The organism is Streptomyces sp. NPDC002640 (genome assembly GCF_053592575.1).
Genome location: NZ_JBSFVZ010000024.1, coordinates 91838 through 134636 on the forward strand (window position 1 = coordinate 91838; position 42799 = coordinate 134636).

Genomic DNA, 42799 nt, shown 5'->3' on the forward strand with positions numbered 1-42799 from the left:
CCGGCCTTGCTCTCGGCTGCGTGCCCAGCATTGTTTTCGGCTCCGTGCCGGGCGCTGACCCCGAGGCTGTCCCCGGCCCCGGCCCCGTCCTCGGCCCCGCCTCCGGCGCTGACCCCGGCGCTCACCTCGGCCCCGTCCCCGGCCCCGGCGCTGACCCCGGCGCTGACCCCGGCGCCGTTCCCGGCGCTTCCGCCCGCCGCGGTCCCGTCCCGGGACGGGGGCCCACCCGGTGGCGGGGCGGGCGGGGCCGGGTCGTCCGAGGTGACGACGGGGTTCCAGCCGTGCCGGTCGAGCGCGCGCGTGAGGGCGGTGACCATGCGCGGGTCGAACTGGGTGCCGGCGCAGCGGGCGAGTTCCTGGAGCGCGGCCGTGACGGGCCGGGCCCGGCGGTAGGAACGGGTGGAGGTCATCGCGTCGAAGGCATCGGCGACGGCGACCACGCGCGCGCACTCGGGGATCTGGCACCCCGACAGCCCGTACGGGTAGCCGCTGCCGTCGAGGCGTTCGTGGTGGTGGAGGATGGCCGCCCTCGCCTCCTCCAGGAAGCCGATGCCGCGGGTCATCTCGTGCCCGTACTCCGGGTGCAGCTCGATCGCCCGGCGTTCGGCCGGGGTGAGCGGCCCGTCCTTGCGGAGCAGCCGGGTGGGGACGCCGATCTTGCCGACGTCGTGGAGGATGCCGGCGAAGCGGATGACCTCGACCCGCTCGTCGTCCATGCCGAGTTCCCGGGCGATCATCACGGAGGCCTGGCCGACCCGTTCGCTGTGGCCGCGGGTGTAGCCGTCCTTGAGGTCGACGGCCCGCACCAGGGCCCGCACCGTGGACCGGTGGGCGGCGCGTTCCCGGTCGGAGTGGGCGAACACCCACCAGGTGACGTACATCGGCAGGAGGACGAGGAGCGCGGCGGCCGGTCCGTGCGGGGAGCGCCACAGGAGGGCCATCATCACGCCGGCGAGGCCGTGCACCGCCATCGGCGGGAGGGAGCGGACCAAGGGGGGCCACCAGGCGGCGCGTACCGGGGCGCGGTCGGCGAGGATCCTCATCCCGCCGTCCAGCAGGACCGCGGTGGCGCAGAACACCGGCACGGCGAGGGCGGCGGCGAGCAGCGCCCCCGGCAGGTCGGAGGCGACCACGGCGTCCCGGCCGCCGAGCACCCAGTACGTCCACGCGGCGGCGTGGACCGACAGGCACAGGCTGGCGGCCCGCCAGGCGCGGCGCAGGAGCCGCGGCGGGTCGGTGACCGGCGCGAGGAGGGTGCCCGGCACGGCCACCAGGGCGGCGGCGGGCGGGGGGAGCAGGAAGGCGGCGGCGAGCAGGACCGGGTAGAAGGCGTCCAGCCCGGTCCGGCGTCCCGCCTGTCCGCAGGCGGCGTAGACGGCCGCCAGCAGGAGGACGGCCCACCACGGTGCGTGCAACTGCGGGAGGGGCGACAGGCAGAGGCCGGCGGCGAGGACGGCGGCGACCGCGTAGACACGCGCGCCGACCGGCACCGATGCCGCCGGAACCGACCCCATGGCGCCCCCTCCCCCGGCCCGGACCGGCGCGGTCCGGTTCGTGCCCGTTCTGCCTCGGAGCGTAGAACGGCCGAATGGGGTACAGGGAGCCTGATAGGTGAATCCGCGGGCCTATGACCCGCGGATTAGCACGTAAGGGTGAAAGCTCAGGCGTCGCCGGATGACGCGGGCGTCACCGACGCGCCCTGGGTCTTGACGTCCGGCCCGGCGGGGCCGTGGCCCGTCTCGCCCGAGCGGATCAGCTCGATGCGGCCCATCACCTTGGCGCGCAGGTCGGCCGGCACGTCGTCATGGCCGCAGCAGCGCTTGACCAGCTTCTTCACGGCCTGCTCCAGGCCGTACTTCTCCAGGCAGGGCGAGCACTCCTCGAAGTGCTCCTCGAACTTCGCGCAGGCCGAGTCCGGCATCTCACGGTCGAGGAACTCGTAGAGGTGGTCGAGGATCTCCGTGCAGTCCGTCTCGTGCGGCTCTCCACAGCTCATGAGCCCGAGCCTTTCGCTTCGTTCGACTTGCCGGCGCCGGCGGGGACGAGTCCGCGGTCGCGGGCGTAGTCCTCCAGCATGCCGCGCAGCTGACGGCGGCCCCGGTGCAGCCGGGACATCACCGTGCCGATGGGTGTCCCCATGATGTCCGCGATCTCCTTGTAGGCAAACCCCTCGACATCCGCCAGGTAGACGGCGATGCGGAACTCCTCGGGGATCGCCTGCAGCGCCGACTTCACGTCGGAGTCCGGCAGGTGGTCCAGCGCCTGCGACTCGGCGGACCGCAGGCCCGTCGACATGTGCGACTCGGCGCGCGCCAGCTGCCAGTCCTCGATGTCCTCGGCGGCGCTGCGCTGGGGCTCCCGCTGCTTCTTGCGGTAGGAGTTGATGAACGTGTTGGTGAGGATGCGGTACAGCCAGGCCTTGAGGTTGGTGCCCTCACGGAACTGGTGGAAGGACGCGTACGCCTTGGCGTAGGTCTCCTGCACCAGGTCCTCGGCGTCGGCCGGGTTGCGCGTCATGCGCAGCGCGGCCGAGTACATCTGGTCGAGGAACTCCAGCGCGTCCCGCTCGAAGCGGGCGCTGCGCTCCTCGTCCGTCTCGGTCGTCCGCCTGCCCTCGGCGCCCTCGGCGCTCGCGGGCTGTTCCGCGTCGGTCCCGGCGACCGGACCCACCTCCTCCAGTGACGTGCCACTCGAATCGGAGGATAGACGAAGATCCCCTCCGGCCGCCCGCCGGGCGGCGCCCGTGCGCGACGAGGGGAGCACCGACCACTCGAGTTCGGTGGCGCGGCGGCTGGGGCACGCAACGGATCCCATGCGGCGGATTCCTCCCGGGGCGACTGGTCAGGACGTGTCGTTCTCCCCCTTCAACCTCACGCCCCACCGACGCATTCCCGTGCCACCGGGAGACCCGCGGCACGGCGGCCCGGCGCACGGAGACGGCTCAGTGCACGGACCCGGTGAGCTGGAGCCCGATCACGCCGCAGATGACCAGGCCGATCGAGACGATCTTCAGCACGGAGACCGTGTCCCCCAGGAAGACCATGCCGTAGATCGCCGTGCCCGCGGCCCCGATACCGGTCCACACCGCGTAGGCGGGCCCCACGTCCAGCCGCTTGAGCGCCAGGGTGAGCAGGCCGAAGCTGCCCAGCGCGAAGACGCAGAAGGCGAGGGTGGGATAGAGCCGGGTGAGGCCGTGGGAGAGCTTGAGGCAGACCGCGAATCCCGTCTCGAGCAGCCCGGCGACCACGACCAGCAGCCACGCCATGGGGTGTCCTCCGCATCCGTCAGGCTCCGCGGCCGCACGATCCGGACCGGTTGACGCGATTATGCCTGGATTGCCCCGCTCAGTCCCCTTCTCGCGCCTCCCGCGTCGAGAGCAGCCGCCTGAGGGAGTACAGCCGCGCCGGGTCGGCGTGGCCGTCGGCGACCCACTGGTCGAGGGCGCAGTCGGGCTCGTCGTGGCTGCAGGCACGGGGGCAGTCCGCGGTCCCCTCGTCGAGGTCGGGGAAGGCGTGGATGACCCGGGAGGGGTCGATGTGGGCGAGACCGAACGACCGCACGCCGGGCGTGTCGACGACCCAGCCCTCGGCGCCCTCCAGCGGCAGCGCCAGGGCGGAGGTGGTGGTGTGCCGGCCGCGGCCGGTCACCGCGTTCACATGGCCGGTGATCCGCCGGCGTTCGGGCGGCACCAGCGCGTTGACCAGGGTGGTCTTGCCGACGCCGGAGTGGCCCACGAAGGCGGTGACCTTGCCGGCCAGGTGCTCGCGCACCCGGTCGGCGGCGCCGCCGTCCTCGAGTTCCTCGCGGCTGGTGACGACGTAGGGGATGTCGAGGGCGCCGTAGAGCTCCAGCAGCTTGTCCGGCGAGGCCAGGTCCGACTTGGTGAGCACCAGCAGCGGGGTCAGACCGCCGTCGAAGGCGGCCACCAGGCAGCGGTCGATCAGCCGGGGCCGGGGCTCGGGGTCGGCGAGGGCGGTGACGATGGCGAGCTGGTCGGCGTTGGCGACCACCACCCGCTCGTACGGGTCGTCGTCGTCGGCCGTGCGGCGCAGCACGGAGGTGCGGTCCTCGATGCGGACGATCCGCGCCAGGGTGTCCTTGGCGCCGGAGAGGTCGCCGACCAGGGCCACCCGGTCACCGACCACGGCGGCCTTGCGGCCCAGTTCGCGCGCCTTCATGGCGGTCACCGTGCGGCCGTCGACCAGGCAGGTCAGCCGCCCGCGGTCCACGGTGAGGACCAGTCCCCCGGCCGCGTCCTCGTGCTTGGGCCGGATGTGGGTCCGCGGCCGGTTGCCCTTGCGGTTGGGGCGGCTGCGAATGTCGTCCTCGTCGGTGTGCTTGCCGTAGCGACGCATGGTTCCGCCCTACCGCCGGTCCTCGAGCATGCCCGTCCACAGCTCTGTGAAGTCGGGCAGGGTCTTGGCGGTGGTGGCCACGTTCTCGATCTCCACCCCCTCGACGGCGAGGCCGATGACGGCGCCGGCGGTGGCCATCCGGTGGTCGTCGTAGGTGTGGAAGACGCCGCCGCCCAGGGGGCGCGGCCGGATGTGCAGGCCGTCGGCGGTCTCGGTGACGTCGCCGCCGAGTCCGTTGATCTCCTTGGTGAGCGCGGCCAGCCGGTCGGTCTCGTGCAGCCGCAGGTGGGCCACGCCGCGCAGGGTGGACGGCGAGTCGGCGAGGGCGGCGACCGCGGCGATGCCGGGGGTGAGCTCGCCGACCTCGGAGAGGTCCACGTCGATGCCGTGGATCCGGCCGGTGCCGGTGAACACCAGGCCGTACTCCTTGAGCTCGCAGGCCCCGCCCATCCGGGTGAAGATCTCCCGCAGCCGGTCGCCGGGCTGGGTGGTGCGCTCCGGCCAGTCCGGGACGATCACGCGTCCGCCCGTCACCAGGGCGGCGGCGAGGAACGGCTGCGCGTTGGACAGGTCGGGCTCGACGGTCAGGTCGCGGCCCAGCAGGGCGCCGGGCGTCACGCGCCAGACGTTCGCCTCGCCGCCGGACCCGGGGGCGTCCACCTGGGCACCGGCCGCGCGCAGCATGTCCACCGTCATCTGGATGTGCGGCAGCGAGGGCAGGGTGGCGCCGGTGTGCCGGACCTCGACGCCCTGGTTGAAGCGGGCTCCGGAGAGCAGCAGCGCGGAGACGAACTGGGAGGAGGACGAGGCGTCGACCTCGACCGGCCCGCCGTCCAGGGCGCCGCCGCCGTGCACGGTCAGCGGGAGGGTGCCGCGCTCCTCGTCGTCGATCCGGGCGCCGAGGGCGCGCAGGGCGTCGATCACGCCGTGCAGCGGACGCTCGTGGGAGCGGGGGTCGCCGTCGAAGTGGACGGGACCGTCGGCGAGGGCCGCCACGGGGGGCAGGAAGCGCATGACGGTGCCGGCGTTGCCGACGTCGACGGTGGCCGGGCCGGCCAGCGGCGCGGGGATGACGCGCCACGCCTCGCCGGCCTTCTCGCCGCCGGGGGTGACCGTGGAGTTGGAGGAGATGGTCTCCTCGATGCCGACGCCCAGCGCGCGCAGCGCCTCCGCCATCAGCAGCGTGTCGCGCGAGCGCAGCGGGCGGCGGATCCAGCCCGGCTCGGAGGCCAGGGCGGCCAGCACCAGCGCGCGGTTGGTGACCGATTTCGATCCCGGCACGTGGACCGTCGCGTCGACGGGCCCGCTCGCGGTGGGGGCGGGCCAGAGGTCGGTCTGCTGCGGGGAGTGAACGGTCATAGGGCCCACTCTAGTGGCTGACCGCGGGGGAGATTCTTGATCAAAATCGGGGAAATACCGCCGAAACAGGTCTGTGGTAGCGGCATTTCCACGCCTCGGACGCCCACACTGCAAGACGCCCACACTGCAAGACGCCCACGGCGCGAGGTGCCCCGGCGCGAGGGCCCCCGGCGCCAGGTGCCCGCGGTCAGAGGTCGAGCAGCCACCGCGCGCCGCCCATCAGCGAGCACAGCGACACCACGTGGAAGAGGAAGAGCCAGAGCGCGGGCGGCGTACCGGTGAGCGAGGAGAGCTGGTCGGCGTCGGACGCGCCGGTGGGGTTGCGCCGCCGCTCCCGCTGGAGCTCGAAACCCGGACGGACGCCGCCCAGCAGGAGGAACCACACCACGGCGTAGGCGAACGCCGCCTGCACCTGCGGGCCGGTCCGCCAGGACACCAGGAGGAACAGCGCGCCGGTGAGCAGCACGGTGATCACCCCGTAGACGTTGCGGATCATCACCAGCATGGCCAGCAGCAGCGCCGTGGCCAGCCACAGGAGCAGGGTGATCCGGCCCTCGGAGAGCAGCGCCGCGCCGCCGAGGCCGAGCAGCGGGGGCGCGGTGTAGCCGGCCAGGGCGGTCAGCACCATGCCGACGCCCCGGGGCTTGCCCCTGCTGACGGTGAGACCGCTGGTGTCGGAGTGCAGCCTTATCCCGGTGAGGGTGCGGCCGGTCAGCAGCGCCACCAGGGCGTGGCCTCCCTCGTGCGCGATGGTCACGGCGTTGCGGGCCAGGCGCCAGACCGCGGACGGCACCACCACGGCCAGCGCGGCCACGGCGGTGGCGACCACCACCCACAGGTCTGGGTCGGGCTGGCGGCCGAGGACCTGGTCCATCGCGCGGTCTCCTTCGCGGTGTGCGGCGGCGTCCTGAGGGGGACGCCGATGTCCCGGGCTCGTGTCCGGGCTCGTGTTCCGGGCTCGTGGTCCGGGGCGTGCGGGATGCCGGGGCCGGTGGTCCGGCGAGGGCCCGGCCTGGCAGTGTGGCACGTATGTGCGGACGGTATGCATCCACGCGGGCTCCGGAGGACCTCGCGGACATCTTCGGCGTCGAGGCCGGTCTCCTTCCCCCGCCGCCCGGTTCCGGAACCTCCGGCGGCGTGCCGGAGGAGTCCTTCGCACCGGACTACAACATCGCCCCGACCAAGGAGGTGTTCGTCGTCCTGGACCGCCCGCTGAAGGGCTCCGGCGACCCTCGGCCGGTGCGGCAGCTGCGGCGCCTGAAGTGGGGGCTGGTGCCGGCCTGGGCGAAGTCCCCCGAGGGCGCGGCCCGCATGATCAACGCCCGCGCCGAGACGGTGCACGAGAAGCCCAGCTACCGCCGGGCGTTCGCCTCACGCCGCTGCCTGCTGCCCGCCGACGGCTACTACGAGTGGGTCACCGGCAAGGAGGAGCGGGACCTGGAGGTCGAGGGGCGGCGCAAGCGGGCGCGCAAGCAGCCGTACTTCGTCACACCGGTCGACGGCTCGGTCTTCGCGATGGCCGGGCTGTACGAGTTCTGGCGCGACCGCACGCTGCCGGACGACCATCCGCGGGCATGGTGGGCCACCTGCTCGGTGATCACCACCGAGGCGGAGACCTCGCCGCTCGGCGTCGCCCCCGCCGAGGGGCCGCGGGCGCTGGCCGACATCCATCCGCGGATGCCGCTGATGCTCACCCCCGACCGCTGGGACGCCTGGCTCGACCCGCGCCGTGAGGACCCGGAGGAGCTGCGGGCGCTCCTCGCCCCGCCGCCGGGCGGGCTGATGCGTGCCTACCCGGTCTCCACCGCGGTCAGCAACGTCCGCAACAACGGGCCGGAGCTGCTGAAGGAGCTGGCGGGACCGGAGGAGGGCACACTCTTCTGACGTGACGCATTCCGAGAGTTCAGCGAGTTCAGCGCGTTCGGCGAGTTCGGCGAGTTCGGCGAGTTCGGCGAGTTCGGCGAGTTCGGCGAGTTCGGCGAGTTCCGCGGCGTCCGGTGCCGCGGGTCCCGAGGCCGTGACCGAGCTGGTCGCCACCGAGGCCGGGGAGGCCCGGATCACCTGGCGGCGGGCGCGTGACGCCCGGCTGGTGCTGGCGGTGAGCCACGGCGCCGGGGGCGGTGTGGAGGCGGGCGACCTCCAGGCGCTGGCGTCGGTGCTGCCGCGGCACGGCGTGACCGTCGCGCTGGTGGAGCAGCCGTGGCGGGTCGCGGGCAAGAAGGTGGCTCCGGCGCCGAAGACGCTGGACGTGGGGTGGCGGGGCATCTGGCCGGCGGTGTCCCGGCAGGGCCTGCCGGTGATCTCCGGGGGCCGGAGCGCGGGGGCCCGGGTGGCGTGCCGCACGGCGGGGGAGCTCGGCGCCGCCGCCGTGCTGGCGCTCAGCTTCCCGCTGCACCCGCCGGGGCGGCCGGAACGGTCCCGGGTGGATGAGCTCGCGTCGGTCACCGTTCCGCTCCTGGTCGTCCAGGGCGCGAACGACCCGTTCGGCCGGCCCGAGGAGTTCCCCGCCGGGCTGCGTCCCGCCGCGGTCGTGCCGCACGCCGACCACGGCCTCGCCGTCCCCAAGCGCGCCCCCCTCACCCGGTCCGACGCCCTCGACCTGGTGACCACCGCGGTCACCGCCTGGACCGCCACCCTCCCGTGACGGCCGAGCGGGGGTCTCAGGCGCGGCGGGGCAGGGCGGTGCGGAGGAGGTCGGTGGGGGTGGTGCCCGGGGGTGGGGGCGCGAGGACGCAGGAGAGGCCCACGCGGACGGCGAGCTCGCAGGCCCGCGCGGCGCCCGGCGCCGCCCCCAGTGCCGCCACGGCCCGGTCCCGCGCGAGGGCGACCAGCTCCGACGGCGACGGCAGCGCTCCGTCCGCCCGCCGCTGCGCCGGCACCGCCGACGACGACGGCACCGCCGTGAGCACCGGCGCCGGCAGCCCCTCGCCCCAGCACCCGGTGAGCAGTGCCCGGGCGATCACGCTCCCCCGGCCGGCCCGCACCGTCCACTCGGCCACCGCGGCGAGCCGTTCCCGCGGATCGGTGTGCGAGGCCAGCGCGCGGTCCAGCCCGGCCAGGTAGGCGTCGGCCGCCCGCCGCACCAGCGCGCGGGCGAGGCCCTCCTTGCTGCCGAACTCGTTGTAGAGGGTCTGCCGGGAGACCCCGGCCGCGGCGGCCACGTCGACCATCCTCACCACCGCCCAGGGCTGCCCGTCCAGCGCCCTCTCGGCGGCCTCCAGCAGCGTGTCGCGTGCCGTGCGCATCGTCGCCTCCCCCCGGACCGCTCCGCGGTCCGCCCCGCTCCCGGGGTCTGCGCCCAGACTTGACGTGACCCAGGTCACTGTCAAGGCCCCCGGCGCCCTCGGGGACAGGGCCTCACGGCCCTGGCGTCAACCCCTCTCCGCCCCGTGTAGCCCCGCCGCGCGCCCGGCCGATACGGTTTCCGCCATGGCCGACTACCTGGATGACCTGCGTTTCGCCCACGTCCTGGCGGACACCGCCGACGCCGCGACGACGGCCCGCTTCAAGGCGCTCGACCTGAAGGTCGAGACCAAGCCGGACATGACGCCGGTGAGCGAGGCCGACAAGGCGGCCGAGGAACTGATCCGCGGCCAGCTCCAGCGCGCACGGCCACGGGACGCGATCCTCGGCGAGGAGTACGGCGTGGAGGGCACCGGCCCCCGCCGCTGGGTGATCGACCCGATCGACGGCACGAAGAACTACGTGCGCGGCGTGCCGGTCTGGGCCACGCTGATCGCGCTGATGGAGGCCGGCGAGGGCGGCTACCAGCCCGTCGTCGGCGTGGTCTCCGCGCCCGCGCTGGGCCGCCGCTGGTGGGCGGCGAAGGGCCACGGCGCGTACACCGGCCGCAGCCTGTCCTCGGCCTCGCGGCTGCGGGTGTCCAAGGTGTCGCGGATGGAGGACGCCTCGTTCGCCTACTCCTCGCTGACCGGCTGGGAGGAGCAGGGGCGCCTCGACGGTTTCCTGGACCTGACCCGCGAGGTGTGGCGGACCCGCGCCTACGGCGACTTCTGGCCGTACATGATGGTGGCCGAGGGGTCCGTGGACATCTGTGCGGAGCCGGAGCTCTCGCTGTGGGACATGGCGGCCACCGCCGTGATCGTCACCGAGGCGGGCGGCGTCTTCACCGGCCTCGACGGCCGCCCCGGCCCCCACAGCGGCAACGCGGCCGCCTCCAACGGCCTGCTCCACGACGAGCTGCTCGGCCACCTCAACCAGCGCTACTGACCAACCAGCGCTACCGAGCCGGCGCGGCGCCCCCGCGACGCCTCCGCACGCCCCCGACGCCCCGGGACGCCCCGCGCGCCCCGGGGTGACGTCTTGTCGACCGCCCGCCCGGCTGCGACGCTGACGACGTCCCCGGTTCCGCGCGACGGCGAAGCCCTGGTGCGCGGGCGCGCCGCGCCGCCGCTCCGGCGCTTCCCGGTGCCTCGGTGCTGCGGCGCTGCGGCGCTGCGGCGCTGCGGCGCTGCGGCGCTGCGGCGCTGCGGTGCTCCAGCACTGCTGTGCTGCTGTGCTGCGGCACTGCGACGTCGGCACTTCCGGCGCTGCGGCGCCTCACAGGAGGAGGTGACTCCGGCCGATGTTCGTCCGCGACGCGATGACCAAGGCGCTGCTCACCGTGGGCCCCGCCCACACCCTGCGCCAGGCCGCCGTCCTGATGTCGTCCCGCCGCGTCGGTGCGGCGCTCGTGCTCGACCCGGAGGCGGCCCATCCGGGCATCCTCACCGAACGGGACATACTCAACTCCCTCGGCCTGGGGCAGGACCCGGACGTCGAGCGCGCCCACGCCCACCTCACCGCCGACGTGGTCTTCGCCCATCCGTCGTGGAGCATCCAGGACGCCGTCCGGGCCATGGCGCACGGCGGTTTCCGGCACCTCGTGGTCCTGGAGAACGGTGAGCCGGCGGGCATCGTGTCGGTCCGTGACGTGCTGCGATGCCTCTCCCGCCGCGATGCCGACGGAACTTAGACCGTGTCCAATTCGAGACAGGCTCCCGCGCCGCTGTTAGGCTGAGCACCATGAGCGACCTGTTGGAACGCCTGCGCGGACGCGGCTGGCGCATGACCGCACAGCGGCGCGTGGTGGCCGAGGTCCTCGAAGGCGAGCACGTCCACCTGACGGCCGACGAGGTCCACGCCCGTGCCGCGGCCAAGCTGCCGGAGATCTCCCGGGCGACCGTCTACAACACGCTGGGCGAACTGGTCTCCCTCGGCGAGGTCGTCGAGGTGACGACGGACAGGCGCGCCAAGCGCTACGACCCGAACGCCCACCGGCCGCACCACCACCTGGTGTGCGCGGGCTGCGGCGCCATCAAGGACGTCCATCCGACCGGGGACCCGCTGGCCGACCTGCCGGCCGCCGAGCGCTTCGGGTTCACCGTCTCCGATGTCGAGGTCACCTACCGCGGCCTGTGCCCGGAGTGCACCGCCTGACGCCTCCCGCACCGCCGGGCCAGTCGACGTCACCCCAGCCCGCCACCGGGGACCCTCCGCCCCCACCGGGCGCCCCCCGCGGCGGCGCGTGGCGTGGCGGGACAACGCCGAAGGGGTCGGACCGGAGAACCGGTCCGACCCCTTCGGGTTCAGTAGCGGGGACAGGATTTGAACCTGCGACCTCTGGGTTATGAGCCCAGCGAGCTACCGAGCTGCTCCACCCCGCGTCGACTCGTTGAACACTACGCGACGTGGGCGTGACGCGCAAATCCGATCCGGTCGGCCCCGGCGGAGGGGCCGTCAGGCGGAGAGTTCCTCGCGCAGCACGGCGCCGAGCCGGGCCGCGCGCTCGCGGACCTTGTCCGGCCCCAGCGCGGTGGCGCGCTCGGCCCAGCGCTGCCCCTCGGACAGCTCGCCGCGCCGGGCGTGGGCGAGCGCCAGACGCAGCGCGGCGCCTCCGTGCCCGGCGGCCGCGGCCCGCTTCCACCAGAGCACGGCCTCCGCCTCGCTGCCCTCGCGGGCCAGCAGCAGGCCGAGGTTGAACGCGCCGCTCTCCGAACCGGCCTGGGCGGCCTCCCGGTACCAGCGGGCGGCCTCCTCCATGTCGCCCCGCGCGGCGGCCAGCATGCCAGCTCTGACCTGCGCCTTGCGGTGCCCCTGCCCGGCGGCCCGCTCGTACCACTCCTCGCACTCGGTCTTCTGGTGCGCGCACGGGCCCAGCTCGTGCGCGGGCGCCGGCGGACGGCGGCGGTCCAGCACCATGGCCAGCCGGTAGGCCGCCTCGGCGCTGCCCGCCCCGGCCGCGCAGCGCAGGTACCGCTCGGCCTCCTGCTCCTCGCCGTCGCGCAGCAGGGCCACGCCGACCTGGAGCGCCGCGTCCGGGTGCCCGGCCGAGGCGGCGCGCTCGAACCAGCGCAGCGCCTCCTTCTCCTCGCCCCGGTTGCTGTGCAGGATGCCGAGGTTGCAGGCGGCCTCCACGCTGCCCGCCTCGGCCGCCTTGGAGAACCACGGCTCCGCGCCCGCCGGGTCGCCGTTGCCCAGCAGCAGGACGGCCAGCGCGTTGGAGGCCTCCCGGTGCCCGGCGTAGGCGGCACGGCGGTACCACTGCTCGGCCTGCGCCGTGCGGCCCTGTTCGGCGCAGAGCAGGCCCAGGTTGTAGGCGCCGTTGACGTCGCCGGCGTCGAGCGCGGCGCGGTACCAGCGCGCGGCGGTCTGGGTCTCGCCGCGCTCCGCGTGCAGCGCGCCCAGGGCGTTGGCGGCCGCGCCGTCGCCGTCCCGGGCCGCCTTGAGCCACCAGGAGGCGGCGTTCTCGGTGTCCCCGGCGTCACGGAGCAGGTGGCCCAGCGCGCACGCGGCACGGGCCTCCCCGCCCTTGGCGGAGGTCAGGTACCAGCGGCCGGCCTCCTTGAGGTCGCCGCGGCGCTCCAGGATCTCGCCGAGGCGCAGCGCGGCCTGGTGGTGGCCGCGGGCGGCGGCCTGCCGGTACCACTGCTCGGCCTCCCGGGAGGCGGTGTCGGCCCGCCCCCCGGCCCCGCGGCCCGCGGCGCGCGCTGCGCGCCCGGCGCGGCCCGCGGGGGCGTCGGCCGGGGACGCCTCGGCGGTACGGCGCTCGAGGGCCTGGGCGAGGCGGTAGGCGGCCTCCCGGTGGCCGCGGTCGGCGGCGGTCCGCAGCCAGGTCTCGGCCTCGGCGGTCGCGCCCCGGTGCTCGAGCAGGTCGGCCAGGGCGTAGGCGCCCAGCACGTGGCCCTCCTCGGCCGCCTGGCGCAGCCAGTACTCGGCGCCGGGCTCGTCCCCGCGCTCGCGCAGGTGGCGTCCGAGGGCGTGCGCGGCGGCGGCGGAGCCCGCCACGGCGGCGATGCGCCACCAGCCGGCCGCCTCGTCGGCGTAGCCGCGCTGGTGGAGGAGGACCCCCAGGTTGTTGGCGGCGGCCCGGTCACCGGCCGCGGTGGCAACGCGCAGCGGGCCCTCGGCCCCGTCCAGGTCGCCGCGGCGCAGCAGCATGGCGCCGAGGACGCTCATCGCCTCGATGTCGCCGGCCTCCGCGGCGATCCGACGGCCCGCCTCGTCCACAGGGTCGCCTACGAAGCCGGTGGCCTGCCCGGCTCCCTCGACACCGGTGGCCTCATCGGCCCCAGCGAGCCCGTCCGGATCGACGGACGGTGCAAATCGCCCTGTGTCCAACAGAGTTCCCTTGTCCCCCATAACGTCCATCGTCGCACCACCCGAACCCCGGGTACACCTGGTATACCGCAGCCTTGGAGGTCACTTCAGCGTTTTGTCGACATGCCCACAGAGAGACAAGTAAAACCCGGGCAGCCCAACTGCCCAACTGCCGCAAGGGGTGTTGACCCCTGCCGGCCTGCACCGAAGTCCGGAACGGACAAGGCCCGGTTCCCCCGAACGAGGGACCCGGGCCTTGCGCCGAATCCGAAGATCCGGTAATGGCGCTTCGGTCAGCTACCGACCGGAAGGGTCAGTCACCGGCCGAGGGGGCCCGGGCCTCCTCGGCGCGCCTCAGCGCCTCCTCGAGATCTTCCTGTGCCCGTCCGTAGGCCTCCCAGTCACCCTTCTTGAAGGCCTCCTGGCCCGCGTCGAAGGCTTCCTGGACGTCCTTCAGGGCCTGGTCGAGCGTGGGGTCACCCGTGTCCGGCGGGGTGTCCTCACCGGGCGGGGTCTCCTCCTCGGGCGGCTGGGCCTCGCCGCCCGCGCCGAACACCTTGTCCAGGGCCTGCCCCAAGGTGTCCTCGAAGGCGGTCTGGCCGTTGTAGCTCACCAGCACCTTGCGCAGCAGCGGGTACTTGAGGCCACCGCCGCGGACGTAGACCGGCTCGACGTAGAGCAGGCCCTCGTCCAGCGGCACCGTCAGCAGGTTGCCGTACTCGACCTCGGAGTCGCCGCCGCGCAGCAGCCGGATCGTCTCGGCGATGTCCTGTTCGGAGTTGAACATCGACTGGACCTGCTTGGGGCCCTGGACGGTGGTGCTGGTCGGCAGTTTCAGGATCCGGATGCTGCCGTAGTCGTCCGTGCCCGCCTCGGCGTTGACCGCCATGAAGGCGCTCAGGTTGTCGCGGCCGTTGGGCGTGAACGTCGTGGTCAGCGAGAAGGCCTGCTTCTGCTGGTCCGGCATCTTCATGGAGAGGTAGTACGGCGGCACCGCCTCGCCGGCCCGGGTGGTCGGGTCGTCCGGCACCTGCCAGACCTCGCTGCCGCTGAGGAACGTCTCGGCGTCGTCCGAGGAGACGTGGTAGCGGGTCAGCAGCTCACGCTGGACCTTGAAGAGGTCCTGCGGGTACCGCAGGTGGGCCATCAGCTCGTCGGAGATGGCCGTACGCGGCTCCACGGTGTCCGGGAAGGCCTTCATCCAGGTCTTCAGGACGGGGTCCTTGGTGTCCCACTCGTAGAGCTTGACGTCACCCGTGTAGGCGTCGACCGTCGCCTTGACCGAGTTGCGGATGTAGTTGACCCGGTCCTGCTGGGCGATCACCGCCCGCTGGTCGGTGGTCAGCGAGTCGGAGGTGGTGTCGCCGAGGGTGGTGCGCGAGGCGTACGGGTAGCCGTTGGAGGTGGTGTAGGCGTCGACGATCCACTGGATCTTGCCGCCGATCACCGCCGGGTACGGGTCGCCGTCGATGGTCAGCCACGGGGCGACCGCCTCGACCCGCTCCTTGGGCGTGCGGTTGTAGAGGACCTTGGAGCCCTCGCCGATGGCGCCCGAGTAGAGGATTTGCGGCTCGCTGAAGGCCACCGCGTACGCGGCCCGGTTGAGCGGGTTCGCCAGGCTGACGCCGCTGTCGCCCTTGTACCGGGTACCGACCTCCTGACCGTCCTTGGAGTAGTCGATCTCCTCCTGCGGACCGCCGACGATCGAGTACTGGGTGGTCTTCTCGCCGTAGTACACGGCCTGCTGGTAGGAGCCGAGCTGGCCCTTGGACGGCAGGTCCGACTCGGTGAAGACCGGCAGGCCCTCGCTGTCGGCCTCGGTGCCCTTGGCCGCGACCACGCCGTAGCCGTGGGTGTAGCGGAAGTGGTCGTTGATCCAGTTCCGCTTGGGCACGCCGTTCAGGTCGAGCTCACGCAGGCCGATCACGGTGTCCTGGGTCTGGCCGTCCACCGTGTACCGGTCGACGTCGAGGTTCTCCGGGAAGCCGTAGTAGCTGCGGATCTGCTGCCGCTGCTGGAACGTCGGCGAGACGATGTTCGGGTCGAGCAGGCGGATGCTGGCGGCCGCGTCGGCCTCGCCCCGCAGCTCCGGCTTCTGCTCCGGGTCGGCGCCGCGGCCGGAGTACCCGGTGACCTTGGTGTCGTCGATGTCGTAGGCGTAGCGCGTCGCGTCGATGTTCTTCGCGACGTACGGCGCCTCCTTGGCCTGCTCGTTCGGCTGGACCTGGAACTTCTGCACGATGGCCGGGTACAGGCCGCCGATCAGCAGCGCGGACAGGACCATCAGGCCGAAGCCGATGACCGGCAGCTGCCAGGTCCGCCGCCACAGCGTGGCGAAGAACAGCACGGCGCAGATGACGGCGATGCAGAAGAGGATCGTCTTGGCCGGCAGGTAGGCGTTGGCGTCGACGTACCGCAGGCCGGTCCAGTTGTCGGTGGCCTTGAAGTCGCTGGACTTCACGGCCAGGCCGTACCGGTCCAGCCAGTAGGCGACCGCCTTGAGGGCCACGAACAGGCCGAAGAGCACCGAAAGGTGCCCGGTCGCCGCGCCGGTGGCCTTGGCGCCCGGCGAGCTGAGGCGCAGACCGCCGTACAGGTAGTGGGTGACGGCGGCCGCGATCAGCGAGAGGATCACGGCGGCGAAGCCGAAGCCCAGCAGGAACCGGTACCAGGGCAGGTCGAAGGCGTAGAAGGCGACGTCCAGACCGAACTGGGGGTCCTTGCGGCCGAAGTCCACGCCGTTGATCCAGGTGAGCCAGGTGCGCCACTGGCTGCCGGCCGACGCACCCGCGACCAGGCCCACCAGGGCCGTGATCGCGAGCAGGACCCACTTCTTGTACGGGGCGATGCCCATCCGGTACCGGTCGAGGTTCTGCTGCTCGACCGACATGGCGCTCAGCGGCGGTCGCAGCCGGTGCGCCAGCCAGATGTTGACGCCCACGGCGGCGGCCATCAGCAGGCCGAAGACGAAGAAGAGCCCGATCTTCGTGGTGAGGGTGGTCGTGAAGACCGACGAGTAGTCCACCGAGCGGTACCAGAGCCAGTCGGTCCAGAACCCGGCGAACATGGTGAACGCCATGCCGAGGACGGCAAGGACGCCCAGCGTCATGAGCAGGGTCCGGGACCGCCGGGACGGGCGGCCCACTCTGATCCGCGGCCCTGTCGGGCCTCCGCCGCGGTCCGGCATCTGGAAAGCCAAGGTGCGCACCTCAAGTCAGTGGTGATCCGCCGGATCCTCCGCGGGCCCGGCGGGAGGGACCCGTTCATCATGGATCCCCACGTATGCAACTTACCGAGGCTTTACCCAGTTCCCGATTACGGGTGGATACCAGGCAGGATTGTGACCATGTCCAACACCCCCATGGCGGCGAACCCGCTCACCCGGGCCGTGCTCGAGATCGACGAGTACGCCTCCACCCTCGGCTGGGACCAGCCCGCCCGTCTCTTCGCCCTCGTCGACACCTCCGCGCTGCGCTCCCAGGAGCCCGCCCTCGCCGACCAGCTCGGTCTCCCGGAGGAGCCGGAGCAGGCCGCGCTCACCCCCGTCGAGCAGGACGAGATCCCGGCGTCGCAGCCGCTGGACGAGTTCCTCGCCACCATCGCCTGGCCGGACGCCGTCGCGGGCTGCGCCCTCACCGTGGAGCGGCTGATGCTCCCGCCGACGGCCGAGGCCGAGGTGCCGATCGGCCTCGACGACGCCGGGCTGGCCCGCTGGGTGGCCGAGCACCCTCAGCGCCAGGAGGTCCGGATGACGGTGGCCGTGCTGCGCGACGGTTCCCGCGAGTCCGCGCTGCGGCTGCGGGAGAAGGACTCCGCCACCGAGGTGCTCACCGGTTCCGGCCTGGTGCCCGGGCTGGCCGAGGCGCTCGCCGCCACCTTCGAGGACTGAGGGGCCTGCCGGCGCCGGGGGGGTCACTCCTCCGGCGCAGCGGGGGCCGGCGGATCCCGTCCCGCCGGCGGTCCCGTCGGTGGGTCAGTCGGCGGATCAGTCGGTGGGTCAGTCGGTGGGTCAGTCGGTGGGTCAGTCGGCGGCGCAGCGCGGGAGCTCGCCGGTGCGGCCCTCGCGGATGTCCTCGAGGGCCTCGAGGGCGTCGTCCATGGTGCCGATCCGGACCAGGGTGAGGCCGTCGGGGACGTCCTCGGCGGCGGTGGCGCAGTTCTTCTCGGGCGTCAGGAAGTACTTCGCGCCCTTGGAGCGCGCGCCCAGCGTCTTCATGCTGATGCCGCCGATGGGCCCGACCTCGCCCGCGTCGTCGATGGTGCCGGTGCCCGCCACGAAGGCGCCGCCGGTGAGGCTGCCGGGCGTGAGCTTGTCGTAGATGCCGAGCGCGAACATCAGGCCGGCGCTGGGACCGCCGACGTCGGCGAGCTTGATGTCGATGTGGAACGGAAAGGTGTGGTCGGTCCCGGCCGCGATGCCGACGATGGCGCGCGGCTTGCCGCCGTCCTCGGACTTCGCCGTGGTGATGGTGAGTTCCTTGGTGCGGGTGGCCGCGCGGCCCTCCCGTTCGGCCGCCGCCTGCTCCTTGGCCGGCACGACGGTGAACACGACCCTGTCGCCGGGCCGGTGGCGGGTGACCAGCTTCGAGACGTCGCCGGGCTCCTTCACCGCGGTCCCGTCGACGGCCTTGATCACGTCGCCGGCGTGCAGCACCCCTTCGGCCGGGGTGTCCTTGACCACCGTGGAGACCACGACCCAGGACTCCACCGGGATGTCCAGTTCCCGCAGGGCGGCGACCTTGGCGCTCTCCTGCGACTGGCTGAACTCCTCGGCGTTCTCCTGGCTGGACTCCTCCTCGGTCTGACCCTCCGGGAAGAGCGTCTCGTGCGGCACGACCTTGTTGTCGTGGGCCAGCCAGCCGTACATCGCCGAGACCAGGTTGAGCCGGTAGTCCGGGCTGGTCACCCGGACGGTCGTCATGTTGAGGTGGCCGTCCGCCGGGTAGGTGCGGCGGCCGGAGATCTGCAGCACGGGCTCGCCGTCGTGCTTGCCGAGGGTGTTCACCGTGGGGCCCGGCGTCATCTCGGAGTACTCGGTCGGGACCGCCAGGCCCACGCACAGGAGCACGATCAGCATCAGGGTCGAGGCGAGCATCGTCGCAGTGCGGCGTGGCATGGAACGACAGTACGGGACCGGCCTGCCGGAGCACCGCCGGGGCCGTCCGTACGGGCCTCCCCGGTGGCGCCCCGGTACTCCGCCCGCCTGTGCCGGACGGCGCGTGTCTCAGGAGCCGGAAACCGTGGTGGTGGACCTCTCCATCGCCTCGCGGAAACGTGCGTATCCGACGAGTTCCGGTCCGTCCCCCCGGGTCCTGCGCGTCCTCAGGGCCCAGGTGCCCCACAGACTCGCGCCGATCGCAGCCACCAGCGGAATCAGCAACCAGGCGAGAGCCGCCATGCCGACCTCCCAACCCGAATGAGCGACTGCAACTGACTGATCAGCAGATTAACCATCTACTGTGACAACGCTCATATCCGCCCCCCGGTTACGCAACCGGAGGCGGGGCGGGATTTCCCCGCCGGACGGGGCGGGGGCGAGCCGGCGCGGCGGGCGTCAGCAGGCGCCGACCCACTCCTCGGTGCCGTCGCCGAACCGCTGGTGCTTCCAGATCGGCACCTCGTGCTTGAGGTCGTCGATCAGCCGACGGCACGCCTCGAAGGCCTCCGCCCGGTGCGGGCAGGACACCGCCACCACCACGGCGAGGTCACCCACCGTGAGGTCACCCACCCGGTGGACGGCCGCGAGCGCCCGTACGGGGAAGTCGGCGGCCACCTTCTCCGCCACGCGCCGTAGCTCCGCCTCGACGGAGGGGTGGGCGGAGTACCCCAGGGCGTCCACGTCGGATCCCCCGTCGTGGTTGCGGACCGTTCCGACGAACAGCGCGGTCCCGCCGGCCGCGTCGTCCCCGACGGCCCGGAACACCTCGTCCAGGGACAGCGGCGTGTCGCGGACCGCGATCAGCTTGACGGGGTCCTGCGCGGCGCGCTCACCCGGATGGACGTCGGAGGAGTGGGAGTCAGCCATGCCTGCCATCGTGCCCCACCCGCCCCGCCACCGGAAGCCCGACCCGGCCCCGTCGACGCAGGTCGCCGGGGCGGTGCCGGGCGGCGCGGCCGGGTGGCCCCGGGCCGGGCGGAGGGCGGCGGCGGGGGCGGCGCGGCCCGGTGGCCCCGGGCGGGGCGGAGGGCGGCGCGGCCCGGTGGCCCCGGGCCGGTGGCCCAGGGCCGGGCGGAAGGCGGCGGGGGCGCGGGGGTCAGCGGCGGCGGGCCCGGCGGGCGCGGCGGATGACCGCGGCCGTGCCGAGGAGGGCCACCGTCGCGCCGGCGGCACCGGCCGCCGTGGCGTCCTTGCGGCCGAGCCGCCGCCCGGCCACCGTGTGCCGCCCGGCCACCTCGGCCAGCAGTTCGGCGAGGACCTCCTCGTTGCTCCACCGCGGCCGCCACCCGGCGTCGTGCAGCCGGCTGCCGCTGACCACCCACGGGTACATCGTGTAGGCGAGGTCGCCCGCCGGGGACGGCGTGAGGCCGATCCGGTGGAGCCGCGCCGCCGCGCCCAGCGCCACCGCGGACGGCAGCTCCATGCGGCGGATCCCGCTGAGCTCCTCGACCTCCTCCTGCTCCAGCCACCCGTCGCAGCCGACGGCCACCTCGCCCTCGACCTTCTCCAGCACCGCGTACTCCAGCGCGGAGCACAGGTCGTCGACGTGGCAGAACTGCCAGGCGGGCCGCGAACCGGCCACCACCAGCAGCCGCGGCGACTCGAAGTACCTGGTCAGCGCCGTATCGGTGCCGCCGCCGACCAGGACGGCGGGCCGCAGCACGGTGACGTTGAGGCCGGGGTGGGCGCGGGGCGCGCGGCGGCCGAGCCGTTCGATCTCCAGCAGGTCGCCGACGGCCGTGGCCTCCGCGGTGGCCCGCAGCTCGGCGTCCTCGGCCAGCGGCGGCTCGTTGTCCGGCAGCGCGCCGTAGACCATGGCGGAGGTGCAGAGCACCACCCGCCGCACTCCGGCCGCCGCTGAGGCGGTGAGCACGGTCTGGGTGCCGCGGACGTTGTAGGCGGTGCGGGCCGCCGGGTCCGTCTCCAGGTCGAGGTCGACCGCCAGGTGGACGACCACGTCCACGCCGCGCAGCCGCTCGGCAATCGCGGGGTCCCGGATGTCGAGGATCTGCCACCGGGCGGCGGCGCAGTCGCCGCGCCGCTCGTCGAGGGCGACCACCTCCCGGATCTCGGGGGAGGCGGCGAGCCGCTCGGTCAGCAGCGCGCCGACGCCGGAGGCCGCGCCGGTGACGGCCACGACGGGCCCCCGCCCGGCGGGGGGACGGGCCGCCGACGCGTCGGCCGGGGCGTTTCGCGCTGCGCGAACCTGCGGATCTGGGGAACTCACCAGGCGTCTCCAGCGGTTGTCTCGAGAGGAACGCGCGTGCCGCGTGTACGTACCAGGTGGCATCCATCCTGCCGCAGGCCGATGGTCGGCGGAGCATCAAGGCTCTATCGGGCCGGGGTGTCTACGCTGGGTGGTGTTGTCGGGCAGCCGCGCCGCCGGAGAGAGACCGGTGGCCCAACCAGCCGAGGAACCCCGTGAGTGACAATCCATTCGGATTCGGCCTTCCGCCGGAGGAGCCGGACGACGGCGACGAGGGCAAGAAGAAGGACCAGCAGAGCGGCGGTGGGCAGGGACCGGCCAACCCGTTCGGCTTCGGCACGCCCGGGGCCGGAGGCTTTGGCGGTGCGGGCGGGGACAATCCGTTCGCGTCCCTCTTCGGGGCGTTCGGCGCCCCGAACGCCGGGGGCATGAACCCCGCCGACCTGGGCGCCGCCTTCCAGCAGCTCGGCCAGATGCTCTCCTACGAGGGCGGGCCGGTGAACTGGGACATGGCCAAGCAGATCGCCCGCCAGGCGGTCGCGCAGGGCGCCCCGAACGGCACCAAGGACGCCAGCATCGGCCCCGCCGAGCGCGCCGCGGCCGAGGAGGCCGTGCGCCTGGCCGACCTGTGGCTGGACGGGGTGACGTCCCTGCCGTCCGGCGCGGCGACGACCCTGGCCTGGAGCCGCGCGGAGTGGGTCGAGGCGACCCTGCCCGCGTGGAAGGAACTCGTCGACCCGGTCGCCGAGCGGGTCGGCACGGCCATGGGCCAGGTGCTGCCCGACGAGATGCAGGCCATGGCGGGCCCGCTGCTCGGGATGATGCGTTCGATGGGCGGCGCCATGTTCGGCGCGCAGATCGGCCAGGCCGTCGGCGTGCTCGCCGGCGAGGTGGTCGGTTCCACCGACATCGGCCTGCCGCTGGGCCCGGCCGGCAAGGCCGCCCTGCTCCCGCGCAACATCGAGGCCTTCGGCAAGGACCTCGGTGTACCGCTGGAGGAGGTCCGCCTCTACCTGGCCCTGCGCGAGGCCGCCCACCAGCGGCTCTTCGCCCACGTGCCGTGGCTGCGGTCGCACCTGTTCGGCGCCGTCGAGGGGTACGCGCGCGGCATCAAGGTGGACACCTCCAAGCTGGAGGACGTGGTCGGCCAGTTCGACCCGCAGAACCCGGAGCAGCTGCAGGAGGCGCTCCAGCAGGGCATGTTCCAGCCCGAGGACACCCCCGAGCAGAAGGCCGCCCTGGCCCGCCTGGAGACCGCTCTGGCGCTCGTGGAGGGCTGGGTGGACGCGGTGGTCCACGCCGCCGCCACGCCGCGTCTGACGTCCGCCGGGGCGCTCCGCGAGACGCTGCGCCGCCGCCGTGCCTCGGGCGGTCCGGCGGAGCAGACCTTCGCCACGCTGATCGGCCTGGAGCTGCGGCCGCGCCGGCTGCGGGACGCCTCACGGCTGTGGGCGTCGCTCACCGACGCGCGCGGCGTGGACGGCCGGGACGCCCTGTGGGCCCACCCCGACATGCTGCCCAACGCGACCGACCTGGACGACCCGGACGGCTTCGTCCACCGGGAGCAGCTCGACTTCTCCGAGCTGGACCGGATGCTCGGCGAGGCGGCGGGCGGCGCCAAGGGCGCCGACCGTCCCCAGGACACCGGTGCGGCGGAGGACGGCGCCGACGGCGGCCGCTCCCCGAAGGCCGGCCCCGGCGACTCGCCCGAGGGCGACACGAACGACGACCCGAAGGGCGAAGGTTCCGAGTGACCCTGCACGACGACGCGGTCCGGCTGCTGGACGGCCTGGAGACCACGACGGACTCCCAGGAGGAGCTCCGCCGCGTCTACCTCAAGCACCTGGACGAGCACGCCGACGGCATGTGGCGCGAGTGCGCGGACGGGCACATCACGGCGAGCGCCCTGGTCGTCGACCCGGAGAACGACCGGGTGCTGCTGACCTTCCACCGCAAGCTGAAGATGTGGCTGCAGATGGGCGGCCACTGCGAACCGGGCGACACCACGGTGGCCGGCGCGGCGCTGCGGGAGGCGACGGAGGAGTCCGGCGTTCCCGGGCTGCGCCTGCTCGGCGGGACGCCGGTGCGGCTGGACCGGCACCACACGCCCTGCGCCTGGCACCTGGACGTCCAGTACGCGGCGCTGGCCCCGCGCGGCGCGGTGGAGGCCATCAGCGACGAGTCGCTGGACCTGCGCTGGTTCGCCTACGACGAGGTCGCCGATGTCGCGGACGCCTCGGTGGCACGGCTGGTGGAGGCGACCCGGGCTCTGCTGTGAGGCCGCGGGCACGAAGGGGCGGTCACCTCGAGGTCCCTCGGAGGTGACCGCCCCTTCGTGCCGGGCACTGTCGGTTTCCGGCGCCGTCGGTTCGGCCGCCGTCGGTTCCAGGCGTTGTCAGTTCCAGGCGTTGTTCTGGTTCTGCCCCCGCGCCCCCTGCTGGCCCATGCCGAACTGGGCGGCGGCGCCGGAACCGATCTGGGCGTTCTGCGGCGGGAGCAGTTCGCTGGGCTGGACCAGCGCGAAGCCGGTGCCCATGAAGCTGAGCTCCCAGCCCTCGCCCGTGTTGCCGCGGCGGCGCCATACTCCGGAGGAGTGGGTCTGGGCCTGCATCTGCACCCGCAGGGAGGTCGACCAGGCGATGACCGCGTCGGCGTCCACGTTGACGTACCGGTCCGGGGTGACCTGGAGCATCAGCGGCGCGCCGGAGGTCATGAGGGCGACCTTGCCGCGGCCGGAGATGTTGAGCTGGTACTTCCCGGACCCGGAGATGCCGTAGAGGCTGTCCACCGCGATGACCTCGTGGTGAAGCGCCGAGTCCATGGCCAGGACGTAGGAACTGTCGATGGTGAGGCCGTCCTGGTCGACGTCCACCAGGTGGATGTACTGGGCGAGGTTGGCCAGGTAGACGGTGCCCTGCCCGTGGCAGCGCATCAGGTCCAGGCCCTCGCCGGTCCGGCGGCGGGCGTTGCGCTGGTTGCCCGACTGGTACTCGGCGTCGAACTCGACGAGTCCCTGGTAGGCGACCATGGACCCCTTGCGGGCCAGCACGTCGCGGTTGCCGTCGACCAGGACGCGGAGCATCTGGCCGTTCTGCAGGCTCCAGTGCTCCTGGGTCTGCTGCTCGTTGTAGGCGAAGATCGGGCTCTGCATGATCGGTCGTTCTCCCCCTCAGCCCCGGATCCGGAGGCGGTCGGTGCTGTCCTCGCTCGGCTGGACGACCACGATGCCCGTGCCGGAGAAGGCCATCTGGAAGGCCTCCCCGCTGCCGCGGCCGATCAGCGAGGACGCCTTGAAGCTGCGCTTGCCCTTCACCTTGAGGTTCGGGGACCAGGCGATCAGCGAGTCCGGGTCGACGTAGGTCTCGTCCTCGCCGCCGCCGCAGTCGACCACGATCGGGGTGCCGCGGGAGGTGATGGCCACCCAGCCCTGGCCCTCGATCTTCGTGTTCCACAGGCCCTGTCCTGCGAACTTGGCCATGCCCTTGACCCGCTCGACGCCCCACTTGAGGTGGGCGTCGAAGGCGAGCAGGTTGGTGGCGTTGACGGAGATCGCCTCGCCGTTGAGGTTGATCACGACGACGTCGGCGCCGTAGTCCGCCAGGTAGAGGATGCCGTCGCCGTGGCAGCGCATCAGCCGGGCGCCCTCGCCGGTGACCCAGTCCTTGGCGATCTGCCGGACGGCCGGCGGGTTCGGCTCGTACTGCACGAAGCCCTCGTAGGCGACCATGGAGCCGACCCGGGCGAGCAGGTCGTGACCCGTCTGCATGGCGATCTTCGCCATGTGGGTCCCGTGGTTCTCCATGCGGGCGACGACGGGTGCGGGGGCGTGGCCCGCGAGCTGCTGGTTCATGTCGGGCTCCCTCAGACCTCGTACGGCTGAACGACGATGAAGTTGCCGGGGGCGCCCCGGAACTGCAGGTTGACGCTCTCGCCGGTGTCGCCGGGGTAGGCGTTGCGCCGCATCCGCACCTGGCTGGAGACGATGACCTGGGAGGCCGCCGACCAGGCGACCACCGCGTTGGCGTCGGCGAAGGTGGTCGGCGTGACCGGCAGGACCACGGGGACGCCCTGGGTCTTGAGGACCAGCGTGCCGACGCCCTGGAACTGCATGGTGAACAGGGCGCCGCCGGGGATGCCGTGCCCCTCGACGCGGCGGACCTCGTACTGAAGGGACTCGTCGAAGGCGAGCACGTTCTCCGCCGAGACGCACAGGGCGTCGCCCTGGAGTTCGACGGTGTGCAGGTGGGCCGCGTTCTCGGCGAGGAAGACCTGGCCGTAGCCGGTGCAGCGCATCAGCTGCATCTCCTGGCCGGTGGCGTTGCCGACGATCCGGCCGCTGAAGCCGGCGCCCTTGTACCCGAACTCGACCTTGCCCTGGTACAGCACCATGCTGCCCTGGCGGGCGAGGACGGGCTGGCCGCCGACGCTGAGGTCGACGCGGACCAGCTTCTCGTTCTGCTGGGTCCAGCGCTGACCGGTGGGCTTCTCCTTGTACAGGTTCAGCGCGCCCGCGACACCGGGGGTCTGCGGGGCGTTGGGGGCGCCGGTGTACGCCTGCTGGCCGGGGATGCCGGGCGCTCCCGGCATGCCGGGGGCGACGGGCGGGTGGGCGGCGCCGGGCATGCCCGGGGCCGGCGGCATGCCGGGGGCGGCCGGGGGCTGCCCGTAGCCGGGCGGGGCCGTCGGGACGGCCACGGTCGGCGCGGAGTGGACCGACGGAGCCGCAGGTGCTCCGGGCGGCCCGGGCGGCTGGCCGTGGCCGGGCGGGAACTGGCCGGGCTGGGGCTGTCCGGGCGGCGGGAAGCCGTAGCCGGACGGCTGGGCGGCGGCGGGCGCCGGGGCCTGCGGCTGGGCGGGCGGTGCGCCGAACGCGGGCGCGGGGGCCTGCGGCTGCTGCTGCGCGGGCACCGGGGCGGGACCGGACGGGACGCCGAACGCCGGAGCGGCGGGTGCGGCCGGAGCGGCGGGCACGCCGAAGGCGGGAGCGGGCGCGGCGGGGGCGGCGAAGCCCGGCGCGCCCTGCGGTGCGGCGGGCGTGGCGGGCGCGGCGGGTTCCTCCTCCGCCACCTCGCCGCCGAAGTTCCTCAGCAGCGCGTCGAGTCCGCCGTCGAAGCCCTGGCCGACGGCGGCGAACCGCCAGACGTCCTTCAGGTAGAGGTCCGCCAGCATCACCGCGCGCTCCGTGGAGAACTCGGCTCCGGCGAACGGGTACCGGGCCACCTCCTCGCCTCCGGCGACGATGCGCACGTAGCCGTGGCCGACCTGCGACATCTGTCCCGCGCCGTCGAGGGTCGCGGTGAACGACAGCTTCTGGACCTGTGGCGGGATCCGGTCGAGCGTGACCCTGAACGACTGCGTGTCGCCCGCCTGCTCACCCAGCAGCTGGATCGCCTCCTCGGGCGACTTCGGCTGGTTGTAGAAGACGAAGTAGCGGTCGTCCGAGAGACGCTCGTCGGCGTCCAGCCCGAAGCAGCTGATGTCGAAGCTCAGCCCGGGCCCCTCGATCCGCACACCGATGTAGAGGTCGGTGCCCGCGGTGAGATCACTGATTTTGGCCTTGTGGCCGCGTTGGAATTCCCTGGCCATGCGTAACGCCGTCCCCCATCCCGTCCGAAAAGGTGCTGGGACAGGCTAGCCCGGAATCCTGACGATCGCGTCGGTTGGGACAGAGCCGCGACGAAACGCGGACCGACCCGGTCCGTATCAGTCCGACTCGCCGGGCCGCGCGGCGGGCAGGTGCGGCAACCGTTCCGCGGCCACCACTCCTTCGAGGTACCCGCGGGCGCGCTCGGTACGGGGGTACGTCTGCAGGAGCCGCCAGAAGTCCGGGCCGTGCCCGGGCACCAGCAGATGGGCGAGTTCGTGCAGCAGCACGTAGTCCACCACGTACTCGGGCATGCCCTGGAGCCGGTGCGAGAGCCGGATGCTGCCCTCGGCGGGGGTGCAGGACCCCCAGCGGCTGTTCTGGTTGGTCACCCAGCGGACGGTGGCGGGCCGGGCGCGGCCGTCGAGGTACTGGCCGGACAGCCGGGCGGCCCGCTGCGCCAGGTCCGAGTCGTCGAGGGAACGCCGGCTCTCCTGGGCCGCCAGCTTCTCCAGCATCACCCGGACCCAGCGCCGTTCCTCGGCCTCGGACATGCGCGCCGGGATCAGCACGACGGTGCGGTCGCCCTCCCGGTAGGCGGAGACGGTCCGGCGCCTGCGGGCGCTCCTGCGGACCTCCACCGCGTCCGCCGAAGGACCCGCGGAGGGGGTGCCGGTGACGCTGCGCGGCTCGGAGAAGGCGCGGGAGGACGGGTCGGAGGGCACCCCTCGACGTTACCGCCTGCGACCGGAGGCGTCCCCAGTCCGCACCGGATCCGGTCCGATATCCGCACCGGTGGAGCTGCCCGTTCGGCGGATTGGTACGACGGATGCCCGGTACCTGTGGACAACTCGACGCACGGGTACGGCGGATCGATGCATGCTGACGAGCGACGGCCCGATCCGTGCCGTTCCAGTGCATTTGGTCACATCCGGGAGGCCGCCGCGCGGCGGCTCGTTCCGGACGGCCAGGACAGGAAGGGGTTGGTCCTCGTGCATCCCAGGATGAAGCCGGCGCTCCGCCGCGGCTGGCGAGATCTCAGCACGGCGCAGTTCGGGATGACCTCGGCGCACGCCATGACGCTCGGCCCGGTGGACTCGGCCACCGGCACCTTCCTCGACCTGCTCAACGGCACCCGCGGCATGGACCTGCTGCGTGAGGAGGCGGTGCGGATGGGGTTGCCGGAGAGCCACGCCGACGCGCTGGTGGAGCGGCTGTCCCAGGCCGGTCTGCTGGACGACGCCACCGGCGGAGGGCCGGCGGCCGAGGCGCTGCGCGAGCGTCCGCACACCCTGGACCGTCTCCGGCCCGACCTCGCCACCCTCTCGCTGACCGCCCCGGCGCCCGGTGACGCGATCCGGCGGCTGGCGGCCCGCCGTCGGCTGCGGGTGCAGGTGCGCGGGGTGGGCCGGGTCGGCGCGACGCTGGCGGCACTGCTCTCGGCCGCCGGGGTGGGCGAGGTGGACGTGCGGGACGGCGGCTGCGTGGAGCCGTGGGACGTGGCTCCGGGCGGCCTGCCGCCCGGAGCGATCGGACAGCGGCGCGCGGACGCCGCCCGGCGGCTGGTCCGTGACACCGCTCCCGAACGCCCGCCCCGCCGGGGCTCCCCCTGCCCGTTCGGTGACGACACCGGCTTCGCCCTGGTGCTGCTCACCCCGCGGGAGGACCTCTCGGTCCACTCCCCCGATCCCCGGGACGCCGAGCCGCTGGTGGCGGCGGGCATCCCGCACCTCTACGCGGGGGTGGTGGAGGGCACGGGCGTGGTGGGTCCGCTGGTGCTGCCGGGCGAGACGTCCTGCGCCGAGTGCCTGCACCGGTGGCGGGTGGAGCACGACCCCACCTGGCCCCGGCTGCTGGCCCAGTGGCGCTCCGGCCGGTCGCGCGCGGTGCCCGCCTGCGACCTGGCGCTGGCCACCGCCGTCGCGGGCACGGCCGCCGGGCACGCGCTCGCGTTCCTCGACGGCCTGTCCGCCGCCGGGTCGCCGCACGCCGCGGGGGTGCGCTGGGAGGCGGCGCTGCCCGCACTGCGCTGGCGTTCCCGTGACATCGCCCCGCATCCGGACTGCCCGTGCGGTGCGGCGGGACGTCCGGCGGTGGAACTGACCGGGGTTCGGCAGCAGTCACAGGACACAATGGCCGGGCACGGGCCGTCAACGGAGTCCTGCCATCGGGTGGACACGGCACGCCGGCCCGGGACTTGGAGGGCGCATGTCTGATCTTCCCCGGAAGGCGGTCACCCGGACCGCCAAGCTCGCCGCGCTCCCACTCGGTCTCGCCGGCCGGGTCACCTGGGGGCTGGGCAAGCGGATCGTGGGCGAGTCGGCGGAGCTCGTGGGGCGCGAACTCCAGCAGCGCACGGCCGAGCAGCTCTTCAAGGTGCTCGGCGAACTCAAGGGCGGGGCGATGAAGTTCGGGCAGGCCATGTCCGTCTTCGAGTCCGCCCTGCCGGAGGAGCTGGCCGGTCCCTACCGTGCCGCGCTCACCAAGCTCCAGGACGCCGCCCCGCCGATGCCCACCCGCACGGTCCACGAGGTGCTGCGCGAGCGCCTCGGAGAGGACTGGCGGGATCTCTTCCAGGAGTTCGACGACACCCCCGCGGCCGCCGCCTCCATCGGGCAGGTGCACCGCGCGGTGTGGCGGGACGGCCGCCGGGTCGCCGTGAAGGTGCAGTACCCGGGCGCCGGGGAGGCCCTGGTGTCGGACCTCACCCAACTCGGCCGCTTCGCGCGGCTGCTGGGGCCGCTGGTGCCCGGCATCGACGTCAAGCCGCTGATCACCGAGCTGCGGGAGCGGGTCTGCGAGGAACTCGACTACCGGCTGGAGGCGGAGGCCCAGCAGGCGCACGCCGAGGAGTTCGCCGGAGACCCGGACGTCGTGGTGCCCGCCGTGGTGCACCAGTGCGAGCAGGTCCTGGTGACCGAGTGGATCGACGGCACGCCGCTCTCCCGGGTGATAACCGACGGAACGCCCGAACAACGCGACCGGGCGGGGCAGTTGCTCGCCCGGTTCCTCTTCTCCGGCCCCTCGCGCACCGGGTTGCTGCACGCCGATCCCCATCCGGGCAACTTCCGCCTGATGACAGAGGGTTCGGACCGTCCGGAGGACTGGCGGCTGGGGGTGCTGGACTTCGGGACGGTGGACCGGCTGCCGGGAGGGCTGCCCTCGCCGATCGGCGAGGCGTTGCGGATGGCCCTGGACGGTGAGGCGGACGCGGTCCACGCGCGGCTGTGTTCCGAGGGATTCGTCAAGGAGACGGTCGAACTCGACCCGGAGGCGGTGCTGGAGTACCTGCTGCCGATCATCGAGCCGGCGCGGGCCACGGAGTTCACCTTCACCCGGGGCTGGCTGCGCGGCCAGGCGGCCCGTCTGGCCGATCCGCGGTCGCCCGCGCACCAGTTGGGCAAGCGGCTCAACCTGCCGCCGTCGTACCTGCTGATACATCGGGTGACGCTCAGCACCATAGGCGTCCTGTGCCAGCTCGGCGCGACGGTGCGGCTGCGTCACGAACTGGAGTCCTGGCTCCCGGGTTTCGCCCCGCAGGACTGAGGGGTCGCGCCCCGGGCCGGCGGAGCGGGGAACGCGGCGAGGGCCGCCCCCGGACGGGGACGGCCCTCGACCACTCGAACGGCACGCGGGCGGCGGCCACCTCGCCCGAGGGACGCCGCCGCCTCACGGACAACGCCGCCTCACGGGCGCCGCCCGTCTTCACGGCCGACGCCCGGCTGAGGAACGCCGCCCGTCTCACGGACGACACCCGCCTGAGGGGGGGACGCGAGGACGCCCGCCTCACGGGCTCGGTGCCCGTGTCACGGACGGTGCCGCGGCCCGCGCCGGGGAGGGCGCCGCGGCCAGAGTCGCGGACGGCGCGGCGTCCCGCGTCGCGGGAGGTGGTGGCCTCACGCGGTCACTGCATGACGGCGAGCGCCAGCGCGCGCCGGGCACGCATCGACGCGCGCTCGGCCCGCCGCTGCATCCGCCGCGCGGCGAGAATGCGGAGCCCGGGCCGAGCGATCTCGGCCTCGCGCATCCGCTCGCGCATATGCGCGCGCGCCAGGGCTTCTGGGATGAGTTGCATCTCTCGGGTCCTGTTCTGACGCACCTCGTGTGCGCCGGTGTAAGGGAAGTCTCGGGTGGCGGGCAGGGAGCCCGCGGGCTTGTGGAGGGACGGTTTCATCGGGGCCTGTTTCCGGGGGTCGTGCGTGTGGGGAGCGTCGATGGTGCGGTGGCCGGTCATGCCGTGACCGGGTTCTTGCGCGGACGACCACGCGGCCGCTTGCGGGCCACGACGACACCCTGGACGAACAGCTCGCCGCCCCAGACACCCCAGGGCTCACGGCGCTCCTTGGCACCGGCGAGGCAGGCGTCGACGAGCGGGCAGGTGCGGCACAGCGACTTGGCGTACTCCACGTCGGCCGGGGACTCGGCGAAGAAGACCTCGGGGTCGTTGGAGCGGCACGGGACCGGGGTGCCGAGGCCCTCGATGGCGTCGTCGAGAGCGGTCAGGGTGATGAGCGGAGTCAAGGAAAGGTCCTCCGTGAGGCCGGGCGGGGAAATCGTGTCGGAAGGCGGAACGGACGGGGCGTGCGCTTCGAGTTGCACTGGGTGTCTTCCTCGTCTGGTGTCGTCCGGCCGGTCGGCCGGTGCTGGGTACCGGTTGTTCTCTTGTCCCGAGGTCCTTCGGTCCGTCTCCCGCCGCTTCGCGTCGCGGAGGCCGGGGAAAACAGAAGGGCCGCGGATCCCTGATGGGGTTCCGCGGCCCTGAAGGCACCGGCCTGATCGAGATCAGGCTGGATCGCTCCAGGGTTCCGGCCCGCGGAGGGCCCACATCGTCTGGGGGTGGTTCGTCGTCTGCTTGAGGGTTCCGGCACCGGCCGCCGCGTAGCCGAAGGCCTGCGCCTTCGCCACTCCTGCTTCCAGTGCCTTGGTCGGTCGCTCGGCGCGGACACGAATGCCCGCGAACGACTCGGACCGGCTGCCGAAGGCAGGGGCGCCGACCAGCACGCCGCCCTCGGTCAGGCCGCCGCCGACCAGGCCCATGCCGAGACCGGACAGGCCGGCGCCGGACAGGGAGGAGGCGGACACACCGGTGCCACGATCGAAGGCGGCGAGAGCGCACAGCGAGGCGACGTGGTGATCGTTCTCCAGGACGGCGGTGCCGAAGGCACGGGTGGTGCTGATGCCGGTGGTGTTGGTCTTGCTGATCACTTCAATCGCCTCCTCTCGGCGTCTTGGGGGACCGTGGACGGTCCGGCGGATACAGACGTCATTACAGGACGGATCGGAAGCCTTCCGGAGGCCTCGTGTTCCGTGCTCTAGAACCTATGGGGGACTACGGGGCGGGCGCAAACTATTTTTGCGACGACTTCGCAACGGTGTGTCGCGAAGTCGCTCAGCCCGCCTCGGCGAGGTCCTGACCGGCGCAGATGGCCAGCACGTCGGCCCCGTACCGGTCCAGCTTGCGCATCCCGACGCCGGGGATGCGGGCGAGTTCGACCGGGTCCTCGGGCACCGTCTCGGCGATGGCGATCAGGGTCTTGTCGGTGAAGACGCAGAACGCGGGCTGCCCGCTGCGGCCCGCCTGGACCTCGCGCCAGGCGCGCAGCCGCTCGTAGACCCCCTCGTCCATCTCCGAGGGGCAGTCCTCGCAGCGCATCAGCTTCATCTCGCCGGCGTCGGTGAGGGTGCGTCCGCAGACCTTGCAACGGGCGACCGTGCGGTTGGTGCGCCGGGGCGCCGCCCGTTGTGCCCGCGCGGCCGAGCGGAAGCCGTCCGCGCCGCTCGCGGTCCCGTACTCGACGCCGCCCGCGGCGCCCTGGCCTCCGCGGGCACCGCTCGCCGCGCCGCTGCCGGGGCGCAGCCCGTCGAGGAAGCGGCTGGGCCGCCGGTTGGGCCGCCCGCCGGGGGAACGGGACAGGGACCAGGACACGTGCAGCCGCTCGCGGGCCCGGGTGATGCCCACGTAGAGGAGGCGGCGCTCCTCCTCGATCTGCTCGTCGGTCCGGGCGTAGGTGATCGGCATCATGCCCTCGGCCACTCCGACCAGGAAGACGGCGTCCCACTCCAGGCCCTTGGCCGAGTGGAGGGAGGCCAGGGTGACGCCCTGGACCGTGGGGGCGTGCTGGGCGGCGGCCCGTTCGTCGAGCTCGGCGACGAGGTCGGAGAGGGCGGCCTCGGGCCTGGCCGTGGTGAAGCCCTCGGCGAGGTGGACCAGCGCCGCCAGGGACTCCCACTTCTCCCGGGTCGCGCCCGATCCCGCGGGCGGCGCCGTCGTCCAGCCCTGGCCGGAGAGCACCGCCCGCACCTGCCCGGGCAGGTCCTCGGCGTCGCCGAGCAGGGCGTCGTTCCCGCCGAAGCGGGCCGCGGCGCGCAGCTGGTGGACGGCCTTGCGGACCTCCTGCCGCTCGAAGAACCGCTCGGCCCCGCGCAGCTGGTAGGGCACCCCGGCGTCGGCGAGCGCCTGTTCGTAGGTCTCGGACTGGGCGTTGGTCCGGAACAGCACGGCGATCTCGCTCGCCGGGACGCCGGAGTCGATCAGCGCCCGGATGGCGCGGGCGGCGCCCTCCGCCTCGGACGGTTCGTCCGGGTACTCGGCCCAGCGGGGTTCGGGGCCGGACGGACGCTGCGAGACCAGCTCCAGCCGGTGGTCGGCGGCCCGGCCGGTGGCCTGCCCGAGCAGGCCGTTGGCGAGCCGCACCACCTGGGGCGTGGACCGGTAGTCGCGGACCAGCTTGACCACGGTGGCGCCGGGGTGCCGGGTGCGGAAGTCCAGCAGGTAGTCGGGGGTGGCGCCGGTGAAGGAGTAGATGGTCTGGCTGGCGTCGCCGACCACGCAGATGTTCTCCCGGTCCCCCAGCCACAGTTCCAGCAGCCGCTGCTGGAGGGGGGAGACGTCCTGGTACTCGTCGACCACGAAGTGCTGGTACTGGGCGCGGACCTCGCGGGCGATGTCGGGCCGGTCCTGAAGGATGCCGACGGTCAGCAGCAGCACGTCCTCGAAGTCGATGACGCCGCGCTCCCGCTTGAGCTCCTCGTACATGTCGTAGACGCGGGCGATCTCCGCCGGGTCGCGGGGCGCCTCCCGCCCGGCCTTGACGGCGGCGGGCGCGTAGTCGGCGGGCACGGTCTGGGTGACCTTGGCCCATTCGATCTCGCCGGTGACGTCCCGCAGCTCGCCGCGGTCGAGGCGGATGCCGCAGGAGGCGGCGGCCTCGGCGACCACCTGCACCTTGCGGTCCACGATCCGCGGCAGGCCCCCGCCCACCGCCTTGGGCCAGAAGTACTGCAGCTGGCGCAGGGCCGCGGCGTGGAAGGTGCGGGCCTGCACGCCGGTCGCGCCGAGCTGGCGGAGCCGCCCGCGCATCTCGCCGGCGGCGCGGTTGGTGAACGTGACGGCGAGGACGGTGGTGGGCTGGAGGATGCCGGCGCGGACGCCGTACGCGATGCGGTGGGTGATCGCGCGGGTCTTGCCCGTGCCCGCGCCGGCCAGGACGCACACCGGCCCGTGCAGCGCGGTGGCGACGGCGCGCTGTTCGGGGTCGAGCCCTTCCAGTACCGCGTCGGCCGAGTCCGGGACGGCGGGGAAGAGGGAGGAGTGCGTTGCTGGTGTCACCCCGCCATGCTGCCAGGTCCGCCGGGGCGGACGGGGCGGCTGTCCACAGGGGTGGTCATGTTGTCGTACGAAATGCGGCGCAGCTCACGTAGGGCGGGGGCGGTGGGAATGCCGGGCGGACACCGTACGTTCACCGGGTGCGACAGACCGTCCGTCCCATCTCCCCGAGGAGCGCGAAGACCATGCCCGGCACCGTGACGATGTACAGCACCACCTGGTGCGGCTACTGCCACCGGCTGAAGAGCCAGCTGAGCCGCGAGGGCATCGCGTACGAGGAGATCAACATCGAGCAGGACCCGGAGTCGGCCCTGTTCGTGGAGAAGGTGAACGGCGGCAACCAGGTCGTCCCCACGGTCCGTGTGGTGCCCGCCGCGGGCGGCGAGGCGGTCGTGATGACCAACCCGAGCCTGGCCCAGGTCAAGCAGGCGCTGGGCGCCTGACCCCACCCGCGCGGAGCCCCGGCACGGAGCCCTCGCACGAGATCCCCGCACGGAGCCCCCGTCGGTGCCGCCTCCCGGCCCCGCGGGGGCTTTCCGCGTCCCCGGCGCCCACCAGGACCCGAACCCGGCCCGCCTGCCCGTCTGCGCCCGCCTTGCTCGCCTGCCCGTCTGCCTGCGGTGTCCCCTTGACCTTGCCGCAGCGTCAGGGTTTGTACTGGGGGCATGCGAACGGGAGAGATGGCCGCCCTGGTCGGGGTGACCCCGCGTACCGTGCGGCACTACCACCACATCGGCGTGCTGCCGGAGCCGGAGCGGGACCCCAACGGGTACCGGCGGTACACGCTGCGCCATGCCGTGCTGCTGGCGCGGATCCGGCGGCTGACCGAGCTGGGGCTCGGGCTGGACGAGGTGCGGGACGTGCTCGCCGACGACGCGGGGCGTGAGCTGGCCGAGGTGCTGGAGGAGCTCGACGACGACCTGGCCAGGCAGGAGCGGCTGATCCGCGAGCGCCGGGAGCGGCTGGCGGCGGTGCTGGTGGACGCCCGCGCCGGACGGCTGGCCTCCGAGGGCCCCCTCTCCCCGCAGCTCGCCGGGCTGCTCGCCTCGCTCGGCGAACCGGCGGCGTCGTCGCCGATGGCGGCGATGGACCGGGAGGTGCTGACCCTGCTGGACACGATCATGCCCGCCGAGGAGCGCGAGCGGATGATGGGGACGCTCGGCGCGCTGTCCGAGCGGCCGGACGTCATGGAGCGGGCGCACGACCTCTACCGGCGGCTCGACGACCTGGCGGACGCCGCGGCGGACGACCCGCGGGCCGAGGAGGCCGGCCGGCTGCTGGCGGACCTCCTCCCCGAGGAGATGCTGTCCGGCTGGTCCGACTCCGCCCCCCACCCCGACACCGCGGCCGCCGAGGTCTTCTTCTCCGGGATGGCGCCCGCCCAGAGCGCGGCGATCCGGCACGGTCTGCGACTGACGCTGGAGCGTGGGGAGCGCAGGGGGCACGCGGAGCACGGGCGATGAGCCGGCGGTGGATGCGGAGGGTGGCCTGGCTGGTGCTGCCGGCCGAACTGGTCGTGGTGGTGTGCCTGGTGGCCGGTGCGGGCCTGCCGCTGCCGGTGCTGCTGGCGGCGGAGACCGCGGTGGCGGCGCTGGTGGTGGCGGAGGGCGTCGCGCTGGTACGGCTGCGGCGCGGCGGGATGTCGTGGCGCGAGGCGGTCGGGACGCTGGTGCCCGAGCCGGTGCTGCGGCTGGCAGGTCACGAGCTGCGGCTGTGGCACAGCATGGCCCTGTGGGTGCGGCGTAGGCGGCACGGGGTGCGGGCCGGCGACCTCGCGTTCGGGCACGCGAAGGGCGACGCGGCGATGATGTACGGGCTGCTCTTCGTGTGCGTGGTCGAGACCGTGGGCATGTCGCTGCTGCTGGCCGACTGGCCGGCCGTGCACGCGGTGGTGCTGGTGCTCGACGTCCAGACGGTGCTGTTCCTGCTGGGGCTGCGGGCGGCGGCGGTGGTACGGCCGCACGTGCTGGGGAACGGGGTGCTGCGGGTGCGGAGCGGGGCGCACGTGGACGTCGCGGTACCGCTGGACCGGATCGCGTCGGTGCGGCGGGAGTCGCTCTACACGCACGTGAAGGCGGACGGCGAGCTCAACCTGCCGGTGGGTTCCCAGACGTCGATCACCCTGTCGCTCACCGAGCCCGTGAACGCCCCGACCCTGCTGGGCCGTCCCCGGCCGGTGCGGGTGATCCGCCTCCACGCGGACGACCCCACCGCCCTCCACACCGCGCTGACCAGGCCTCCGCTCCCCTCCCCCGCCGGCCCGGCCCCCGTCTCCGAGGACGCTCCCGCGCACTAGCCGTTCCCACCGCCGCGCGGCCGGCGCCCTGGACGCCGCGACACCGCGCGGCCGGCACCTCGGTCACCGTGACGAGCTGCCTCGCGTCCGGGTCGCGACCGACCTGCCGAGTGACCCCCGGCGGTCAGACGGACCGGGTCGGGAGAGGCCGGCCGTACCAGTCCTCGATGAGGCGGGCGGCGATGGAGATCCCGTACGGGGGCAGGACCTCGCCGGAGGCGAACGCGGCGGAGAGCTCGTCCCGCGAGAACCACCGGGCCTCGCTGATCTCCTCGCCGTCGACCTCCGTCTCCGTCGTCGTCGCGTGCGCCATGAAGCCCAGCATCAGGCTGGACGGGAACGGCCACGGCTGACTGGCGACGTAGGAGACGTCGCCGATGACCACGCCGGCCTCCTCGAAGACCTCGCGCCGCACCGCCGCCTCGATGGACTCCCCGGGCTCCACGAACCCGGCGAGCGTCGAGAACCGGCCCTCGGGCCAGTGCACCTGGCGCCCGAGCAGGATCCGGTCGTCGTCGTCGGTGACGGCCATGATGACCGCGGGGTCGGTGCGCGGGTAGTGCTCCGCCCCGCACTTGGGGCAGCGCCGCACGTGCCCGGCCGCGGCGATCACCGTCTTGCCGCCGCAGCGGGAGCAGAACCGGTGCAGCCGCTGCCAGTTCTCCAGCGCGACCGCGTGCACCATCAGCCCGGCGTCCCGGTCGGACAGCAGCAGCCCCGCCTCCCGCAGCCCCGCGGGCCTCGCGGACTGGTCCAGGCGGCCCGGCAGCGAGTCCCGCTGCAGCGCGAAGTACCGCACGCCGTCCTCGTCGGTGCCGAGGAAGTAGCGGTGCGCCTCGGTGGGCGGCGCCTCGAAGGAGGGCGTGGTCAGCAGCTCGGTGCGCCCGTCCGGCGTCTCGTCGATGAGCACCTGCCCACCGGAGACCACGAAGCAGCGGGTGGTCGGGTGGCTCCAGGCGGCGGCCAGCCAGGCCTCGTCGAGCCGGTGGTGGGCGGCCCGGTCGATGCCGGAGTCCGCGGTGAGCGCGATGGGGCGGTCGGCCGCCGGACCGCCGGCGCCGGGGGTCTCGGCGGAGTCTGCGGGATCGGCGGCGCGTGCGGTGGTCGAAGCGGTCACGGCAGGTTCGGGCTCCCCCTGTGATGCGGCCGGCCCGCCGGCGGCGGCGGTGGCGTGGGCGTCGGTGGTGTCAGCGGGCATGGCGCAGGCTCTCCGCGAGGTCTCCCCAGAGGTACGCGGTGGTCTCCACGCCCTTGAGCAGGAGGTCCAGCTCGACCTTCTCGTTGGGGGCGTGCCAGCCGTCGGACGGCACCGAGATGCCGAGGAACAGCACCGGCGCGCCCAGCACCTCCTGGAGGTCGGCGGCGGGCCCCGAGCCGCCCTCGCGGGTGAAGCGGACCGGCCGGTCGAAGGCGCGTCCCATGGCGCGGGCCAGCGACTGCAGCGCCGGGTGGTCGAGCGGCGTCAGGCAGGGCCGGGTGGCACCGCCGAAGTGGATCTCGTGCCGGACGCCGGCGGGGACCCGCTCGGCGACCCAGGCGCGCACCAGCTCCTCGATCCGCCCGGCGTCCTGTCCGGCGACCAGCCGGAAGGTCAGCTTCGCCATCGCGGAGGACGGGACGATCGTCTTGCCGCCGGCCCCCTGGTAGCCGCCGCCGATGCCGTTGACCTCGGCGGTCGGGCGGGCCCAGATGCGCTCCAGGGTGGTGTAGCCGGCCTCGCCGGAGGCGGCGTGCGACTTGGCGGTGCGCAGCCACCGCTCCTCGTCGAACGGCAGCTCGGCGAAGAGGGCCCGCTCGCGCTCGGTGAGCTCGACGACGCCGTCGTAGAAGCCGGGGATCGCGACCCGGCCGTCCGCGTCGTGCAGCGCGGCGACCAGGCGGGCGAGGGCGGTGGCCGGGTTGGGCACGGCGCCGCCGAACGAGCCGGAGTGGATGTCCTGGTCGGGGCCGAAGAGGCGCACCTCGAACTCGGCGAGTCCGCGCATGCCCGTGCACACGGTCGGGGTGTCCTCGGACCACATGCCGGTGTCGGAGACGATCACGGCGTCGGCCGTCAGCCGGTCGGCGCGCTCCTCGACCAGCGCCCGGAAGTGCGGGGAGCCGGACTCCTCCTCGCCCTCCACCAGCAGCTTGAGGTGGACGGCGGGGGCGGTGCGGCCGGTGGCGGCGAGGTGGGCGCGGACGCCGAGGGTGTGGAAGAAGACCTGGCCCTTGTCGTCGGCGGCGCCGCGCGCGTACATCCGGCCGTCCTTCACGACGGGCTCGAACGGCTCGGTGTCCCAGCCGTCCTCACGCGCGGCGGGCTGGACGTCGTGATGACCGTAGACGAGCACGACCGGGGCGTCCGGCTCCTCGGCGGGCCACTCGGCGAAGACGGCCGGTGCTCCGGGGGTGTCCCAGACCTCGACGACCGGGAAGCCGGTGTCCTTCAGCGCTCCGGCCAGCCACTCCGCGCTGCGCCGCACGTCCTCGGCGTGCTCCGGCTGGGCCGAGACGGACGGGATGCGCAGCCACTGGGAGAGCTCCTCGAGGAACGAGGAACGGTGCTGCTCGATGTACGTCTGGACGGCGCTGTCCAAGGTCTCGCTCATGCTCTCGACCTTATCGGCCCGAACCCGTGTGCCGGTGGGCCGAAGGGGGCGCCGGCGCAGTGGGACGTGCCACCCCGGCGGGACGGGACACCGCCTCGCCGCCCGTTTCGTCCGGATCGTCCCCGGAAAGAAGCCGTTCGAGCGCCTCGCGACCGGGCAGATCGGCCGGGCGGACCACCTCTCCCGTACGGACGTACAAGAAGGACGCTGTGACCGATTCCACGGGTATCCCCCGCTGCTCCGCCCAGGCCAGCCGGTAGACGGCGAGCTGCAGCGGGTCGGCGGTGGGGGCGCGGTTGGTCTTCCAGTCGACGATCTCGTACCGGACCTCCTCGCCGTCGGTCTCCCGGTAGACGGCGTCGATCCGGCCGCGCACCACCCGGCCGGCCAGGGCGAGCTGGAACGGCGCCTCGACGCGGAAGGGGGTGCGGCGGGCGTACGCGGTGCGCTCGAACGCCTCCTTGAGGGCCTCCAGGTCGCGCTCGTCCTCGATCTCCGCGTCGCTCCCGGGCAGTTCGTCGGGCTCCAGCATGGGCAGCCGCAGTGCCTCGAAACGGGACTCCACCCAGGCGTGGAACCGGGTGCCGCGGCGTGCCGCGGGCTGCGGCGGGCGGGGCATGGGGCGGGCCAGCTCCCGGGCGAACGCGTCGGGGTCCTCGTTCAGGCGCATCAGCTCGGAGGCGGTGAGCGAGACGGGCAGCCGGACCTCGGTGACCGCCTGCCGGGCGCGCAGCAGCTCCTCGGCGAGGACGTCGAGGTCCCGGTCCCAGGACGCGACGGCCCGCGCCTCCTCGGGGGTGAGGCGGGCGACGGCGGGCACGTCCTGCCGCGGGAACGCGGGGTGCGGCGACGCGGTGGCCGGCTCCGGCTCGGATGCGGGCTCCGGCGCGGTCGCGGGGTCCGGCGCGGTCGCGGGCTCCGGCACGGTCCCGGGCTCCGGCACGGTCCCGGGCTCCGGCGCGGTCCCGGAGCCCGGTGCGGGTGGGGGTGCCTGGTGCGGGAGGGCGACGGGGCGTTCCGTGGACAGGGAGTCCCAGTCCGGCAGCGCGCCGTCGGGGTCCTCGTACGCCTCCGGAGGGAGGTCGTCGAAGTCGTCGGGCGGCGGGGGCCAGTCGGGGTCGTAGGGCTCGGGCCCCGGTTCGGGGAGCGGGTCCGGCAGCGGGGCCGCGGCCGGGCGCGGGTCCTCCTGGCCGGCGGCGCCCTCCAGGTACGCGAGCACGACCCGCTCCGCCTCCCGGCGGCGCCGCAGCGCCTCCCGGTCCAGCGGCAGCGGCCACGCCTGCTCGGCGGTGTCCTCGGCGAGCGCCGGGTTCTCCTCGTCGGGCTCCGGCTCGTCGGCCCAGACCTCGATCTCGCCGTACCCGGCGACGCAGTGGTCGTGCAGTGCCCGCAGGAACGTGGACGGCCCCCGCCTGGTCTTCTGGCTGGGGCCCCACCAGTGGCCGGACCCGAGCAGCAGGGAGCGCGGCCGGGTGAAGGTGACGTAGCCGAGGCGGAGCTCCTCGGTGCCGTGGTGGTCCTTCATGTCGGCGTGGAACGCCTTGAGGCCCGCCGCGTCCCAGCCGGTGACGTCCGGCAGCGTCCCGGCGTCGCCGCGCAGGGAGTGCGGGAGGACCTTGCCGTGGGCGGTCCACCGTTCCTGGCCCTTGCCGTCCGGGAAGGTGCCGGTGACCAGGCCGGGCACCACCACGACGTCCCACTCCAGCCCCTTGGACTTGTGCGCGGTGAGCACCTTGACGGTGTTCTCCCCGCCGGGCAGGGCGTTGTCGAGGCCCTTCTCGTACTGCTGGGCCGTGCGCAGGAAGCCGAGGAAGGCGAGCAGGGTGGCGCGGCCCTCGTCGGCGGTGGCAGTCGTGGCGAAGGAGGCGGCGACGTCGAGGAAGTTGTGCAGCGTCTCCCGGCGGCGGGCGGCCAGCGCCTGCGGGGACGCGGACAGTTCGACCTCCAGGCCGGTCACCGCCAGGACCCGGTGCAGCACGTCCATCAGCGGGTCGGCGAGCGAACGGCGCAGGTCGCGGAGTTCGGCGGCGAGCCGGGCGAAGCGCACGCGCGCCTCGGCGGAGAACGGCAGCCCGTCGTCGGAGCCGTCCGGGGACGGCTCCAGGAAGGTGTCGAGGGCGTCGGCGAGCGAGATCACCTCGGCCGGGTCGGTGCCCTCGACGGCGGCGGCGAGCCGTCGCTCCGGGTCGTCCTCGCCCCGGTCACGGGCGACCAGCAGCCGGGCGCGGCGGCCGAGCAGGGCCAGGTCGCGCGGACCGATCCGCCAGCGCGGGCCGGTGAGCAGACGGACCAGGGAGGCGTTGGCGCCGGGGTCCTGGAGCACCTCGCAGGTGGCGACCAGGTCGGCGACCTCGGGCAGGCTGAGCAGCCCGGACAGGCCGACGACCTCGACCGGCACGTCGCGGGCGACGAGGGCCGCGTGGATCTCCGGGAAGTCGGCCGACTTGCGGCACAGCACGGCGATCTCGCCGGGGGCGGTGCCGGTGCGGACCAGGTGGGCGATCGAGTCCGCCACCCACGCCAGCTCCTCGGCGTGGGTGCGCAGCAGGGCGCAGCGCACCAGGCCGTCGTGTTCGGCGCCGGGGGCGGGGCGCAGGGCCTCGACGCCCTCGTGCATCGCGCGCAGCGGGGCGGCGAGGCCGTTGGCCAGGTCGAGGAGACGGCCGCCGCTGCGGCGGTTCTCGCTGAGGGCGAGCCGGTCGGCGGGGCGGCCGTCGGCGTGCGGGAAGTGCTCGGGGAAGTCGTCGAGGTTGGCGACGGAGGCGCCGCGCCAGCCGTAGATGGCCTGGCAGGGGTCGCCGACCGCGGTGACCGGGTGTCCGGTGCCGTGGCCGAAGAGGTGGGAGAGCAGGATGCGCTGGGCGACCGAGGTGTCCTGGTACTCGTCGAGCAGGACGACCCGGTACTGGTCGCGCAGGATCGTGCCGACCTCGGGGCGGGTGCGGGCGAGTTCGGCGGACAGGGCGATCTGGTCGCCGAAGTCGAGCAGGTCGCGCTCGTTCTTGGCGGCGCGGTAGCGGGTGACCAGTTCGGCGAGCTGGCGGCGGGCGGCGGCGGCCTCGGGGACCTTGCGGAGGTCGGCGTTGGAGAGCTTGGCGCGGCCGAGGACCTCGAGCAGTTCGGCGTCGAAGGCGCGCAGGCGGCCGGGGGTCACCAGGTGTTCGGCCAGCTCGCCGTCGAGGGCCAGCAGGTCGCTGACCAGGGTGGAGAAGGTGCCGGTGAGCGCCGGGTAGGGGCCGGGCGCCTCGCGCAGCACACGGGCGGCGAGCTGGTGGCGGGCGGCGCCGGTGAGCAGCCGGGCGGTGGGTTCCAGGCCGATGCGCAGGCCGTGGTCGGTGAGCAGCCGGCCGGCGAACGAGTGGTAGGTGGAGATCAGCGGCTCGCCCGGCACCGCGTCGGGGTCCGCCGCGATGCCGGGGCCGGTGGGGTCGACGGCGTCCGGATCGGTGACGCCCGCCTTCACCAAGGCCTTGCGGACGCGCTCCGACAGCTCGGCGGCGGCCTTGTTGGTGAAGGTGAGGCCGAGCACCTGCTCGGGGGCGACCTGACCGGTGCCGGCCAGCCAGACGACGCGGGCGGCCATCACGGTGGTCTTGCCGGAGCCCGCGCCCGCGACGATCACCTGCGGTGCGGGCGGGGCCGTGATGCAGGCGATCTGCTCGGGGGTGAACGGGATCCCCAGCAGCGACTTCAGCTGCTCGGGATCGGTGAGACGGGCACGGGACACGTGTCGAGGCTAGCGGCGCGCTCGGACATCCCGGACCGCCCGGCCCACATCACCGCAGGTCGCCGCCGCGCGTGGTGCGAGAGTTCACAACCGGGGGCCCGCCGGCACGGGGGCGGACGGGGCTGCCCCGGCCCAGCCGCGCGAGGCGGCTCCGGCCCGACCGGGCGAGGCTGCTCCGGCCCAGCCGCGCGAGGCGGCTCCGGCCCAGCCGGGCGTGCTGATCCCCCCGTTATCTTCTTCGCGGTCCTGCAAGAGGGCCGCTGGCCTCCGGGCCCGGCATGACTGTTGCCCCCTGTCGAACGGATGACCTGGGGGGTG

Annotated in this window: 36 protein-coding genes, 1 tRNA gene and 1 pseudogene; 13 read left to right on the forward strand and 25 right to left on the reverse strand. The window is 73.8% G+C overall.

What is annotated here, in order from left to right:
- Positions 1–203 precede the first annotated feature (203 nt).
- The 7 genes and pseudogenes from ACWD3O_RS27275 to ACWD3O_RS27305 all read right to left on the reverse strand — a co-directional run.
- A pseudogene (locus tag ACWD3O_RS27275) lies at positions 204–1514 on the reverse strand (HD-GYP domain-containing protein); the annotation flags it as partial.
- A 146-nt stretch (positions 1515–1660) separates the two neighbouring features.
- The gene (rsrA, locus tag ACWD3O_RS27280; RefSeq protein ID WP_451417704.1) at positions 1661–1996 is read right to left on the reverse strand and encodes a mycothiol system anti-sigma-R factor; all 336 of its coding nucleotides are present in this window, start codon (positions 1994–1996) and stop codon (positions 1661–1663) included.
- Complete coding sequence (locus ACWD3O_RS27285) at positions 1993–2670, reverse strand: sigma-70 family RNA polymerase sigma factor (RefSeq protein WP_356130449.1); 678 nt, start codon at positions 2668–2670, stop codon at positions 1993–1995. Before ACWD3O_RS27285 ends, rsrA begins: the two co-directional genes overlap by 4 nt.
- Positions 2671–2941: 271 nt before the next feature.
- Positions 2942–3265 carry a DMT family transporter gene (locus tag ACWD3O_RS27290; RefSeq protein ID WP_356130447.1) on the reverse strand — a complete coding sequence of 108 codons (324 nt, stop codon included), beginning with the start codon at positions 3263–3265 and terminating at the stop codon, positions 2942–2944.
- Between the two features lie 79 nt (positions 3266–3344).
- Positions 3345–4355 (reverse strand): ribosome small subunit-dependent GTPase A, encoded by a 1011-nt coding sequence (rsgA, locus tag ACWD3O_RS27295; protein ID WP_451417705.1) that lies wholly within the window; start codon positions 4353–4355, stop codon positions 3345–3347.
- 9 nt (positions 4356–4364) lie between these two features.
- Complete coding sequence (aroA, locus tag ACWD3O_RS27300; RefSeq protein WP_451410336.1) at positions 4365–5714, reverse strand: 3-phosphoshikimate 1-carboxyvinyltransferase; 1350 nt, start codon at positions 5712–5714, stop codon at positions 4365–4367.
- A 187-nt stretch (positions 5715–5901) separates the two neighbouring features.
- Positions 5902–6588 (reverse strand): M50 family metallopeptidase, encoded by a 687-nt coding sequence (locus ACWD3O_RS27305; protein ID WP_451417706.1) that lies wholly within the window; start codon positions 6586–6588, stop codon positions 5902–5904.
- Between the two features lie 155 nt (positions 6589–6743).
- On the opposite strand from ACWD3O_RS27305, the gene ACWD3O_RS27310 reads away from it, so the two are divergent.
- Positions 6744–7598 (forward strand): SOS response-associated peptidase, encoded by an 855-nt coding sequence (locus ACWD3O_RS27310; protein ID WP_451417707.1) that lies wholly within the window; start codon positions 6744–6746, stop codon positions 7596–7598.
- 133 nt (positions 7599–7731) lie between these two features.
- Positions 7732–8358, forward strand: a complete 627-nt coding sequence (locus tag ACWD3O_RS27315; RefSeq protein WP_451410333.1) for an alpha/beta hydrolase family protein — start codon at positions 7732–7734, stop codon at positions 8356–8358.
- 16 nt (positions 8359–8374) lie between these two features.
- Here ACWD3O_RS27315 and ACWD3O_RS27320 read toward each other — a convergent pair whose 3' ends face one another.
- Positions 8375–8959 (reverse strand): TetR/AcrR family transcriptional regulator, encoded by a 585-nt coding sequence (locus ACWD3O_RS27320; protein WP_451410332.1) that lies wholly within the window; start codon positions 8957–8959, stop codon positions 8375–8377.
- Between the two features lie 184 nt (positions 8960–9143).
- On the opposite strand from ACWD3O_RS27320, the gene hisN reads away from it, so the two are divergent.
- The 3 genes from hisN (at position 9144) to ACWD3O_RS27335 (ending at position 11153) form a co-directional block, all read left to right on the forward strand.
- Positions 9144–9944 (forward strand): histidinol-phosphatase, encoded by an 801-nt coding sequence (hisN, locus tag ACWD3O_RS27325; RefSeq protein ID WP_451410331.1) that lies wholly within the window; start codon positions 9144–9146, stop codon positions 9942–9944.
- A 355-nt stretch (positions 9945–10299) separates the two neighbouring features.
- Positions 10300–10689 carry a CBS domain-containing protein gene (locus ACWD3O_RS27330; protein WP_451410330.1) on the forward strand — a complete coding sequence of 130 codons (390 nt, stop codon included), beginning with the start codon at positions 10300–10302 and terminating at the stop codon, positions 10687–10689.
- 50 nt (positions 10690–10739) lie between these two features.
- Positions 10740–11153: a Fur family transcriptional regulator gene (locus ACWD3O_RS27335; protein WP_451417708.1), complete on the forward strand. Its 414-nt coding sequence runs from the start codon at positions 10740–10742 to the stop codon at positions 11151–11153.
- A 153-nt stretch (positions 11154–11306) separates the two neighbouring features.
- Here the strand turns inward: ACWD3O_RS27335 and ACWD3O_RS27340 are convergent.
- The 3 genes from ACWD3O_RS27340 to ACWD3O_RS27350 all read right to left on the reverse strand — a co-directional run bounded on the left by ACWD3O_RS27340 (position 11307) and on the right by ACWD3O_RS27350 (position 16521).
- A tRNA-Met gene (locus ACWD3O_RS27340) sits at positions 11307–11380 on the reverse strand.
- A gap of 73 nt (positions 11381–11453) precedes the next feature.
- The gene (locus ACWD3O_RS27345; RefSeq protein ID WP_451417709.1) at positions 11454–13355 is read right to left on the reverse strand and encodes a tetratricopeptide repeat protein; all 1902 of its coding nucleotides are present in this window, start codon (positions 13353–13355) and stop codon (positions 11454–11456) included.
- 271 nt (positions 13356–13626) lie between these two features.
- Positions 13627–16521: a UPF0182 family membrane protein gene (locus ACWD3O_RS27350; RefSeq protein ID WP_451417710.1), complete on the reverse strand. Its 2895-nt coding sequence runs from the start codon at positions 16519–16521 to the stop codon at positions 13627–13629.
- Between the two features lie 138 nt (positions 16522–16659).
- Here ACWD3O_RS27350 and ACWD3O_RS27355 point away from each other — a divergent pair, with 138 nt between their 5' ends.
- Positions 16660–17202: a PPA1309 family protein gene (locus ACWD3O_RS27355; protein ID WP_451410326.1), complete on the forward strand. Its 543-nt coding sequence runs from the start codon at positions 16660–16662 to the stop codon at positions 17200–17202.
- A 132-nt stretch (positions 17203–17334) separates the two neighbouring features.
- Here ACWD3O_RS27355 and ACWD3O_RS27360 read toward each other — a convergent pair whose 3' ends face one another.
- The 3 genes from ACWD3O_RS27360 to ACWD3O_RS27370 form a co-directional block, all read right to left on the reverse strand.
- Positions 17335–18429, reverse strand: coding sequence for a YlbL family protein (locus ACWD3O_RS27360; RefSeq protein ID WP_451410325.1), 1095 nt, complete (start codon positions 18427–18429; stop codon positions 17335–17337).
- A 438-nt stretch (positions 18430–18867) separates the two neighbouring features.
- Positions 18868–19338: a molybdenum cofactor biosynthesis protein MoaE gene (locus ACWD3O_RS27365; protein WP_451410324.1), complete on the reverse strand. Its 471-nt coding sequence runs from the start codon at positions 19336–19338 to the stop codon at positions 18868–18870.
- 229 nt (positions 19339–19567) lie between these two features.
- A complete protein-coding gene (locus ACWD3O_RS27370; protein WP_451410323.1) occupies positions 19568–20698 on the reverse strand; it encodes an SDR family oxidoreductase in 1131 nt (376 codons plus the stop codon).
- 194 nt (positions 20699–20892) lie between these two features.
- Here ACWD3O_RS27370 and ACWD3O_RS27375 point away from each other — a divergent pair, with 194 nt between their 5' ends.
- Entirely contained in the window at positions 20893–22431 is a 1539-nt protein-coding gene (locus ACWD3O_RS27375; RefSeq protein ID WP_451410322.1) for a zinc-dependent metalloprotease, read from the forward strand.
- Positions 22428–22955, forward strand: a complete 528-nt coding sequence (locus tag ACWD3O_RS27380; protein WP_451417711.1) for an NUDIX hydrolase — start codon at positions 22428–22430, stop codon at positions 22953–22955. The genes ACWD3O_RS27375 and ACWD3O_RS27380 overlap by 4 nt, the downstream gene beginning before the upstream one ends.
- A gap of 117 nt (positions 22956–23072) precedes the next feature.
- On the opposite strand, the gene ACWD3O_RS27385 is transcribed toward ACWD3O_RS27380, so the two are convergent.
- The 4 genes from ACWD3O_RS27385 to ACWD3O_RS27400 form a co-directional block, all read right to left on the reverse strand.
- A complete protein-coding gene (locus ACWD3O_RS27385) occupies positions 23073–23828 on the reverse strand; it encodes an AIM24 family protein (protein WP_451410320.1) in 756 nt (251 codons plus the stop codon).
- A gap of 18 nt (positions 23829–23846) precedes the next feature.
- Positions 23847–24527 carry an AIM24 family protein gene (locus ACWD3O_RS27390; RefSeq protein ID WP_451410319.1) on the reverse strand — a complete coding sequence of 227 codons (681 nt, stop codon included), beginning with the start codon at positions 24525–24527 and terminating at the stop codon, positions 23847–23849.
- A gap of 11 nt (positions 24528–24538) precedes the next feature.
- Positions 24539–26263: a TerD family protein gene (locus tag ACWD3O_RS27395; RefSeq protein ID WP_451417712.1), complete on the reverse strand. Its 1725-nt coding sequence runs from the start codon at positions 26261–26263 to the stop codon at positions 24539–24541.
- A 117-nt stretch (positions 26264–26380) separates the two neighbouring features.
- Positions 26381–26986: a M48 metallopeptidase family protein gene (locus ACWD3O_RS27400; protein WP_451417713.1), complete on the reverse strand. Its 606-nt coding sequence runs from the start codon at positions 26984–26986 to the stop codon at positions 26381–26383.
- Between the two features lie 267 nt (positions 26987–27253).
- Between ACWD3O_RS27400 and ACWD3O_RS27405 the strand changes: the two genes are divergently transcribed.
- Both ACWD3O_RS27405 and ACWD3O_RS27410 read left to right on the forward strand, forming a co-directional pair.
- Positions 27254–28477 carry a ThiF family adenylyltransferase gene (locus tag ACWD3O_RS27405; protein WP_451417714.1) on the forward strand — a complete coding sequence of 408 codons (1224 nt, stop codon included), beginning with the start codon at positions 27254–27256 and terminating at the stop codon, positions 28475–28477.
- On the forward strand, positions 28470–29807 hold the full coding sequence (locus ACWD3O_RS27410; protein WP_451417715.1) for an ABC1 kinase family protein: 1338 nt from the start codon (positions 28470–28472) through the stop codon (positions 29805–29807). Before ACWD3O_RS27405 ends, ACWD3O_RS27410 begins: the two co-directional genes overlap by 8 nt.
- 358 nt (positions 29808–30165) lie before the next feature.
- On the opposite strand, the gene ACWD3O_RS27415 is transcribed toward ACWD3O_RS27410, so the two are convergent.
- The 4 genes from ACWD3O_RS27415 to ACWD3O_RS27430 form a co-directional block, all read right to left on the reverse strand.
- Positions 30166–30495 (reverse strand): hypothetical protein, encoded by a 330-nt coding sequence (locus ACWD3O_RS27415; RefSeq protein ID WP_451410314.1) that lies wholly within the window; start codon positions 30493–30495, stop codon positions 30166–30168.
- Positions 30492–30860: a WhiB family transcriptional regulator gene (locus ACWD3O_RS27420; protein WP_451410313.1), complete on the reverse strand. Its 369-nt coding sequence runs from the start codon at positions 30858–30860 to the stop codon at positions 30492–30494. Before ACWD3O_RS27420 ends, ACWD3O_RS27415 begins: the two co-directional genes overlap by 4 nt.
- A gap of 183 nt (positions 30861–31043) precedes the next feature.
- A complete protein-coding gene (locus ACWD3O_RS27425) occupies positions 31044–31466 on the reverse strand; it encodes a hypothetical protein (RefSeq protein WP_451417716.1) in 423 nt (140 codons plus the stop codon).
- Positions 31467–31650: 184 nt separating this feature from the next.
- Positions 31651–33870 carry an ATP-dependent DNA helicase UvrD2 gene (locus ACWD3O_RS27430; RefSeq protein ID WP_451417717.1) on the reverse strand — a complete coding sequence of 740 codons (2220 nt, stop codon included), beginning with the start codon at positions 33868–33870 and terminating at the stop codon, positions 31651–31653.
- A 182-nt stretch (positions 33871–34052) separates the two neighbouring features.
- On the opposite strand from ACWD3O_RS27430, the gene ACWD3O_RS27435 reads away from it, so the two are divergent.
- The 3 genes from ACWD3O_RS27435 (at position 34053) to ACWD3O_RS27445 (ending at position 36163) form a co-directional block, all read left to right on the forward strand.
- Entirely contained in the window at positions 34053–34310 is a 258-nt protein-coding gene (locus ACWD3O_RS27435; RefSeq protein ID WP_108955001.1) for a mycoredoxin, read from the forward strand.
- A 222-nt stretch (positions 34311–34532) separates the two neighbouring features.
- Complete coding sequence (locus ACWD3O_RS27440; protein WP_451417718.1) at positions 34533–35330, forward strand: MerR family transcriptional regulator; 798 nt, start codon at positions 34533–34535, stop codon at positions 35328–35330.
- Entirely contained in the window at positions 35327–36163 is an 837-nt protein-coding gene (locus ACWD3O_RS27445) for a hypothetical protein (RefSeq protein WP_451417719.1), read from the forward strand. Before ACWD3O_RS27440 ends, ACWD3O_RS27445 begins: the two co-directional genes overlap by 4 nt.
- A 124-nt stretch (positions 36164–36287) precedes the next feature.
- Here ACWD3O_RS27445 and nudC read toward each other — a convergent pair whose 3' ends face one another.
- The 3 genes from nudC to ACWD3O_RS27460 all read right to left on the reverse strand — a co-directional run bounded on the left by nudC (position 36288) and on the right by ACWD3O_RS27460 (position 42481).
- Positions 36288–37193, reverse strand: a complete 906-nt coding sequence (nudC, locus tag ACWD3O_RS27450) for an NAD(+) diphosphatase (protein WP_451410481.1) — start codon at positions 37191–37193, stop codon at positions 36288–36290.
- A gap of 157 nt (positions 37194–37350) precedes the next feature.
- Positions 37351–38754: a dipeptidase gene (locus ACWD3O_RS27455; RefSeq protein WP_451417720.1), complete on the reverse strand. Its 1404-nt coding sequence runs from the start codon at positions 38752–38754 to the stop codon at positions 37351–37353.
- A gap of 10 nt (positions 38755–38764) precedes the next feature.
- A complete protein-coding gene (locus tag ACWD3O_RS27460; protein WP_451417721.1) occupies positions 38765–42481 on the reverse strand; it encodes a UvrD-helicase domain-containing protein in 3717 nt (1238 codons plus the stop codon).
- Between the last annotated feature and the right edge of the window lie 318 nt (positions 42482–42799).

What these genes read in the sequence shown, in the direction of transcription:
- rsrA (WP_451417704.1), bottom strand. Translation starts at nt 1,996, where the DNA reads ATGAGCTGTGGAGAGCCGCACGAGACGGACTGCACGGAGATCCTCGAC.
- ACWD3O_RS27290 (WP_356130447.1), bottom strand. Translation starts at nt 3,265, where the DNA reads ATGGCGTGGCTGCTGGTCGTGGTCGCCGGGCTGCTCGAGACGGGATTC.
- rsgA (WP_451417705.1), bottom strand. Translation starts at nt 4,355, where the DNA reads ATGCGTCGCTACGGCAAGCACACCGACGAGGACGACATTCGCAGCCGC.
- aroA (WP_451410336.1), bottom strand. Translation starts at nt 5,714, where the DNA reads ATGACCGTTCACTCCCCGCAGCAGACCGACCTCTGGCCCGCCCCCACC.
- ACWD3O_RS27305 (WP_451417706.1), bottom strand. Translation starts at nt 6,588, where the DNA reads ATGGACCAGGTCCTCGGCCGCCAGCCCGACCCAGACCTGTGGGTGGTG.
- ACWD3O_RS27310 (WP_451417707.1), top strand. Translation starts at nt 6,744, where the DNA reads ATGTGCGGACGGTATGCATCCACGCGGGCTCCGGAGGACCTCGCGGAC.
- ACWD3O_RS27320 (WP_451410332.1), bottom strand. Translation starts at nt 8,959, where the DNA reads ATGCGCACGGCACGCGACACGCTGCTGGAGGCCGCCGAGAGGGCGCTG.
- hisN (WP_451410331.1), top strand. Translation starts at nt 9,144, where the DNA reads ATGGCCGACTACCTGGATGACCTGCGTTTCGCCCACGTCCTGGCGGAC.
- ACWD3O_RS27330 (WP_451410330.1), top strand. Translation starts at nt 10,300, where the DNA reads ATGTTCGTCCGCGACGCGATGACCAAGGCGCTGCTCACCGTGGGCCCC.
- ACWD3O_RS27335 (WP_451417708.1), top strand. Translation starts at nt 10,740, where the DNA reads ATGAGCGACCTGTTGGAACGCCTGCGCGGACGCGGCTGGCGCATGACC.
- ACWD3O_RS27345 (WP_451417709.1), bottom strand. Translation starts at nt 13,355, where the DNA reads ATGGGGGACAAGGGAACTCTGTTGGACACAGGGCGATTTGCACCGTCC.
- ACWD3O_RS27355 (WP_451410326.1), top strand. Translation starts at nt 16,660, where the DNA reads ATGTCCAACACCCCCATGGCGGCGAACCCGCTCACCCGGGCCGTGCTC.
- ACWD3O_RS27360 (WP_451410325.1), bottom strand. Translation starts at nt 18,429, where the DNA reads ATGCCACGCCGCACTGCGACGATGCTCGCCTCGACCCTGATGCTGATC.
- ACWD3O_RS27365 (WP_451410324.1), bottom strand. Translation starts at nt 19,338, where the DNA reads ATGGCTGACTCCCACTCCTCCGACGTCCATCCGGGTGAGCGCGCCGCG.
- ACWD3O_RS27385 (WP_451410320.1), bottom strand. Translation starts at nt 23,828, where the DNA reads ATGCAGAGCCCGATCTTCGCCTACAACGAGCAGCAGACCCAGGAGCAC.
- ACWD3O_RS27390 (WP_451410319.1), bottom strand. Translation starts at nt 24,527, where the DNA reads ATGAACCAGCAGCTCGCGGGCCACGCCCCCGCACCCGTCGTCGCCCGC.
- ACWD3O_RS27395 (WP_451417712.1), bottom strand. Translation starts at nt 26,263, where the DNA reads ATGGCCAGGGAATTCCAACGCGGCCACAAGGCCAAAATCAGTGATCTC.
- ACWD3O_RS27410 (WP_451417715.1), top strand. Translation starts at nt 28,470, where the DNA reads ATGTCTGATCTTCCCCGGAAGGCGGTCACCCGGACCGCCAAGCTCGCC.
- ACWD3O_RS27415 (WP_451410314.1), bottom strand. Translation starts at nt 30,495, where the DNA reads ATGACCGGCCACCGCACCATCGACGCTCCCCACACGCACGACCCCCGG.
- ACWD3O_RS27435 (WP_108955001.1), top strand. Translation starts at nt 34,053, where the DNA reads ATGCCCGGCACCGTGACGATGTACAGCACCACCTGGTGCGGCTACTGC.
- ACWD3O_RS27440 (WP_451417718.1), top strand. Translation starts at nt 34,533, where the DNA reads ATGCGAACGGGAGAGATGGCCGCCCTGGTCGGGGTGACCCCGCGTACC.
- ACWD3O_RS27445 (WP_451417719.1), top strand. Translation starts at nt 35,327, where the DNA reads ATGAGCCGGCGGTGGATGCGGAGGGTGGCCTGGCTGGTGCTGCCGGCC.
- ACWD3O_RS27455 (WP_451417720.1), bottom strand. Translation starts at nt 38,754, where the DNA reads ATGAGCGAGACCTTGGACAGCGCCGTCCAGACGTACATCGAGCAGCAC.